This window comes from Nocardia sputi, from assembly GCF_023501985.1.
Window position 1 is genome coordinate 167,643 of sequence record NZ_JAMFLC010000020.1, and the last position, 40,620, is coordinate 208,262.

Annotated in this window: 35 protein-coding genes and 2 tRNA genes; 26 read left to right on the forward strand and 11 right to left on the reverse strand. The window is 67.1% G+C overall.

The genetic code is table 11. The features are described from left to right. Positions 1-62: 62 nt before the first annotated feature. The 6 genes from M8859_RS25790 (at position 63) to M8859_RS25810 (ending at position 9,063) form a co-directional block, all read left to right on the forward strand. On the forward strand, positions 63-563 hold the full coding sequence (locus tag M8859_RS25790) for a single-stranded DNA-binding protein (protein ID WP_249644927.1): 501 nt from the start codon (positions 63-65) through the stop codon (positions 561-563). 79 nt (positions 564-642) lie between these two features. After that, positions 643-2,319, forward strand: a complete 1,677-nt coding sequence (ettA, locus tag M8859_RS25795; RefSeq protein ID WP_159924134.1) for an energy-dependent translational throttle protein EttA — start codon at positions 643-645, stop codon at positions 2,317-2,319. Positions 2,320-2,634: 315 nt separating this feature from the next. Further along, positions 2,635-2,757 (forward strand): hypothetical protein, encoded by a 123-nt coding sequence (locus M8859_RS36960; protein ID WP_283780041.1) that lies wholly within the window; start codon positions 2,635-2,637, stop codon positions 2,755-2,757. Positions 2,758-2,950: 193 nt separating this feature from the next. Further along, positions 2,951-7,888 (forward strand): NAD-glutamate dehydrogenase, encoded by a 4,938-nt coding sequence (locus tag M8859_RS25800; protein WP_249644928.1) that lies wholly within the window; start codon positions 2,951-2,953, stop codon positions 7,886-7,888. Positions 7,889-7,896: 8 nt separating this feature from the next. Beyond that, the gene (locus M8859_RS25805) at positions 7,897-8,349 is read left to right on the forward strand and encodes an acyl-CoA thioesterase (RefSeq protein ID WP_255466158.1); all 453 of its coding nucleotides are present in this window, start codon (positions 7,897-7,899) and stop codon (positions 8,347-8,349) included. 48 nt (positions 8,350-8,397) lie between these two features. After that, positions 8,398-9,063 (forward strand): DUF8185 domain-containing protein, encoded by a 666-nt coding sequence (locus tag M8859_RS25810; RefSeq protein WP_159924130.1) that lies wholly within the window; start codon positions 8,398-8,400, stop codon positions 9,061-9,063. Between the two features lie 211 nt (positions 9,064-9,274). On the opposite strand, the gene M8859_RS25815 is transcribed toward M8859_RS25810, so the two are convergent. Continuing rightward, positions 9,275-9,586, reverse strand: coding sequence for an AzlD domain-containing protein (locus M8859_RS25815; protein ID WP_249644929.1), 312 nt, complete (start codon positions 9,584-9,586; stop codon positions 9,275-9,277). Further along, positions 9,583-10,278, reverse strand: a complete 696-nt coding sequence (locus M8859_RS25820) for an AzlC family ABC transporter permease (RefSeq protein ID WP_159924126.1) — start codon at positions 10,276-10,278, stop codon at positions 9,583-9,585. The genes M8859_RS25815 and M8859_RS25820 overlap by 4 nt, the downstream gene beginning before the upstream one ends. 176 nt (positions 10,279-10,454) lie before the next feature. Here M8859_RS25820 and M8859_RS25825 point away from each other — a divergent pair, with 176 nt between their 5' ends. Then, positions 10,455-11,021, forward strand: coding sequence for a helix-turn-helix domain-containing protein (locus tag M8859_RS25825; protein ID WP_159924124.1), 567 nt, complete (start codon positions 10,455-10,457; stop codon positions 11,019-11,021). A 5-nt stretch (positions 11,022-11,026) separates the two neighbouring features. Here M8859_RS25825 and M8859_RS25830 read toward each other — a convergent pair whose 3' ends face one another. Next, positions 11,027-11,731, reverse strand: a complete 705-nt coding sequence (locus M8859_RS25830) for an HNH endonuclease (RefSeq protein ID WP_195071513.1) — start codon at positions 11,729-11,731, stop codon at positions 11,027-11,029. A 243-nt stretch (positions 11,732-11,974) separates the two neighbouring features. Between M8859_RS25830 and M8859_RS25835 the strand changes: the two genes are divergently transcribed. The 4 genes from M8859_RS25835 (at position 11,975) to M8859_RS25850 (ending at position 15,048) form a co-directional block, all read left to right on the forward strand. Further along, on the forward strand, positions 11,975-12,379 hold the full coding sequence (locus tag M8859_RS25835) for a globin (protein WP_159924122.1): 405 nt from the start codon (positions 11,975-11,977) through the stop codon (positions 12,377-12,379). A 230-nt stretch (positions 12,380-12,609) separates the two neighbouring features. After that, complete coding sequence (locus M8859_RS25840; RefSeq protein WP_321210348.1) at positions 12,610-14,214, forward strand: glycoside hydrolase family 13 protein; 1,605 nt, start codon at positions 12,610-12,612, stop codon at positions 14,212-14,214. Positions 14,215-14,318: 104 nt separating this feature from the next. Then, positions 14,319-14,597, forward strand: coding sequence for an aa3-type cytochrome oxidase subunit CtaJ (ctaJ, locus tag M8859_RS25845; protein WP_159924120.1), 279 nt, complete (start codon positions 14,319-14,321; stop codon positions 14,595-14,597). Further along, the gene (locus M8859_RS25850) at positions 14,584-15,048 is read left to right on the forward strand and encodes a DUF5130 domain-containing protein (protein WP_159924118.1); all 465 of its coding nucleotides are present in this window, start codon (positions 14,584-14,586) and stop codon (positions 15,046-15,048) included. The genes ctaJ and M8859_RS25850 overlap by 14 nt, the downstream gene beginning before the upstream one ends. A gap of 74 nt (positions 15,049-15,122) precedes the next feature. Here the strand turns inward: M8859_RS25850 and pepN are convergent, their stop codons facing one another. Next, the gene (gene pepN, locus M8859_RS25855) at positions 15,123-17,705 is read right to left on the reverse strand and encodes an aminopeptidase N (protein WP_249644930.1); all 2,583 of its coding nucleotides are present in this window, start codon (positions 17,703-17,705) and stop codon (positions 15,123-15,125) included. 186 nt (positions 17,706-17,891) lie between these two features. Between pepN and M8859_RS25860 the strand changes: the two genes are divergently transcribed. After that, a complete protein-coding gene (locus M8859_RS25860) occupies positions 17,892-18,728 on the forward strand; it encodes a phosphoribosylaminoimidazolesuccinocarboxamide synthase (protein ID WP_249644931.1) in 837 nt (278 codons plus the stop codon). A 3-nt stretch (positions 18,729-18,731) separates the two neighbouring features. Here M8859_RS25860 and M8859_RS25865 read toward each other — a convergent pair whose 3' ends face one another. From M8859_RS25865 to M8859_RS25880, 4 genes are all read right to left on the reverse strand, one after another. Then, positions 18,732-19,214: an NUDIX hydrolase gene (locus M8859_RS25865; protein ID WP_249644932.1), complete on the reverse strand. Its 483-nt coding sequence runs from the start codon at positions 19,212-19,214 to the stop codon at positions 18,732-18,734. A gap of 219 nt (positions 19,215-19,433) precedes the next feature. Then, complete coding sequence (locus tag M8859_RS25870) at positions 19,434-20,696, reverse strand: RNA polymerase sigma factor (RefSeq protein ID WP_195071509.1); 1,263 nt, start codon at positions 20,694-20,696, stop codon at positions 19,434-19,436. Continuing rightward, complete coding sequence (locus M8859_RS25875) at positions 20,693-21,094, reverse strand: YciI family protein (protein ID WP_195141292.1); 402 nt, start codon at positions 21,092-21,094, stop codon at positions 20,693-20,695. Before M8859_RS25875 ends, M8859_RS25870 begins: the two co-directional genes overlap by 4 nt. 110 nt (positions 21,095-21,204) lie before the next feature. Beyond that, positions 21,205-22,437, reverse strand: a complete 1,233-nt coding sequence (locus M8859_RS25880) for an NAD(P)/FAD-dependent oxidoreductase (protein WP_159924108.1) — start codon at positions 22,435-22,437, stop codon at positions 21,205-21,207. 181 nt (positions 22,438-22,618) lie between these two features. Between M8859_RS25880 and M8859_RS25885 the strand changes: the two genes are divergently transcribed. Beyond that, the gene (locus M8859_RS25885; RefSeq protein WP_159924106.1) at positions 22,619-23,260 is read left to right on the forward strand and encodes a mycothiol-dependent nitroreductase Rv2466c family protein; all 642 of its coding nucleotides are present in this window, start codon (positions 22,619-22,621) and stop codon (positions 23,258-23,260) included. Between the two features lie 23 nt (positions 23,261-23,283). Here M8859_RS25885 and M8859_RS25890 read toward each other — a convergent pair whose 3' ends face one another. Then, complete coding sequence (locus M8859_RS25890; protein ID WP_372492941.1) at positions 23,284-24,387, reverse strand: M48 family metallopeptidase; 1,104 nt, start codon at positions 24,385-24,387, stop codon at positions 23,284-23,286. A 174-nt stretch (positions 24,388-24,561) separates the two neighbouring features. Here M8859_RS25890 and M8859_RS25895 point away from each other — a divergent pair, with 174 nt between their 5' ends. Beyond that, positions 24,562-25,035, forward strand: coding sequence for a ribose-5-phosphate isomerase (locus tag M8859_RS25895; RefSeq protein WP_159924104.1), 474 nt, complete (start codon positions 24,562-24,564; stop codon positions 25,033-25,035). A gap of 23 nt (positions 25,036-25,058) precedes the next feature. Then, positions 25,059-25,871: an Fpg/Nei family DNA glycosylase gene (locus M8859_RS25900; RefSeq protein WP_249644933.1), complete on the forward strand. Its 813-nt coding sequence runs from the start codon at positions 25,059-25,061 to the stop codon at positions 25,869-25,871. A gap of 22 nt (positions 25,872-25,893) precedes the next feature. Here M8859_RS25900 and M8859_RS25905 read toward each other — a convergent pair whose 3' ends face one another. Continuing rightward, entirely contained in the window at positions 25,894-26,844 is a 951-nt protein-coding gene (locus M8859_RS25905) for a GGDEF domain-containing protein (RefSeq protein ID WP_159924100.1), read from the reverse strand. Positions 26,845-27,937: 1,093 nt separating this feature from the next. On the opposite strand from M8859_RS25905, the gene M8859_RS25910 reads away from it, so the two are divergent. Both M8859_RS25910 and M8859_RS25915 read left to right on the forward strand, forming a co-directional pair. Then, positions 27,938-28,011, forward strand: a tRNA-Gly gene (locus M8859_RS25910). A gap of 47 nt (positions 28,012-28,058) precedes the next feature. Continuing rightward, positions 28,059-28,135: transfer RNA gene (locus M8859_RS25915), tRNA-Pro, on the forward strand. 404 nt (positions 28,136-28,539) lie between these two features. Here M8859_RS25915 and M8859_RS25920 read toward each other — a convergent pair. Next, a complete protein-coding gene (locus M8859_RS25920) occupies positions 28,540-29,268 on the reverse strand; it encodes a MerR family transcriptional regulator (RefSeq protein ID WP_159924091.1) in 729 nt (242 codons plus the stop codon). A gap of 448 nt (positions 29,269-29,716) precedes the next feature. Here M8859_RS25920 and M8859_RS25925 point away from each other — a divergent pair, with 448 nt between their 5' ends. The 9 genes from M8859_RS25925 to M8859_RS25965 all read left to right on the forward strand — a co-directional run bounded on the left by M8859_RS25925 (position 29,717) and on the right by M8859_RS25965 (position 40,262). Next, entirely contained in the window at positions 29,717-29,989 is a 273-nt protein-coding gene (locus M8859_RS25925; protein WP_159924089.1) for a hypothetical protein, read from the forward strand. 50 nt (positions 29,990-30,039) lie between these two features. After that, positions 30,040-30,930: an ROK family protein gene (locus M8859_RS25930; protein WP_159924087.1), complete on the forward strand. Its 891-nt coding sequence runs from the start codon at positions 30,040-30,042 to the stop codon at positions 30,928-30,930. Positions 30,931-31,313: 383 nt separating this feature from the next. Next, positions 31,314-32,438: a GAF domain-containing protein gene (locus tag M8859_RS25935; RefSeq protein WP_159924085.1), complete on the forward strand. Its 1,125-nt coding sequence runs from the start codon at positions 31,314-31,316 to the stop codon at positions 32,436-32,438. 122 nt (positions 32,439-32,560) lie between these two features. Then, positions 32,561-33,511 carry a conjugal transfer protein gene (locus M8859_RS25940; protein WP_159924083.1) on the forward strand — a complete coding sequence of 317 codons (951 nt, stop codon included), beginning with the start codon at positions 32,561-32,563 and terminating at the stop codon, positions 33,509-33,511. A gap of 16 nt (positions 33,512-33,527) precedes the next feature. Further along, the gene (locus M8859_RS25945) at positions 33,528-33,788 is read left to right on the forward strand and encodes a hypothetical protein (protein ID WP_040865441.1); all 261 of its coding nucleotides are present in this window, start codon (positions 33,528-33,530) and stop codon (positions 33,786-33,788) included. Beyond that, positions 33,785-34,327: a hypothetical protein gene (locus tag M8859_RS25950; RefSeq protein ID WP_236565438.1), complete on the forward strand. Its 543-nt coding sequence runs from the start codon at positions 33,785-33,787 to the stop codon at positions 34,325-34,327. The genes M8859_RS25945 and M8859_RS25950 overlap by 4 nt, the downstream gene beginning before the upstream one ends. Beyond that, a complete protein-coding gene (locus tag M8859_RS25955) occupies positions 34,327-36,855 on the forward strand; it encodes an ATP-binding protein (protein WP_159924081.1) in 2,529 nt (842 codons plus the stop codon). The genes M8859_RS25950 and M8859_RS25955 overlap by 1 nt, the downstream gene beginning before the upstream one ends. A gap of 209 nt (positions 36,856-37,064) precedes the next feature. Next, the gene (locus M8859_RS25960; RefSeq protein WP_159924079.1) at positions 37,065-39,314 is read left to right on the forward strand and encodes a hypothetical protein; all 2,250 of its coding nucleotides are present in this window, start codon (positions 37,065-37,067) and stop codon (positions 39,312-39,314) included. Between the two features lie 57 nt (positions 39,315-39,371). After that, complete coding sequence (locus M8859_RS25965) at positions 39,372-40,262, forward strand: NlpC/P60 family protein (protein WP_159924077.1); 891 nt, start codon at positions 39,372-39,374, stop codon at positions 40,260-40,262. The last annotated feature ends 358 nt before the right edge of the window (positions 40,263-40,620 follow it).

A 40,620-nucleotide genomic window follows, 5' to 3' on the forward strand; every position in this document is an offset into this window, starting at 1 on the left:
AGCCCTCCTGGAGGGGGAGGCACTCCGGGCAGGCCCGGAGCCGAGTGTGAAGGGGCGTAACCATGTACGAAGCCAACGCGACCGTGATCGGGACGATCGCCACCCATCCGGTCAAGCGGGACCTGACCAATGGCGAGCAGGTGGTCACCTTCCGTCTGGCGAGCAATTCTCGCCGGCTGGATCACGCGTCCGGGCAATGGGTGGACAACGGCACGTTGTATCTCACCGTCAGCTGCTGGCGTCGATTGGTGGCGGGAGTCGACGCGTCCCTGCGGCGCGGCGATCCGATCATCGCCTACGGTCAGCTGCGCTCGCACGAGTACCGCAGCAAGGACGGCGTGGAACGACGGGATCTGGAGATGCGCGCCTCCGTGGTCGGCCCGGACCTGTCCCGCTGTGCGGCGCAACTGACGCGGCTATCCGATATGCCCCCGTCGCGGAATACTTCCGGGGGGTCGAGCGCTGAAGGTCGGGTGCCGGTCGGCGACGCGCCGGGGGAGAATGGGGCAGCCGCCGGTTCGGCACCGCCTCGCGGCAGCGCACCCGAGCCTGTCGACGCGTGATCGCGCGACCGGTTTCGTCCTGGCGGCAGGGTAGCTCTGCTTCGTCCCTTCATCTCCCGCACCGATAGGCTTCTGACTTATGGCTGAGTTCATCTACCAAATGAAGAAGGTTCGCAAGGCGCACGGCGACAAAGTCGTGCTCGACGATGTCACCTTGGACTTCCTTCCCGGCGCCAAGATCGGCGTCGTCGGCCCGAACGGCGCTGGTAAATCCAGCGTGCTGAAGATCATGGCCGGACTGGACCAGCCGAACAACGGTGACGCGTTCCTCGCCGCCGGCGCTACCGTCGGCATCCTGCAGCAGGAACCTCCGCTCAACGAGGAGAAGACCGTCCGCGGCAACGTCGAGGAGGGCATGGGCGAGATCAAGGTGAAGCTGGATCGCTTCAACGAGATCGCCGAACTCATGGCCACCGACTACTCCGACGAGCTCATGGAGGAGATGGGCAAGCTCCAGGAAGATCTGGACCACGCCGACGCCTGGGACCTGGACTCCCAGCTCGAACAGGCGATGGACGCGCTGCGCTGCCCGCCGCCGGACGAGCCGGTCACCAACCTCTCCGGTGGTGAGCGCCGCCGGGTCGCGCTGTGCAAGCTGCTGCTGAGCAAGCCCGACCTGCTGCTGCTCGACGAGCCGACCAACCACCTCGACGCCGAGAGCGTGAACTGGCTCGAGCAGCACCTGGCGCAGTACCAGGGCGCCGTGCTCGCGGTCACCCACGACCGGTACTTCCTGGACAACGTCGCGCAGTGGATCCTCGAGCTGGATCGTGGCCGTGCCTACCCGTACGAGGGCAACTACTCCACCTACCTGGAGAAGAAGGCCGCGCGGCTCGAGGTGCAGGGCAAGAAGGACCAGAAGCTGCAGAAGCGGCTCAAGGAAGAACTCGCCTGGGTGCGTTCCGGCGCCAAGGCCAGGCAGGCCAAGAACAAGGCCCGCCTCGGCCGGTACGAGGAGATGGCGGCCGAAGCCGAGAAGATGCGGAAGCTGGATTTCGAGGAGATCCAGATTCCCGCGGGCCCGCGCCTGGGCAACGTGGTGGTGGAGGTGGAGCACCTGGACAAGGGCTTCGGTGACCGCCAGCTGATCAAGGATCTGTCGTTCACCTTGCCGCGCAACGGCATCGTCGGCGTGATCGGGCCCAATGGCGTCGGGAAGACCACGCTGTTCAAGACCATCGTCGGGCTCGAGCAGCCGGACAGCGGTGAGGTGAAGGTCGGCGAGACGGTCAAATTGAGCTACGTCGACCAGAACCGCGCGGGCATCGACCCGAAGAAGACGGTCTGGCAGGTGGTCTCCGACGGTCTGGACTACATCGAGGTCGGCCAGCAGGAAATGCCGTCGCGCGCCTACGTGAGCGCCTTCGGTTTCAAGGGCCCGGACCAGCAGAAGCCCGCGGGCGTCCTGTCCGGTGGCGAGCGCAACCGGCTGAACCTCGCGATGACTCTCAAGCAGGGCGGCAACTTGATCCTGCTGGATGAGCCGACCAACGACCTCGATGTGGAGACCCTGGGCTCGCTGGAGAACGCGCTGGAGAAGTTCCCCGGCTGCGCCGTGGTCATCTCCCACGACCGCTGGTTCCTCGACCGCACCTGTACCCACATCCTGGCGTGGGAGGGCGACTCGGACAACGAGGCCAAATGGTTCTGGTTCGAGGGCAACTTCGAGGCGTACGAGGCCAACAAGGTCCAGCGGCTCGGCCCGGAAGCGGCCCGCCCGCACCGGGTTACGCACCGCAAGCTGACCCGCGGCTGAGCCCGGCCCTCGGCGGGTGGGTGCGGGCACAGGCCGCACCCACCCGGCCCAGGACGCCTCGCCGCAGACCGGACTTCGCATTCGTCCGGGGTCAGGCGGGTGTCATGCGTCCGCCGGATCGCAGTTGGCAGCCTCATCGGGCTCGGAGCCGGCCACTGCCTGGCGTTTGCTGACGCATCGTGTGGGCGATGACGCCAGAAATCGACGGGGAAAACGGGGGGAGGAGCGCCTCGGTGGGGCAGCTCGATGAGTCTTTATCGGCAACGCGGAACAGGAGTGACACCTACCCGCGCGTAGCTCGCTAGGGTGGGAGTCGTGAATGCGCAGGCGCAGTTCGAGCAACCGGTGGCTTCGACCGCCGACGCGGTGGCCGAGCTGACCCGAGGTACCGGTGCGGCGCCGCTGCCGCTGCGGACACGACCTGTAGCGCTCACCTGAACGTTCGCGGGTCCGATTCCTGTGCTGTGCCCGAGGTCGTCCGTACGATCTCGGCACACGGGCGGCGAACTACGCGGTCGCGGTGAACACTCCGATCCAGGAAGGGAATTCACCCACGCGTCCTCGGCGCACAGTTACCCTCGGACCAGCGTCACTTTGTTACGGAACCGATATCCGAGGGAGTTGGCGAAAAATGACCGTCTCGTCCGAATTGTCCAGCGCGGCGTGGGCCGCGGGTTTGCCGCAGTCATTGCGCGGCGATCTCGCGACGCTCGAGGAAGCGTACTTCCGCCACGTCGACGCGGGCGATGTGGACTGTGCGATCACCGGCATCACCCAGATCTTCCGCAGGCATCTGGAGCTGGGGGTGACGCGCCGCCCCGGTCGCGCGCTGGTGCGGGTATACCACCCGGATGACGGCTCCGGAATCGGTGCGGCGGTGCAGATCGTCACCGACGACATGCCGCTGCTGGTCGAGTCGATCAGCTCGTCGCTGAGCAGGATCGGCGTCAGCGTCAGCGAGATCATCCATCCGATCTTCGAGGTCGAGCGGGACGCGGAGGGACGCCTGACGCACGCCGCCGCGCACGAGGTGGACGGCACCGGCGCGGCCGGGTTGCGCGAATCCTGGATGCACGTGCAATTGCACCCGTCGACCAGTGCGGCACTGCTGGCCAGGGTCGAGGCCGCGGTGCCGGACGTGGTGGACGATGTGCGTCAGGTGATCGGCGACACCGAAGCGATCAAGGACGTGCAAAGCAAGCTGGCCGACGACCTCGAGCTCGCCGCGGGGTCCGGCTCCGCGCCGTTCGACTCGGCCGAGCTGACCGACACCGCCAACCTGCTGCGCTGGCTGGCCGGAGGGAATTTCACCCTGCTCGGCTACGCGCGCTACCGACTGAACACCGACGAGGGCAGGGAGATGTCCACCGTCGTGCCCGCCACCTGCCTCGGCGTGCTGCGACCGGACGTGGGCACCGACTTCCACGTGCCGGTCAACAGCGGTGACCGTCCGCTGCTCACGCTGACCCAAGGACTTGTTCCCGCCACCGTGCACCGTGCGGTGTACCCGTACTTCGTCAGCGTCGCCGATTTCGACCCGCATGGAACCGTCGTCGGCGAGCACCTGTTCATCGGCGTCTTCACCGTCTCCGCCGTGCACGAGAACGTCCTGGACATCCCGGTGATCGAGCGCCGGGTCCGCTCGGCGATCGAGGACAGCGGATTCGACCTGGAATCGTTCTCCGGGCAGGCGATGCTCGAGGTTATCCAATCCTTCCCCCGCACCGAACTCTTCTCCGCCGACGCCGAGACGCTGCGCCGCACCGCCACCGCCGTGCTGAGTGTGGGCCTGCGCCGCCAGGTGCGCCTGTTCCTGCGCGCGGACACCTACGGCCGCTACGTCGCCTGCCTGGTCTATCTGCCGCGTGATCGGTACACCACCAGCTCGCGGCTGGAGATGCAGGAGATCCTGGTCCGCGAACTGGGTGGGGTGTCCATCGACTATTCCGCGCGGGTGGGCGAAAGCGAGCTGGCGCGAGTCTATTTCACGGTGCGCATGCCGGAAGCCGAGCTCGGTGCTCCGCATCGGACACCCCCGGTCGCCGACACCTCCGAGCCCAACCGGCTGCGTCTGCAGAACCTGCTCGCCGAGGCCAGCCGCACTTGGGACGACCGCCTGAACGACGAGGTGAGCACGTCGACGGTGCTCGATCCGGCCGTGGTGCAGCGGTACGCGGAGGCCTTCCCCGAGGGCTACAAACAGGATTTCGCCGCGGCACGGGCGCTGCGAGACATCGTGCGCCTGGAGCGGCTGAGTGCGGGCGGTATCGACCAATACCTCTACCGGAAGCCGGGTTCGGCGCCGGGTTCGTGGCGCTTCACCCTCTACATCGGTGGCAGCGGTATCTCGCTGAGCCAAGTACTTCCGGTGTTGCAAAGCCTCGGTGTCGAGGTGGTCGACGAGCGCCCGTACCAGATCGAGCTGGAGGACGCGGCGGGCGGCGCCGGTGGTGAACGGTGGATCTACGATTTCGGTCTGCTCGCCCGCCCGGAGTTGTTGCGCAGTTCGCTCGACCGGGATCTGGACGCGGAACTGCTCGAGTCCTCCAAACGCGCCGACGTGTTGGAGGCCGAGGTGCGCGGCCTGCGTGAGCGGTTCGTGGAAGCCTTCGAGGCCATGTGGTACGGCCGCGCGGAGGCGGACGGGCTGAACGAACTCGTGCTGCGTGCGCGGCTGCCGTGGCGGGCCGTCTCGATCCTGCGCACCTACGCGAAGTACTTGCAGCAGGCCAATTTCCCGTACAGCCAGGCCAACATCTGCCGTGTGCTGCTCACCTATCCGGATATCGCGCGCCTGTTCGTCGATCTGTTCGCTGCGCGTTTCGATCCCGACACCGTCTCCGCCGAACATGCCGCGGAGCTGGAGACCCAGGTGCGAGGGCGCATCGATGAGGTGGTCAGCCTGGACGCGGACCGCATCCTGCGGTCGATCCTCGGACTGATCAAGGCGACGCTGCGCACCAACTACTACGTGATCGACGCGGAAGGCAAACCACGCGAGTACGTTTCGGTGAAGGTCGAACCGCGGGAAATCGCCGAGTTGCCCAAGCCGCGGCCGCAGTTCGAGATCTTCGTGTACTCGCCGCGGGTGGAGGGCGTGCATCTGCGCTTCGGGCCGGTGGCGCGTGGTGGGTTGCGGTGGTCGGACCGGTTGGAGGATTTCCGTACCGAGATCCTGGGTTTGGTGAAGGCTCAGGCGGTGAAGAACGCGGTGATCGTGCCGGTCGGCGCGAAGGGCGGTTTCGTGGTGAAGCAGCCGCCCGCGGCTACCGGTGATCCGGTGGCGGACCGGCAGGCGTTGGGCGCCGAAGGGGTTGCTTGCTACCGTACATTCATCTCCGGCTTGCTGGATATCACCGACAATGTGGATCGCGCGAGTGGGCAGGTGTTGCCTCCTGACCGAGTGGTGCGCCGCGATGGTGATGACACCTATCTCGTGGTCGCGGCGGACAAGGGCACTGCGTCGTTCTCCGATATCGCCAATGATGTGGCGCAGAGTTATGGGTTCTGGCTGGGTGATGCGTTCGCCTCGGGTGGGTCGGCGGGTTATGACCACAAGGCGATGGGTATCACGGCCAAGGGTGCTTGGGAGAGTGTCAAGCGGCATTTCCGTGAGATGGAGCTCGATACGCAGTCGCAGGATTTCGCTGTGGTGGGTGTGGGTGACATGAGTGGTGATGTGTTCGGTAACGGTATGTTGTTGTCGGAGCACATTCGTTTGGTGGCTGCGTTCGACCATCGCCACATTTTCCTGGATCCGGATCCTGATGCGGCGCGTTCGTTCCGGGAGCGGCAGCGGATGTTCGCGTTGCCGCGGTCGTCGTGGGCCGACTACGACCCGTCACTTATCAGCCCCGGCGGAGGTGTGTGGGACCGCACCGTGAAGTCGGTGCCGATCAGCCCGCAGGCCAGGGCGGCTCTGGGGCTGGGCGATGACGTCGTATCGCTGTCGCCGCCGGATCTGGTCCGCGCGATCCTGCTCGCGCCGGTCGACCTGCTGTGGAACGGCGGTATCGGCACCTACATCAAGGCGAGCACCGAGACCAACGCCGAAGTGGGCGACAAGTCCAACGACGCGGTACGTGTCAACGGGAGCCAATTGCGGGTCAAAGTGGTCGGCGAGGGCGGCAACCTCGGCGCGACGGCGTTGGGCCGCATCGAGTTCTGCCGCAAGGGCGGCAAGATCAATACCGACGCGCTGGACAACTCGGCGGGCGTGGACTGCTCCGACCACGAGGTCAACATCAAGATCTTGCTCGACGCCGTCGTGTCCGGGGGGCAGTTGCTGCCCGACGAGCGCAATCCACTGCTGGCCTCGATGACCGACGAGGTCGCGCAGATGGTCCTGCGGGACAACGTGGCGCAGAACTTCCTCATGGGTATTTCGCGCACCGAGGCGTCGCAGATGCTGCCCGTGCAGATGCGGTTGATCGAGGATCTCGAAGAGCGTCGCGGCTTGGACCGCGAACTCGAGGCGCTGCCCTCCGATCAGGAGATGAAGCGCAGGCTGGAAGAAGGCTCCGGTCTGACGTCGCCGGAGCTGGCGAATCTGATGGCGCATGTGAAGCTGTCGCTCAAGGCCGATCTGCTCGAATCCGACCTGCCCGACAGTCAGTACTTCGCCACGCGGCTGCCGGACTACTTCCCCACACCGCTGCGCGACCGCTTCGCGGCGGCGATCAAACGCCACCGGCTGCGCCGGGAGATCGTCACCACCATGATCGCCAACGAGATGGTGGACTACGGCGGCATCACCTACGCGCACCGGTTGAACGAGGAGGTCGGCGCCACCACCACCGATGCGGTGCGCGCCTTCGCCGCGGCCAGCGGAATCTTCGATCTGCACGACATGTGGAAGCGAATCCGTGCGTGCGACGCACCCACTTCGGTGCGCGACCTGCTCGAACTGGAGACGAAGCGGACGTTGGACCGGGCGTCCCGATGGCTGCTGAGCAACCGGCCGCAGCCTATCGCGGTGGGCTCGGAGATCAGTCGGTACCGCGCCGACGTGCGTGAACTGGCCCCCAAGGTGGCGGGATGGCTGCGCGGACATCATGTGTCCACCCTCACCGACCAGTCCGCCGAATTGATCGCCCGCGGCGCGCCGACCGATCTGGCCACCGAGGTCTTCGGTCTGCTCAACCTCTTCCCTCTGCTGGACATCGTGGACATCGCCGATATCACCGACCGGGACGGCGACGAGGTCGGGTCGCTGTACTACGCGCTCAACGATCACCTCAAGATCGACTGGCTGTTGCAGGCGGTCAGCCACCTCGAACGCGGCGACCGCTGGCATGCGCTGGCGCGGCTCGCGCTGCGCGACGACATGTACGCGTCGCTGCGCTCGCTCACCCTCGACGTGCTCTCCGGCGGTGACCCCGAAGAGACGGCGAACGAGAAGATTGCATACTGGGAGTCGAAGAATCAGTCCCGCCTCGGCCGAGCCAGGGCGGCGCTGTCGGAGTTGTTCGAATCCGGAACCCACGATCTCGCCACGCTTTCGGTTGCGGCGCGGCAAGTGCGGAGCATGGTGAGCGGGGTGGGCGCCCAATCGGAGGTACCACGTTGACGAGTTCGGTGAGCGGAAGCGGGAAGGCGGCGGGCAGCCTGGTGCTGCCCCGGCGTTTCCATGCCAAGGTGGACGTCAGGTGGTCGGACATGGACGTGTTCCAGCACGTCAACCATGCCCGGATGGTGACGCTGCTGGAGGAGGCGCGGATCCCGTGGCTGTTCGAGGACGGCCGCCCGACCGCCCCGTTGCGTGAGGGCTGCGTCCTCGCCGACCTGCACGTCCGCTACCGCGGCCAGCTGCGGCACGAGGACACGCCGCTGGATATCGCCATGTGGATCGAGCAGTTGCGCGCGGTCGACTTCACCATCGGTTACGAGGTGCGGGCGGCGGGCGCCGAGCCCGATTCGCCCGCGGCGGTGGTCGCGTCCACGCAGATCGCGGCATTCGACATGCGGGCGCAGCGATTGCGCAGGCTGACCGACGCCGAGCGTGATTACCTGTCCGAGTGGATGGAGTGAGCGACCGCGCATCGGTGATCGTCGAATGCTGACGGCGGGGCAGCCGTGATGACGGAACAACGAGTACTGCACGTACCGGATCCGGCGGAGCGGGAGAATCTCGCGACGTTCCTGACCAGGGCCGTGCGGCTGGACCCGGCGGTGGTGGTGCGCCTGCGCCGCCGCGGGGAGAATTACGTCTCCGCATGGGTCGCGACGGGTTTCGAGGCGCTGGCGGGACGCACAGTGATCGCCGAGCTCGGCGTCGACGACGTGACGGTCGGCGCCGATCTCGTGCTGGCCGGTATGGCGAGCGGCAGTCCGATCGACCTCGGATATCCGATGGACTCCGCGTGGCGTGGCGCGTTGCCGCCCACGGACGGTTTCGCGCACGTCGAGGACGTGCCCGCCCGTACCTTGGTCGAACTCGCCGAGCAGGGTGCGCAGCTGGCGAAGGAGCACGGCAGCAACCACGGTCCGCCCGCCTCGCTGCTCGACCAGACGGTGCTGACGGTGTCCGGCGCAGGCGCTCAGGTGCAGGTGCCGATGCGGGTGGTCTTCGCGCTCACGGCGATGGACTTCATCCCGCACTCGGGCGAGAAGGCCGATCCGCGCCGCATCCCGTCCGCCGAGATCGTGCGCGTACGCGCGACGAGGACATGGCTGCGCCTGGACGCCCGCTACGGTTCGGTGGCCCGCCGCCTGGGTGGAGCAATCCCCTTGATCGCAGGCTGAGCACGCGGCTCGTCCCTCCGGACGCCATCGCTATCACGCGTGTGCACAACCGATTTCGCGAGCACCGGAAGATGCAAGGGCCATAGACCGATTTTCGGTAGCACAACAATGCCCGGGAGCGATCGATGAGGTAGGCGGCGCCGTCGGCAGGAGGGGACGGCGCCGCCTTTGTCGGCACGGAACGGTTGCGCGGGCTGGATTTTCGAGCCGCTCAAGAGATGCCGATCAGGCGAAGGAACGTGGTCGTCGCGGCGGCGGCCAGGATGACCACCAGTATGGGGCGTTGATGCCACGCCAGTACGCCGCCGACGAGAACGCCTACGGGCACGGCGAATCCGAGACCAGCGGTACCGAGCGGCAGGGTGGTCACGGCCACCAGTGCGGCCAGCAGCACCACGGCGCCGATTTCCAACAGCCGTATCACGCGTGCCGGAAGTCGCACCCGCTCGCGCAGCGCGGGGCCCGCCCACCGGCACGCGTAGGTTCCCGCGGCGAGCGCGACGATTCCGGCGGCCAGCATCATGCCGCTTCCGATGCGGTCGCTGGTCGCGGCTTCTCCCGCGCAGCCACCAGCAGTCCGGCCAGGGCGAGCAGGACCGGCAGTCCCGTAGGCAGGAAGGGGGCGGTTATCAGCGCGATCGCGGTACCAACGCACACCGCCGCGAGGGTGGTCCGGTCGCGCAGGGCGGGCAGGACCAGCGCGAGCAGCACCGCGGGAAACACCGCGTCGAGTCCGAGCGCCGAGGTGTCGGTGACCACCGATCCGATCAGCGCTCCGATGGCCGCGCCACCGGGCCACGCCAGCAATATCCCGGCTCCGGTGATCCAGTAGGCCGCGCGCCTGCGACTCGCATCGGGTTGCGCGATGGTCAGAGCGACGGACTCGTCGTTCATCAGATGCACCCCGAGCGGCCGGCGCCAGCCCGTGCCGACCGCGTCGGGAACCGACAATCCGTACGGCACGTGCCTGGCGTTCACCAGCAGGCCGGCCAGCACCGCCGCTATCGGACTACCCCCTGCGGCGACGATTCCCAGGAACAGGAACTCCGAACTCCCGGCGAGCACCACGCACCCGAGCAGAATCGGTAGCCAGATCGGAAAGCCCGCGCTCACCGCCGTCGCGCCGTAGGAGATCCCGATCACGCCCACGGCCAGGCACACCGCCGCGATGCCCAGCAAAGTGTCCCGATCGAGTGTTCGCCATATCGAACGCATGTTGTTTATAGTGAACATGGTGAGGGGCTTCGTCAATCCGTTCGGCTCCGGAGGCTCCTCTCGGTGACCGCCGCGGATACGAGCAGGGCGCAAGAGGCGGTCGCATAGCGAGGCGGCTCATTGATCTGGTTTCCTGTCGAGTAAGTCAAGGTGCAGGACGCAGACACGGAGCGAGAATGACGCGGCAAGACGCGACGACGACACCTCAGGCGGTGATCGCCGCCGCGCTGCGCCGCGAGCGCACCCGGGCCGGGTTGTCGTTGAGTGAGGTCGCCCATCGGGCGGGCATCGCGAAATCGACGCTGTCGCAGTTGGAATCGGGAACCGGCAACCCGAGCCTGGAAACGTTGTGGGCATTGTGCGTCGCGCTGGATATGCCGTTCTCCCGGTTGCTCGATCCACCGCGCCGGAGCGTCCATGTGATCCGGGCCGGTGAGGGCCCGGTGGTCGCGGCCGAGCGGTCGGAGTACCAAGCGACCCTGCTGGCGGCCGGGCCGGCCAATTCCCGCCGTGACCTGTTTCGTATCACCGCGGAGCCGGGGCATGCGCGCCGATCGGAGCCACATATCGCCGGTGTCGTCGAGCACGTGCTGCTCGCGCAGGGGCATGCGCTGGTCGGACCGGTCGAGGCCCCCGTCGAACTACATCCTGGTGATTACATCGCCTACCCAGGCGATCAGCCGCACGTGTTCGAGGCGCTGGCTCCCCGGACCTGGGCGACGTTGGTGGTCGAGTACACCTGATCCGCTCAGGCCGCGCCTTCGCCCAGATATTGCAACCAGACGGGATCGAGTTCCGCGGTGGTGGACAGCAAACGCCAATGCGGGCCCTTCGGCGAGACCAGAGGCGATCGGAGCGTCCAGCCCAGCTCGCTGAGAAGTTTGTCGGCTTTGCGGTGGTTGCACGGCGCGCAACTGGCGACGCAGTTCTCCCACGAATGCTCCCCGCCGCGGCTGCGCGGGATGACGTGGTCGATGGTCTCGGCCTTGCCGCCGCAATAACCGCAGCGGTACCGATCCCGGTGCATGAGGGCGGCGCGGGTCATGGGGACCCGGGCCCGGTACGGGACGTGGACGTAGCTGCGCAGGCGGATCACCGAAGGAATGGCCACCGACGTCTCGGCGGAGTGCACTATCGGCCCTTCGTCGTTGTGGTGGACGGCGTCGGCCTTGTCGCAGATGAGCAGGACGATCGCGCGGCGTGCGGATAAAGCGGTGAGCGGCTCGTAGGTGGCGTTCAACAGCAGCACCCTGGTTTTGAGCCAGTTCGTGCCCTCGACGAGCGGGGCGGTGGGGCGGGGTCCGTGGTCGTGATGGCCACGATGTCCACCCGGATAATGTTCGGACAAGATGTGCAGCGGAGTAGCCCCCGACCCACGATTGTGGACGTCGGCGGGCTGGAGTTGTCGGTGCGCTCGCGCCTCGTGTGACCGGGCGCTGTGCCGCTGCTTCATCTCGACCTCGATTTCATGATTGGCAGGATCATGTGGTATCTGCAAAGCAGAGACTGTCACCCAGTTGACCATGGAATGTCGGGCATTGCACGGTGATTTTCAACAATGTCCGGTTAACTGTGGCTGAAGTGCCGTTGAGGTGCGATGTTCCAGCCGCTGAGCGGCAGCGTACGGGCAGTGCGGCGGCGTCGCCCGGGCGCGGGCACAATGGACAGCGGCGCATCCGGTGAATCGAGAGGGTTTATGACTTCGGGCGAGCAAACGGCGACGTCGTTCTACGAGGCGGTCGGCGGGGCGGAGACGTTCCGGCGGCTCGTCGCGACGTTCTATCGCGAGGTGGCCGCCGACGAGGTATTGCGCCCGCTCTATCCGGAGGAGGATCTCGGCCCGGCGGAGCGTCGTCTGCGGATGTTCCTCGAGCAGTATTGGGGCGGTCCGCGCACCTACTCCGACGAGCGCGGCCACCCGCGCCTGCGCATGCGGCACATGCCGTTCACCATCGGACCGATCGAGCGTGACGCGTGGCTGCGCTGCATGCGTATCGCGGTCGCCGAGATCGAGCCGGAAACCCTGGACGAGGAGCACCGCAAAGCGCTGCTCGACTATCTGGAGATGGCGGCCAACTCTTTGGTGAATGCCCCGTTCTGACAACGCGTTCACCTCTGGGCCGACCGCCTCTGTGAAAAATGTGTTTTCTACCGCGTTGAGGTGGCGGTGAATTCGCTGATGAACCACGGGTGACGGGAACCTTGCGCGTGAGAGACGATGTGGGGCGAGGTTTTTCGTCTCTATGGCTAAGGTGCTGAATGTTTGCCCGTCATCTGTGGCCGCGCGTCGCCTGAAGGCTTTCGCCGCAGAACTTTGGCACTATTGCGGGTGTGAGTGATGCACCAGCCGTAACGGCGCCGGTGGATCGCACCACGCAGTCGTGGTGGCGGTCGGCCGTGTTCTACCAGGTTTATCCCAGATCCTTCGCGGACTCGAGCGCAGACGGGGTCGGTGATCTCGGCGGAGTCAGGGACAAGCTCGGCTATCTCGAACTGCTCGGCGTCGACGCGCTGTGGATCTGCCCGGTGATGCGGTCGCCGATGGCCGACGGTGGCTACGACGTTGCGGACCCGCGCGACATCGATCAGCTCTTCGGCGGGCTCGCCGCGATGGACGCCCTGATCGCCGAGGCGCATGCCCGTCGGATCAGGGTGACCATGGACCTGGTGCCCAACCACACCAGCGACCAGCATCCGTGGTTCCGCGCGGCGCTGGCGGCGGCGCCCGGCAGTCCGGAACGTGACCGGTACATCTTCCGCGACGGCCGTGGGCCCGGTGGCGCCGAGCCGCCGAACAACTGGCCGAGCATCTTCGGCGGACCCGCCTGGACCAGGATCACCGAGCCCGACGGCACGCCCGGCCAGTGGTACCTGCACATCTTCGCCCGCGAGCAGCCCGACCTGAACTGGTCGAATCCCGAGGTCGCCGCCGATTTCGAGCAGACGCTGCGGTTCTGGCTCGAGCGCGGCGTGGACGGGTTCCGGATCGACGTCGCACACGGCATGGCCAAGCCGGACGGCTTGCCCGACATGCCCCAATTGGGCGTCTCGGCCTTGCTCGCGCACGACGACAGCGACCCGCGGTTCAACAATCCGGCCGTCCACGACATCCACCGCCGGATCCGCAAGGTCGTCGACGAGTATCCGGACGCGGTGCTCATCGGTGAAGTGTGGGTGAACGACAACACCCGCTTCGGCGAGTACGTGCGCGCCGACGAACTGCACTTGGCCTTCAACTTCCGTCTCGCCGAATCGGCGTTCGAAGCCGAGGCGGTGCGCGACGCGATCGACAACTCGCTCGCCGCCGTCGCACCGGTCTTCGCCGTGCCCACCTGGACGCTGTCCAATCACGACATCGAGCGCGAGGTCACCCGGTACGGCGGCGGCGCGCTCGGCGTCGCGCGGGCGCGGGCGATGATCCTGCTGGAGCTCGCGCTGCCCGGCGCGGTGTTCATCTACAACGGCTCCGAGCTGGGGCTGCCCAACGTCGACGACCTCCCCGACCACGTGTTGCAGGACCCGGTGTGGGAGCGCTCCGGGCACACGCAGCGCGGCCGCGACGGTTGCCGGGTGCCGCTGCCCTGGGAAGGCGCCGCGCCGCCGTTCGGGTTCACCACCGCGACGCCGTGGCTGCCGATCCCGCCCGAATGGGCGCCGCTGACCGTCGAGGCGCAACTCGAGGAGCTGGGGTCGACGCTGTCGCTGTATCGACTGGCGATCGAACTGCGGGCACAGCGGCCGGAGTTCGCGGGGGACCGGATCGAGTGGTACGGCAGCCCCCAGGGGTGTCTGGCGTTCCGCAGGCCGGGTGGGCTGGTCTGCGTGCTCAACGCCTCCGACGCTCCCATCCAGCTACCGCCGGGAGACGTGCTGCTGGCCAGTGCGCCGACCGAGGGCGGGCAGCTGCCGCCGAACGCGTCGGCCTGGTTGGTCTGAGGCGCTCGGTGAAGTCCCAGCTCGGGCCGGGTGCAGCCGACACGGACGGCGGCCCGGCGCTACCGGACGGAGAACTACTACAGAGGATCGTCTACCTTTGATCCGTGAGCATTCTCGAGACAGTGCTGATCTTCGTCGGCATTCCACTGGTGATCTACGGCGTAATCGCCGGATTGTCGTTTCTCGGTAAGCCACTGCCTGGCGAGAAGCCGGTCCACTTCGCCCTCGGTCAGGAGTGGACCCAGCCGCCGGTGCTGTGGAGTGCCACCGAAGAGGTGATCGGCTCGGGTCACCACTTTCCGGAAACGCCGCATGGACAGCATGCGGCCATCGAGTCCACCGAGGTGGATCTGATCGGAGGACGGGCAAGTGGCAGGTTCTAAGTGGCCCGCGGTGGTCGAAGCCGAGTTGCCGCATGGATACGCGATCACCAGCAGCGGGCGCGTCTCCGGCGTGCACGAGGCGGGCGATGTGTTCAAGGAAGCGCCGTTCAACGATGAAGAGCGGCTCACCATGGACAACGTGCTCACCGAGGCGACCCGCGCGACCAAGGTGCGCTTCAACGTCTACATCGGCGATCTGGGTGCCGATCCGGCCGCAGGCGCGGACGCGATCTTTCCCGGCACGCCCGAGGCGGAGCATTCGGTGCTCATCGCCGTCTCGCCGAACGAGAAGGCGATCGAGGTTCGCTCGGGCCGGGACGTCGCCGACCGGGCGAACGATCGCGTCTGCCAGCTCGGCGTCACCGCCGCGCTGAGCTCGTTCCGGCAGGGCCAGCTGATCGACGGCGTGGTCTCCGCCGTCCGCGTGATGGCCGCCGCCATCGGGCGGTAATCTCCGCCGGCGCCTGCGGCTGGATGTTCCCGGCGCGTCCACCCGATCACCGGGTGGACGCGCCGGTTTCGTTCTTACGGCTGTGCGTCGAAGGCGCGGGCGCGCAGCGAGCGCTCGATGCCCGCCTTGCCTTCGCTGACCAGGCGGCGCAGCGCCGGAGGGTGGTCGCCGGCGAGGAACTTGTCCGCGACGGCCACCGCGTCCTCGCTGATCGCCCAGTGCGGGTAGAGGCCGACCACCACGGTCTGGGCGACCTCGCTGGAGCGACGCTCCCAGACGCCGGGGACCTCGGCGAAGTACCGTTCCACGTACGAGGTGAGCAGCTCATCTTGCCCAGCGGGCGCGAAGCCGCCGACGATCGAGCGGGCCGTGACGTTGGGCACCGAGTCGTCGCCCATCACCGTCGCCCACGCCTGCTCCTTCACCTCGGCGATCGGACGCGCCGTCGCCGCGGCGGCCGCCTGCCGCTTGCCCGCCGCGGTGGGATCGTTGGACAACTCCTGGTCGATGACCGGCGTATCGAGCCCCTCGGCATCGATCTCGCCCGCCGCCGCGAGCGCGGCCACGATCCGCCAGCGCAGGTCGGTGTCGACCACCAGGCCCGGCAGCCCGACCTTCGCCGGATCACCGTCGAGCAGTTCGCGCAGCACCTCGGTGTGCCAGGCCGACAGCTTCGCGCCGGTCAGCGCGTTGACGAAGGCCAACTGGTGGTCGGAGCCCGGCTCGGCTTCGCGCGCCAGTTCGAGCAGCCGGTTCGCGTACTCCGGCCAGCCGGTGGTGGCGGCCCACTCCGGATCGGCGTAGCTGCCCAAGGTGGTGTTGGCCTGCATGAGAAGCCGCTGCACCACGCCGATCTCGGTCTCGGCGCCGACGCCCCGCCCGACCAGCGCGACGAAATCGCGGGCGCGGAACTCGGCCTGACGGGTCATCTCCCAGGCCGCCGACCAGGCCAGCGTGCGCGGCAGCGGCTGCGCGATGTCGGCGATGCGGTTGACCAGCACGTCGAGCGAATCGGCGTCCAACCGGATCGAGCAGTAGGTCAGGTCGTCGTCGTTGACCAGCACGAACTGGCCGCGGGGAACGCCGATCAGTTCGGGCACCTCGGTGCGTTCGGCGGCATCGAGATCGAGTTCGACCCGCTTGATGCGAACCAGCTTCCCGTCCTGGTCGTCGTACACGCCGACGGCGAGGCGGTGCACGCGCCGCTCGCCCGCGCCCGGCTGGGCACCCTCCTGCACCACCGCGAACGAGCTGAACCTGCCTTCGGCGTCCACCTCGAAGTCCGGGCGCAAAATGTTCAAGCCGGTGGTCTTGAGCCACTGCGCGCCCCAGGTGGACAGATCGCGTCCGGACGACTTCTCCAACGCCGACAGCAGATCGTCGAAGGTGGCGTTGCCGTAGGCGTGGTCGGCGAAGTACGCGCGCAGGCCGGCCAGGAACGGCTCCAGACCGACGTAGGCGACGAGCTGCTTCAGCACACTGGCGCCCTTGGCGTAGGTGATGCCGTCGAAGTTCACCTCGACCGCGGCGAGATCGGGAATGTCGGCCGCGATCGGGTGGGTGGACGGCAGCTGGTCCTGCCGATAGGCCCAGGACTTCTCCACGTTCGCGAACGTGGTCCAGGCGTTGGTGTACTCGGTCGCCTCGGACTGGCACAGCACCGACGCGAAGGTGGCGAACGACTCGTTCAGCCACAGGTCGTCCCACCACTTCATGGTGACCAGGTCGCCGAACCACATGTGCGCCATCTCGTGCAGCACGGTCTCGGCGCGGCGCTCGTAGGAGGCCCGGGTGACCTTGGACCGGAAGACGTAATCCTCCAGGAAGGTCACCGCGCCGGCGTTCTCCATCGCGCCCGCGTTGAACTCTGGGACGAACAGCTGGTCGTACTTGCCGAACGCGTACGGGACGCCGAAGTTGCGGTGGTAGAAGCCGAAACCCTGCTTGGTCTCGGTGAACAGTCGTTCGGCGTCCATGTGCTCGGCCAGCGAGGCGCGGCAGTAGATGCCCAGCGGGATGCTGCCGTGCTCGTCGGTGTAGACGTCGGTCCACTGCGCGTACGGGCCGGCGATGAGCGCGACCAGGTAGGTGCTCATCTTCGGGGTGGTGCGGAAGACGTGCTTGCCCGGCTCCGGCGCGAGCGTTTCCACGACGGCGGCGTTGGAGACGACCTGCCAGTCGGCCGGGGCGGTGACGGCGAGGTCGAAGGTGGCCTTCAGGTCCGGCTGGTCGAAGCAGGCGAACATCCGCTTGGCGTCGGCGGTCTCGAACTGCGAGTACAGGTAGACGGCGTCGTCGGCCGGATCGACGAACCGGTGCAGGCCCTCTCCGGTGTGCGAGTACTCGCAGTCGGCCTCCACCACCAGCTCGTTGCGCTCGGCCAGGTCGGTCAGCGTGATCCCGGTCGACTCGTCGTATCCGGAAACGTCCAGGGCGGTGCCGTTGAGCACCGCCGAGCGCACGCCACGGGCCACGATGTCGATGAACGTGCTCGCGCCCGGCGTAGCGGTGAAGGTCACGGTGCTGCGGGAGAAGAAGGTCTGCTCGCCCGGTTTGCCCGCCCCGTCGGTCAGATCCAGCTCGACGCGGTAGTTCTCGACCGCTACCGTGGCGGCGCGTTCGATCGCCTGGTCGCGAGTGAGGTTGGGTGCGGACATAAGGCTCCTTCGTGGTCGAAGAACTGGCACGGGCGACACCCACAATGCCACCTCGGTGTGGCAGGTCGCGCGGGACTTTCCCGACCAACCCTAGTGATGCGGACGGCGCGACGGCCACGGCCGGACAGCGGCGGTATTGTGCCTGGTGCAGCGCAGGTTCACCACCACGGATTCGGAGGCTCGACGTTGAAGCATGTGCACGCCGGGAAGGTGCGTGACCTGTACGAGGACGGCGACACGCTGCTGCTGGTCGCTTCCGACCGGGTGTCGGTGTACGACGTGGTGCTGCCGACGCCGATCCCCGAGAAAGGCGCCCTGCTGACCCAGCTGTCGAACTGGTGGTTCGAGTTCTTCACCGACGTGCCCAACCACGTCGTCTCCGCCACCGACGTGCCCGCCGAGTTCGCGGGCCGCGGCATCCGGGTCAAACCGCTGAAGATGGTCGGGGTGGAATGCATCGCGCGCGGCTACCTGACCGGTTCCGGGCTGGTGGAATACCGGCAGACGGGCTCGGTGTCCGGGGTCGCGCTGCCGCCCGGGCTGCGCGAGGGCGACAAGCTGCCGGAACCGATCTTCACCCCGACCACCAAAGCGTCCGAGGGGCACGACGAGTCGATCACCTTCGCGGACGTGGTGCACCAAGAGGGGCGCGAGGTCGCCGAACGACTGCGCGAACTGACCCTGCACATCTATGCCCGCGGTGCTGCGCACGCCGCAGAACGCGGCGTCATCGTCGCCGACACCAAAGTCGAGTTCGGTTGGGACGGTGACGTTCTCACCCTCGGTGACGAAGTGCTCACTTCGGATTCCTCGCGTTTCTGGCCCGCCGACGAGTGGGAGCCGGGCCGGCCGCAGCGCTCGTTCGACAAGCAGTTCGTCCGCGACTGGTCCACCTCCACCGGCTGGGACAAGGAGCCGCCCGGCCCGCAGATCCCGGCCGATGTGGTCGAGGCGACGCGCCAGAAGTACGTGGAAGCCTACGAACTCCTCACCGGCCGGACCTGGGCGGGCGTGTCGAGGTAGCGGTCAGTCCGCCAGTCGCTCGGCCAGCCGCTTCAAACAGGGCCGCTGGCCCGCGACCAGCTTGTCGCGTGCGGTGGCCGGGTCGAACCACTCGGCGCGATCGATCTCGGGGAACTGCGTGAACCGTCCGGAGCGCGGCGGCCACTCCAGCTGAAAGGTTCCCGGCACCACGGCGGCGGGATCGAGATCGCCCTCGACGGCCCAGACGGTGAGGACCTTCTTGCCCGCGCTGCTTCCGTATCGCACCTCACCCAGCGGCAGCCACGTACCGTCCGGGACCGGCAGTCCCAGTTCCTCGGTGAACTCGCGGCTCGCCGCGGACCGTGCGTCCTCCGCGTCCGGCTCGTACTCGCCTTTCGGAATCGACCACGCGCCCGCGTCTTTTCGCGCCCAGAAGGGGCCGCCCATGTGCCCGAGCAGCACCTCGACGGCGCCGTCCGAGTCGCGGCGGAAGAGCAGGACTCCGGCGCTGTGTTTGTCTGCCACACGCGTAGTCTGCCTGGTCGCCGCCGTTCAGGGGCACGTCTCGTCCACTGCTGCGCGGCGCGTGCTCGTACGAACGCGCCGCCATCGCCCCGCGTCCTGTCGCGCGCGAGGCGCGCTCGCCGCATGGACTGGCGAACATCGCCGCATGGACTGGCGACATCGCCTCCCGAGGCGAGAGGTCGAGCGTAGAGGCGCGAGGCCGGAGCAGCCTTTCCGGAACTACCGGACGAGATCCGTACGAGCGTGTCGCAGCCGTGCGGCGCGGATGGTGAGGTAGTCGCGTTCTGGGGTGCTCGTCGTGCGGGCCGCGGCCTTGGCATAACAGGCGGCGGCCGCATCGATGTCGCCCGCCATCTCGTGCAGATGGCCGCGCACGGCGTCGAGCCGATGCGTGCCCGCCAGCCGGTCGTCGAGCGTGGCGGCCAGCGCGAGACCGGCTTCCGGTCCCGACACCATCGCCGTCGCCACCGCCCGGTTGAGCGTCACCATCGGACTGTCCGAGAGTCGCTCGAGCCGGTCGTACAGCGCCAGGATCTTGGTCCACTCGGTGTCCTCGGCGCGGGTGGCCTGGGCGTGCAGGACCGCTATGGCGGCTTGGATCTGATACTGCCCGCGCAGGCCCTGCGCCAGCGTGCCGGTGATGAGGGCCGTCCCTTCGGTGATCAGCCCGCGATCCCACAGCGCGCGGTTCTGTTCGGCCAGCGGGATCAGCTCGCCGTGCGCTCCGGTGCGTGCCGCGCGCCGGGCATCGGTGAGCAGCATCAGCGCGAGCAACCCGGTGACTTCGGGGTCCGCGGGCAACAGCCGGTGCACCGCCCTGGTGAGCCGGATCGCCTCGTCGGACAGATCGGTGCGCTGCAAGTCGGGCCCCGAACTGCTGGTATGTCCTTCGCTGAAGATCAGGTACAGCACGTGCAGCACCGCGCCGAGCCGCTCGCGCCACCGCTCGTCACCCGGTTGCGCGAAGGGGCGCTCCACCGTGGCCAGCTTCTTCTTCGCCCGCGTGATCCGTTGCGCCATCGTCGCTTCCGGCAGCAGGAAGGCGCGGGCGACCTGTTCGGTGCCGAGCCCGCCCACCGCGCGCAGCGTCAGCGCTATGGCCGCGGCAGGCGACAGCGCCGGGTGGCAGCACAGGAACAGCATGGTGAGCGTGTCGTCGTGGTCCACAGGGACGGCGTCGGTCACCTCGCGATCGAAGGCGGTGGTCTCCCTGCGCCGCCGCGCGACTTCCGCGCGCACGGCGTCGGCCATGCGCCGCTGCGCGACCTGGATCAGCCAGGCCCGCGGATTGTCCGGCATGCCTTGCCGCGGCCATTGCGTCGCGGCCGCGAGCAGCGCCTCCTGCAGTGCGTCTTCGGCGGTGTCGAAGTCGCCGAAGCGGCGGACGAGCGTTCCGAGGACCTGCGGCGCCAGCGCGCGCAGCAGGTCCTCGGTGCTCGCCGGGAGCGGTGTGTCGTCGGGCACCGCACGCCGGTCGCTCATTGCTCGGTGGCGGGGGCGCCCATCACCGCGCGAACTTCGATGTACTCGCCTATCGGTGCACCGCCGGGGCCGGGGGCGGCGGAGGCCTGCGCGGCGATCTCGTAGGCCCGTTCGGGGCTGTCCACGTCGACGATCCAGTACCCCGCCAAGAACTCCTTGGTCTCCGGGAAAGGCCCGTCGGTGACCACCGGGGCCGACCGGCCGTCCGAACTGACGATCCGCGCGTCCTCCGGCCCGGCGAGCCCCTGTGCCTCCACCAACTCGCCCGCCTCGGCCAGTTGCGCACCCAGTGCGCGCTGGAAGTCTATGTGCGCCTGGATCTCTTCCGGGGACCATTCGTTGATCGGTGTGTCGCAGTACGCGGTGCGCCCGTAGGTCTTCAGCAGCATGTACTTCACGATTCGTTTCCTCTCCTGCGGCATTGGGCCGTATCGAGCGCCTCGGTGGCGCTCGCGAAGAGGGTCGGAGCCCAGCGCGTGGATCCGACATGTCTTTCCGGTGATCCACATCACAGTTGCGTCGTGGTGTCGGCCAGCTGATCCGGGTCGACCGGTTCGCCCGCGAGGATCAATTCCTTGATCCGGTCGGTCACGTCCCAGACGTTGACGTTCATCCCGGCGCGCACGCGGTTGTCCGAGTCCAGCCAGAACGCCACGAATTCGCGAGCCGCCGTGTCGCCGCGCACGACGACCCTGGCGTAGTCGCCCGGCGTGGCGAAGCCGGTGTACTCCATGCCCAGGTCGTACTGGTCGGTGAAGAAGTAGGGCAGCCGGTCGTAAGCGGCCTGCTCACCGAGCATGGTCGCGGCCGCGACCGCTGGTTGATTGAGCGCGTTCGCCCAGTGCTCCACCCGGATGCGCCTGCCGAGGACCGGGTGCTGTTGCGCGGCGATGTCGCCGACCGCGACGATGTCCGGATCGCTGGTGAGCAGGCGCTCGTCGACGAGCACGCCGTCTTCCACGCCGAGCCCGGCATCGGCGGCCAGCTCCACGTTCGGCCGCGCGCCGACGGCGACCAGCACCGCGTCGGCTTCGATCGTGCTGCCGTCGGCGAGCCGGACACCGTTGGCCACCTCGGTCGCGATGGCATCTTCGGTGGTGATCGCCTCGACCTGGGCCTCGAACCGGAAGTCGACACCGTTGGCCCGGTGCAGGTCGGCGAACACCCGGCCCATCTCCGGGCCGAGCACCGCCCGCAGTGGCAAGTCGGCGCGTTCGACGATGGTCACCTCGACGCCCGCCGCCCGAGCCGCCGCGGTGACCTCCAAGCCGATCCAGCCCGCTCCGATGACGACGATCCGGCGCGCGCTGCCGAACAACTCGATCAACGTGTCGGAGTCCTCGATGGTCCGCAGCGTGTACACGTTCGGCGCGTCGGCGCCGGGAACGGACAGTGTGCGCGGCGTCGAACCGGTGGCGAGCGCGAGCTTGTCGTAGGGCAGTGTGGAGCCGTCGGGCAGGGTGATCGTCTTCGCTCCGGGGTCGAGGCCGGTGACGGTGGTGCCGAGGCGGACTTCGACGTGGTGGTCGCGGTACCACTGCGGGGGAGCGACAAGGAATTCGGTGAACGACTTCTTGCCCGCGAGGTGGTCCTTCGACAGCGGCGGCCGATCGTAGGGCAAGTGCTCCTCGGCGCTGATCAGCGTCACGCTTCCGGGGAAGTCCTTGGCTCGCAACGTTTCCGCGATCTTGGCCGCGCCCAGTCCGCCGCCGACGATGACGAAACGCTGGTCAGAACTCATAGCGGACTCCTTACTCCGAAGGGAACCAGACTCCTGCCGCCCAACCCTACTGGCAGCCGTGGCGGCGGCTCGGGAAAACGGCGCGCCGGGTGGGAACGAATCGCCGGCCGCCGTGGTTGCTCGGTAGGGCGGCGAGCGTGTGCGCGCCGTCCGTCCGCGTGCGATCGAGAGGAAGCCGCTTGTGACCGAGAAAGCCGCCAAGGACGTCGCCGATTTCTGGTTCGACCCGTTGTGTCCCTGGTGCTGGATCACGTCCCGCTGGATCCTCGAGGTTCAGCAGGTGCGCGACATCGAAGCCCGCTTCCACGTGATGAGCCTGGCGGTGCTGAACGAGGGCAAGGACATGCCCGAGCAGTACCAGGAACTGCTCGACACGGGCTGGGGACCGGTCCGCGTCGCGATCGCGGCGGCGCGGGAGCACGGCGACAAGGTGCTGTTGCCCTTGTACACCGCGATGGGCACCCGCATCCACAACCGGCGCGCCGAGTACGAACGCGACAGCAGCAAGGAGTCCCTCGCCGCGGTGATCGCCGACTCGCTGGCGGAGGTAGGCCTGCCCGCCGAACTGGCCGCGGCCGCGGAGAGCGCCGACTACGACGAGGCGCTGCGCGAGAGTCACCACGCGGGCATGGACAAGGTGGGCCCGGACGTGGGCACCCCGACCATCCACATCAACGGCACCGCGTTCTTCGGTCCGGTCCTGTCCCGGATTCCGCGTGGCGAGGAGGCGGGCAAGGTCTGGGACGGCGCGGTGGCGCTGGCCTCTTATCCGCACTTCTTCGAGCTGAAGCGCACGCGGACCGAAGACCCGTCGTTCGACTGAGCGCCGGACGGCGACCGCCCCGGTCAGAGCACGGACTTCGGCGGGCTCGCCGGCGCCTGACCGTAGGAAGTGGGATAACCACCCGCGGGCGCGCCTGCGCCCGCGGGCGGTTCCGGGCGCAGGAACATTTTTCCGTGCCTGCTGCGATCGCGCAGCGCCCACATTCGCCAGGTGAGTACCGGGTGGCTGGACAGGGCGTTCACCATCCAGACGAAGAAGCCCTTCTCGAGAGCTGCCCGATCTGCCATCTCGTCGAAGCCGACCAGCCGATTCATGTACTTGCCCGCGGCCAGGGTGCCCATGGCGCCGGGCGCTCCGGTGTGCCGGTTGCAGTAGCCGTGGTTGTCGGCGGTGTACTCCTGCGCGCGGATCAGGCTGCTGCCGATGATCGGCAGGAACGGCACCAGGAACATGCCCAGTTGCCGCCAATACGAGGTGTGCCCGGCCGCGATGTGGCCCACCTCGTGGCCGATGATGAAGGCCAACGCGTCGGGTTCGCGGGCGGCGCCGCCGATCTCGAACAGGTCGCTGTAGACCACCACATAGCGCCGGAAGCCGTGTCCGCTGGCGAACGCGTTGATCTGGCCGTTGCCGAGCACCACGTACGCGTCCGGCACCTTCGCCATGCCGAAGCGAGCGGCGGCGTCCACCACCAACTGGTAGCCCTCGGGGAACTGGGTCGGCGACATCTTCACGCCGTTCACCCGCTGACTGGCGTAATTGACGCCGCGGCCGAACCACAGCAGCAGCGGGGCGGCCGCGAAGGCCACGACGTACTGGTCGAAGTTGCCGGTGGCCAACAGCACCAGCGCGATCACATACGCGAACACCGTGAGCACCACCACGATGACGAGCATGGGGATCTCCCAGCTGTGCCGGGCGGGCATGCCGAACGGTGACAGCCCTCGCGGCTGCCGCTGCGGCGGCATCGCGGGCGGCACCGGAGCGCCGGAGTAGGAGCCGTACGGAGCCGGAGACGGGGGTGCGGCCGGATACGAGCCCGAGGTGTACGGCTGGCCGTAGGGCGCGGCAGGTGTCTGCGGAGCCGGGGCCCACCCACCGTGCGGGGCATACGGATCGGTCTGTAGGCCCGCCTGGTCGGGTGGCTGGGGTTCGAACGGCTGCATGGGATGAACTCTATTCAGTTGCCGGGAACGGGGTCGGTGCGTCGGCCGTGTCGCCGGGCCCATGGCGCGAACACAACTGGCGTATCAGCCGATTCGCGCAGGCAGACCGCAGTGTCAATCGCCGGGGATGCCCTCTTGGCCGTCCCCTCCCGGCCGCCTGACACAATGCCTGCCATGCGCGTTTACCTGGGTGCCGACCATGCCGGTTTCGAACTGAAGAATCACGTCAAAGCCCACTTGGAGCAGGCGGGCCACGAGGTCGTCGACTGCGGCGCGCTCGAATACGACGCTCTCGACGACTACCCCGCGTTCTGCATCGAGGCGGCCCGCCGCACCGTCGCCGACCCGGGCAGCCTCGGCCTGGTGTTCGGCGGCAGCGGCAACGGCGAGCAGATCGCCGCGAACAAGGTGCCCGGCGCCCGCTGCGCGCTGGCCTGGAGCGTCGAGACCGCCAAGCTGGCCCGCGAGCACAACAACGCGCAGCTGATCGGCATCGGCGGCCGGATGCACTCCACCGAGGAGGCGCTGGCCATCGTGGACGCGTTCGTGACCACCGCGTGGTCGGACGAGGAGCGCCACCAGCGTCGCATCGACATCCTCGCCGAGTACGAGAAGACCGGCGTCGCCCCGGAAGTCCCCGCGTACTGAGCCGACCGGGGTCGTAACCGGCTGTGCCGGAAGGACATACGCTGCACCGCCTCGCGCGGCTGCATCAGCGTCGCCTCGCGGGCGGTGTGGTGCGCGTATCGAGCCCGCAGGGCAAGTTCGCCGCGGGCGCGGCCCGGGTGGACGGCCAGGTGCTGACCAGGTCCGAGGCGTGGGGCAAACACTTGCTGCACCACTACGAGTCGGGACTGGTCGTGCACGTGCATCTCGGCCTCTACGGCACGTTCACCGAATCCGGGCTGCCGATGGGGGAGCCGGTCGGGCAGGTTCGGATGCGCATGTTCGGGGAACCGGACGGCCAGCCGGGTTTCGGCGCCGACCTGCGCGGGCCCACCGCGTGCGAGATCCTGCTTCCGCCGGAGGTCGCCGCGCTCACCGCTCGGCTCGGCCCGGATCCCCTGCGGCGCGGCGCCGATACCGACCGGGCATGGCAGCGCATCCGTCGCTCCCGCAGACCGATCGGCGCGCTCCTGATGGACCAGCAGGTGGTCGCCGGGGTCGGGAACGTCTACCGCGCGGAACTGTTGTTCCGCCATGGGATTTCGCCGCATCGCCCCGGCGTGGATCTGTCCGCGGGCGAATGGGCGCAGATGTGGACCGATCTCGTCGCGCTGATGCGGGTGGGGGTACGCGTCGGAAAGATGGTCGTGGTGCGCCCCGAACACGATCACGGCGAGCCCTCCTACGCCCCGGACCGTCCGCGCACCTATGTCTACCGTCGTCAAGGCGAGCCCTGCCGGCTGTGCGGAACGCCGATCGCCCATCAGGTGATGCAGGCCCGGAATCTCTTCTGGTGCCCAACCTGTCAACCCGGGTGAGCTCGCCGGATCGCCGTGCCTGTCAGCCCGCGACAGCGGTGTCGATGTCCGGCTCGTCCGCGAGGGCGAAGCGGCGACCACCGGCCGTCTTCGCGGAATACATCGCGCGGTCGGCGCGGCGGAGCAGATCGGTGAAATCGAACGGGCTGCCCGGCGGGTTGTAGGCGGTGCCGACGCTGGCCGACACCGGAACCGGCCCCGCCGAGGACCAGACCGGGTCGCGCAGTGCGGCCACGATCCGGTGTGCGAGGTCACCGAGGTTGTTGCGGTGCGGATTGGTCGCGAGCACGAACTCGTCGCCGCCGTACCGGCAGATCACCGTGTCCGGCGGGCAGGCTTCGCGCAGCCTGCCCGCCAGTTCGACCAGCACCTCGTCACCGATCGCGTGCCCGTATCCGTCGTTGATCTGCTTGAACCGGTCCAGGTCGATCAGCAGCAGTCCGACGCCGCGGGTCGGGTCGGTGGCCATCATGCGCACCTTGTCCTGCAGCAGCGTCCGGTTGGCCAGGTCGGTGAGCGCGTCATGAGTGGCCTCGTGGCGCAGCCGGTGCTGCAACGCGGCGATCTCCTGCACCCGCAGCGACACCTTCGCCGACAGGTTCTGTTCTTGTTGCGCGAGGGCTCGCTCCTGCAGTGCCTGGGCGTAGCTGTCGATGGCCTGACTGGCGATGAACGGCCAGCGCGTGGCCACCAGGGAGCCGGGCGGGCCGGACGGAAAACCGAGCAGCCAGCGCGTGGCCTGCGCCAGCATCCGGATCCGGTCGAAGGGAGCCTCGGCGAGCCGGGCGCCGAGCATTCGCGCTTCGAGCACGGGGAACGGCTCGGACGCGGCGAGGGTGAGCAGGCGCTGGACGATCTCGATCAGTACCGGTTCCAGCTGATGGGGCGCCGCGCCCGACCCGGGCTCGGCGCAGACCGCCCGTGCCCAGGCGCGGGCCATGGTGGCTACCGGGGGCTCGATGCCGGTCGACATCGGACTCACCCGGTGTGAGCGACGTCGGTACCCAGATGCGCTGTACTCACACAGGCGCCGGCGTCACCCTGATCGTTCCCACTGCTACGCGGTTGTGTCCACCTGGTTCGGCGCACGCTCACCGCCCCCTTTCCAGATACCCCCGTCCGGCAAAAAGGATCCTAGCAAGCCGCTCGGCATCGAAAAGCGACGATTTGCAACGTGTTCTCGATGCCTCGCGAAAAGCGATCGGGTACGTGTTCGTTCCCGTCGCGTAGGTGTTACACCCGATTGTCGTTCGCTGCAAAATCGCGCCGCGACGCGCTGACGACACGCTGTAGGAGGTGTGCGGACAGTGATGCGCGCGCCACGGGGGTGGTCCGGGCAGGCCCCGTGGCGCCGGTGTCACGAGAATCTGTTCTCGCACGCGACGTCCTCGTCTTCCGTTCGGAGTTCCGAGCCGATGTCCTGGGCGTTCCAGGGTAGATGGTCGTCTACTCGCGGTCTTCCCTGCCGTGGGGCTCGGGTGGCTGCGTGCGCTGGGGCGAGCCGAGACGCCGCAGCTCGCATCGGTCGACCGCGTGGTGTACGGCCGGGTAGTGTGCGCGCCGGCCGGTCGCGGCGGCGTCGCGGCCGGAGCCGGGGTTGCCGTGTCGTGAGCCGACGATTCGAGGGGTGGACTCGTTCTCGGCGCGCATCGCACCGGTTCGCTCCCGGTGTCGTGACCGTGGCTCCCCGGCACGCCGAGCGTGTCGGCAGTGACGGCGAGTCGTGCGGTCCTCATCGGAATTCCCTCGAGCGAAGTTTCCTGGCGTGAACAGGTGGCGGGTGAGCCACGTTTCCCGGCCGGGGCCAGCGTGTCATTCGAGTTTCGCCCACGGCAATCCGACACGCCAGAGTTTCAATGAAAAATAGCCTCTAAAATTTTTCTCCAGCGTGCCGTCGCGTCCGGTCGGGCGAGCCGTGCGACACTGGGTGCGGCAACCTCGGAGCGCTCCGACGGGCAACCTGCGAGATCTCGCTGCGCGGGGGCCTGATTGGCGTTTCGGAAGCCGGGTTCGGTACAGTCGGATCGCACACGACATCGTGGCGATCCCATCGGTGTCGTATGCCTGCGGGTGTAGTTCAATGGTAGAACCTCAGCCTTCCAAGCTGATGGTGCGGGTTCGATTCCCGTCACCCGCTCCACGGAGCATTCATCCTCGTCGGCGGCCGCCCCGCCGCCGCGAGGGCCACGGGGTGTAGCGCAGCTTGGTAGCGCATCCGCTTTGGGAGCGGAGGGTCGCAGGTTCAAATCCTGTCACCCCGACCATCGTTCGGGGGTGGGGTTCGCGCTCGGCTTTCGTCCGGCGTCGTCAGTAGTGCCGAACGCTTCGGCCTCTTCGATGCTCGGAGCGGTAGGCGTAGGTGTGCCAGCGCGTTTCGCGGGCGGGAAGGCGGAACGGGGTGCACGGAGTCGACGCGGCGGTGTCGCCTCCGGCTGCGCCTGTGGCGCCTGCCGCTGGGCATCTCATGGCAACTCTTCGGCACAGGCCATGCGTAGGTGGGTTCGGCCATTCGCCGGGCGCGTTGTGTTCGACGAACCGAGCCGGGCTACCGCACATTCCTCGCCGCGCTGCCGGAATGACGTGAACAGGATTGTCTACGTAAGTATTCGACAGGGCGGTAGGGAAATACGAGAACGGTCGAAGGTATCCGAAGTTCGTGGCCGCGGCGTCACTGCTCGACTTGGGCCTGCGGGCTGGAGGCCACCGAGGGCGGCGGCAGCTCGGAGTGCCGGGCGAAAGCCTGATCGATGAGCTCGGAAGCGGCGCGGGTGACGATCAAGCGAGCGATCGCCAGGTCGGTCTCCAGCTTGGTGCGATCCCGGGGAGTCCGGGCGGACTCCTCGTAGGTCTGCCCGGCCAGCCGGAAGAACAACTCGGTGGCGAAGCGGTCGGCGATGCGATCGCAGTCGGCGCGCAGACGCTCGACCAACTGGAACGTGTCCTGCATCGGCAGCCCGGTGTCGGTGAGCCGGGTGGCAAGATCGCAGCAGCGCGGGTTCGTCACGCGGTAGGCCTCGAGCGGATCCTCGCTGGAGGCCAGCGCCTGCTTGGCGTAGTCGGGCAGCTCGGCGTAGCTGTCCTGTGGCTCGGTGGTGGCATCCGGGTCCGCTTCGGCCGCGTTCGCGTTCGCGTTCTTCACGCCGAGTACGTCGGCGAGCCCGTCGCCGCGATCCCAGGCCTCCAGCAACTCCCTGATGCCGTTGAGCTTCATGCCCCGCCCCAGCAGGCGGCTGATCGTTTGCAGCCGGTTGAGGTGGTCGGACCCGTAATACCCGATCCGCCCGCGCACCTCCGGCGAGGGCAGGAGACCTCGCTCGTGGTACACGCGGACGCTGCGCACGGTGGTCTCGGCTGCCCGCGCCAGTTCGTCGATCGTGAATTCAGAGTCTGCAGCCATGTTTAAAAGGAAACCATAGTCGGGCCCGCCTGGAAAATGGTCCGTTTCATAACGTGCCGTTAAAGACGGTAGCCAGGTGTTGCTCGGAGGTCAACGAGCCGTTACACAGCGGTACAAGATCTTGTGTGCTGGGCAACAGTGGGCTACCGTGGCGTAGACCAGCTTATCGCGGCTGGCTACCGGGGACTGTTGAGCAGCCCTGATGACCGTCCGATTCATGGGCCACGCACCTGCCACAGGTGTGTGCAAGGCATCCCCGGAGATGGCTATGAGCATTACGCGAACCCTTCCGATGGACACGAGATCCATTGCGCCAGCAAATGTCTCGTCGATTCCGGCAAAGTCGAACCAGCGACCCCCGTGCGCAGACGTCCCTGACAACTGGGACATGGACACCGGGAATCCGGATGCCTGGCGAGCGGCAGTGCGCACCTGTCAGAGTTGCCCCTTGCTCGTGCAGTGCCGTCAGTTGGCGCAGACGCTCACCACCCGCGGTGACGGTCCCCGCGCGATGATCTGGGCGGGCGTCGCCTACGACAACTCGGGCAGCGTCATCGAGAACCTCGACCGGCACCGTGCCGCTCCGATCGACCACAAGCGCCCGATGCGCATCATCCGCAACGGCTCACGGCCGCTGCGCACCGTGTCCACGCTTCCCGCGCCCCGCAGGCACATCGTGCTCGGGCAACCCCTGAAGCCGACCGGTACCGACGGTCTGTGACTATGCTGCGTGAACCTTTGCCGCCTAGTCCCTCGAACGGTGCGTAAGTCATGACACTGCTGGCCCTGGAGATCGGGTCCTCCACGTTCGCGGCGTGCCGAGTCGCCGACGACGTCGAGAAGGATGAGATCCGGAGGATCCCGATCCCCAGCTCCGGCGCGTGGGACCGTTGCCGGGACATCCTGCTCGAAGCCGCGGGTGGGGGCGAGGTCACCGCCCTCGGCATCGCCTCGGCGGGACCGATCGATATGGCGGCGGGTGTTGTCGCACCCGCGGACGTGCCCGAGTGGCGTGCGGGTTTCGCGATCGTGGACGCTGCGCGAAAGTTGTTTCCAACCGCAAAAATTCAGCTGGCGCTGGACGGAGTCTGCCTGGCGCTGGCCGAGCGGAGCCTCGGCGTCCTGAACACGGTGATGGACGCCATGGTGATCACCGTGTCCGACCGCATCAGTGGCGGAGTCGTCGTCGGCGGATTCACGGTGGTCGGGCGGACCGGCAACGCGGGACATGTCGGCCATGTTCTCGTTCCCGGCTTCGACGAACGCTGCGTATGCGGCGGGCGCGGCTGCCTGGAGGCCGTTTCCAGTGGGGCGTCGGCGGTGCGCTGGGCTCGGGAGCAGGGATGGACCGGCACCTCGGTGTCCGACCTCGTAGAGGCCGGCCGTGCTGGTGACGCCATTCCCGCCGCTGCGCTCGGCCGAGCGGGTACGGCGCTCGGCCGAGCTGTCGCATCGGTAGCGGCGTTGCTCGACATGGACCTCGTCGTCATCGGCGGCTCGATGGCCGAAGGCGGTCCCACCCTGTGGAAACCGCTGGGCGAGGCGGTCGCCACGCACGCCAGACTGAGCTATCTGCCGGGGTTGCGAGTCATTCCTTCCGAACTCGGCGATATCGCAGTGCTCGCGGGCGCCGGCGTGTTGGCGGCAAGCATCGGAGCGTGACGCCGTTCGTACTTCAGGGTATCCCGCTGCGAGAGAGGGATATAGCTAGCTGCAGGATTAGCTACGTGAATGCCATCTACCTCGTTTTCAGCCGCTGTTCGAGTCACTGCCGCCGGTTTGCGCTCGGTGTGCCGTCAGGTCGCGGGCCGGTCTCGGCCAGGTGGGCACTGAACTTAACGTGAACAAAATGAACATCCCCATGGTGTTCGATGAACGTGCTGCACACTTCATAGCAATGCGGCGTGTTCCTTAGGAGTTGATTGAGCCGCTGAACAACGGTACATTGCCTAACGTCACATGTTGTCTCATCCGGGTTGGAGCGGATCCGGAGGAACGGCTGGGTACGGGCAAGTGCGAAGCGAAGTGGCGCAGTGATTCCATGGGTGACTATCGAGACGTTGGCGCCGGACGGCATGTCCGTGGCGTCGGTGGGGGATGCGCCGCGTGAGTTCGCGAGCTGGCAGCGGGTATTGCAGCGAACGCTGTCGAAAGCGCCCGCCCTGTACGACAAGCTAACGACCGCGGGATTGACGGAGGCGATTCACACCGCGCATGATCAAGCCAAGGATGTCGACCTGGTCATTCAAACGCGCGCTGGCAAGCACCAACTGCTCATCCGTCCGATCTTCGGACCGGCCGGTGACGTGCACGCTGTGCGGCTGTGGCTCGGCCCGGCGTCCGAACGGGTGCCCACCTTGCGCCCGGCGGTGGGCGCCATCTGGGACTTGAGTAGTCAGACAATCCAGCAACCGAGCGGTATCACGCGGCTGTCCGGCAGCGCCGCGGAACAGTACGTCCCGAGGCTGTCGATCGCGGAACTGTTCCACCGGGTGTCGAGCTTCGATCGGCATGCGGAGGTTCTCGATCTCCTCTACGACCCCAAGCCGGGTGACCGGATGCAGTTCGACACCACCGTGGTGCACGGGTTCGGCCGCCCGGCGCAGTGGCGGATCACGATTCGCGCCCGTGACGACGAGCGCACCCGCGGCGCCTGGTGGTTGATCGAGGACGTCACCTCGGAGAACGCACCGCCGGCGTGGCCAACCTTGGAGCGAATCGGGTTGCGCGAGGCGCATCGCCGGGCAGGAACGCACCTGGCCGTGGTGCAACTCGAGCGCACCAGCATCTCGCACTGGCTCACCGATCCCGCACCGTGGGTCAGGTGGGACTATCTCTTCCGGCCCGTCGACGTGTTCCATCCCGACGACCGTCCCCGGCTCGCGGAACTCGGCGAGCGGCTGCGGTCCGGTGAAAGCGCGGGCGTGACTCTGCGGGTGCTCAACTACGGGGGTGGTTACACGCCCACATCGCTCCTGCTCTACCCCTATCCCGGGTACTCGAGCAGACAGCTGGCTATCGCGCAGCTGGTTCGCGCCGCTGACGACGTCCCGCTGCTGGAAACCCATCGCCAGGTGCTGGAGTCGCGGCAGCGCAGCGCGCCGATCGGCTATGACGAACAATTGCGGCATTGGCTCGCGGGGAGGATGAAAAGCAACCCCGCCTGCTGACGTTTGATTCCCATCGCTGGGAACTACCGGCCGGTTAAATAACGACTGTGCTCTCTACCATTTCGGGAGTGAGGACAGTGGTTCGTAGTCCGGCAGATTCTGGTGAGGCACTGCTTCGCCGGATGGCCGCACGCCGCCGTCGCGACAACATTGTGGTGGCCGTACTGGCAGTACTCGCCGTGCTCGGCGGCGGCCACGCTGTTCTCAGCGTCTTCGACACCCCCCCGCCTCCGCCGTCGGACGCTTCGACGACGGCAATTGTCGGGCGTGCCCAATTGGCGGGCTCTTTCGCCGAGCAGTTCGTCGTCACCTATCTGACCGCCGTTGCGGGGCAACAGGATCGGATCGGCGAATTCGTAGGCTCCAACCAGCAGATCACCTTGCCTTCGTCCGCGCGTCAAGTGTCCGACCCGTCGGTCGCCTATGTGTCGCGCGTGATGTCGACCGGCGCGGTCGATGTCTGGTCGGTGACGGTCTCGGTGCGAGTCGGCAAAGCCGGCGCCGCCGCCGCGCCGGATCATCGGCAGTTCTATCGCGTCGCGGTGTCGGTGTCGGATGGACGGCTCCGTGCGCTATCGATGCCCGCGGTGGTGCAGCCTCCCGCGAAGGGCGTCGACCTCAAGCTTGCCTACGGCTCGCCCTGCGCACCGGACACACCACTCGGTCAGGTCGCCGCAGGTTTCCTGAGCGCCATGCTGGCAGGCAGCGGCGACGTGGCGCGATACACCACACCGGATGCCGGGCTGGCCGCACTCAAGCCCGCTCCCTACACCGCCGTCGAGTTGACCTCGCTCACCACGGATGATTCGAGCTGCGGCTCCGGTGGCGCGAAGGCCCAAGTGCTGGCCACCGTCAACCCCAAAGCCGACACCGGCGCCGCCGCGACACTGGCCTACCCGCTCACCATGATCCGCAACGGAGGCCAGTGGCAGGTGGTGTCGATAGATCCGATTCCCGCCTTGTCGAGTCCGCTGGCGGTGGTGGTCGGCCAGGATTCCCGCGGTGGAGCACCGCCCACTTCGACCTCGTCTTCCTCGCCGTCGGTGACGATTCCGCCGGCGACGCAGAACTGATCCGAGAGGCAGCCCGATGGGTAATCTCAGCAACATCCTCTATGGCGTCCTTATCTTTGTCCGGTGGGGCGGGATGATCATCATCGCCATCGTCACGATCGGCGTGGTTATCTCCGAGGCAGCGAAATCCAGACTGTCGCCGGCGCGGATCATCGTCGTCTTCGGCTCGGGGTTGATGGCCGGGGTGGTGATCTGGATTCTGCCCACGACCATCAACTACGCGCGAACGGACGCCAACCTCATCGTCCCCGATCACCCTATCGGCGGGTATCGATGACCCAAGTGATCAAGGTGTTCACGCCGATCAAACGTGTGCCCACGATGATCGGCAAGGCGCAGAACGGGCAGAAACTCCCGTTCGGCCCCTACACCCTGCCCCAGGTCGCCGCCGCCGTGGTGATGATGTCGGTGACCTCGGTGTGCGCGATGGCCTTCCCGGTCAATCCCGCCGTCACCTTCATCGCGGGTCTGGCGATGACCATACTGGCGGTCTTCGTCCTAGGACTCGTGCCGTACACCGGGGTTCGGATGACCTCCCGCGCTTTATGGCTGGGCAGGCTCGTCGTCTACCGCAAGCCCGTGTCGGCCTCCGGCATGCCGATCACCGGTGACTCGGCCCGCCACACCATGTTCATCGAGGAGACGGTGGTTCTCTTGCTGCCCGACCGCGTCGACGCGGCGGAGACCCCGGAGCCGAAATCCGGTATCCGGCTGCTCGAGGTGATGAGCGGGGGCGGCAAGGCGACCGACTTGTGGCGGCGACTGAATGGAAACGACGGCAACGGCAGCGATCCAGCCCCCGGAGGAAGCCCCTGATGGCACTCGGACGAGATCTACAGCCCACGGCCGCGATCCGCGGCAATCTCCAGTTCACCCATTCCGGCCTGGTCACCGCCACTTACTTCATCAATCCGCTCGGCTACGGATTGCGCAAGGCGAGCGACAAATACGACGTGAAGATGGCGCACCACTCGCTGATCACGAACTTGCCGAGTGGGTCGCTGCTTTTGGGCATCCAGGCGCGGCTGAACACGATCGACGTGCTCACCAAAATGGTGGAGGGCGTCGACCTGGACGAGTGCGAGGACTACGCCGACGAGGTGGTGGCCTCCTATGAGCGCGTGCATGCGATCATGCCGCAGACCCGCGTCTTCCTGCTCTCGATCCCGGTAGGGACCAGCAACTCCAGCATGTCCGCGTTGTCGCGCCTGTGGCGTGGCAGCACCACCACCATCGATGCGACAGCGATCTCCCGTGCCGACCTGGATGAGTACGACGAGAAGGCGAACCAGATCCTGTCCAGGATCGGCGGAGACTTCGATCCGGTCCCGGTACCCGCGGCGTTGTTCCAATGGTTGTGGGAGCATTATCTTTCCCGCGGCGCGGCCGGAGATCCGGTGGCGCCCACCCGTGCGGGCGCGCTGGACGACGCGACGGCCGCGGTGTTCCGCTCCGCCGCGCTCGACGAGGGGGCCCAGGCCGATAGCAACCGGCGTATCCGGCCGTCGTTCGTCCCTGTGATCAAGGTGGTACAGCCGGATTTCGAGTACCGCCCGTCCTATCAGGCGATGCTGACGCCCCACTCCTTCCCCTACTCGGGCATGACGTTTCCCGGCGGCAGTGAGTTCTTGAACGTGCTCGAAGGTCTCGGCGACGTCACCGTGGACTGGGGAATGCGGATCTCGACCAAGCCCGCCGAACTGGTGCTCAAGAACAACGAACTCAACCTGCGCAGGCTGGGCGAGCAAATGGATCAGCGCGATCAGGAGGTCTCGTTCGCGCAGAACACGCTTGCTTCGAAAGCGCAGATGCTCGGTGAGTACAACCATCATTTCGAAGTAAACGGCGGCGAATCGGAAGTCTCGTTCACCACTGTGATCGCCATCGGCGGCCCCTCGCGCGACGCCACGATGGACGCGGTCAACACCCTCAAGCGTCGGTACAAGCGATTCCAGGTCGACATGACGGCTCCGGTCGGCGCGCAAGTGGACCTCTGGTCGATGCTGATCCCCGGTAGCCCGCCGCGCCGAGCTTTCGACGACTTCGCGCACATCGTCCCCTCGGACATGTGGGCCGCTTTCGTGCCGTTCACCACCAGTCAGATCGGTGACGACAGCGGCCCGGTGATCGGGGTCAACCTGCTGTCGGGGCATTTCGAGCCGATCCACTTCGGCATCATGGAGGCCGCGCTGCACGACCTGTCCGCCTCGTTCGCGGTGACCGGCGAACTCGGCTCGGGGAAGTCGTATTTTCTCAAGCTGATGGCTGTGCTCGTGCACGACATGGGCGGGCAGTTCCTCGCTATCGACCGCAGTCAGGTCGGCGAATGGGAGCATTTCGCGCGGTCGATCGATGACGCGGTCATCATCGACCTGGCCAATCCCACGGTGTCGCTGGACCCGCTACGGTTGTTCAACCCACGGATCGCGGGTGAGCGTGCGCTGGACTCGATCCTTCCGCTGCTGGATCTTTCACCGACCTCGGGCGCGGGCGCAGCGGTGAGCAATCTGTTGTCCGCCAGGGGCATGGCCGAGCACAAGATCAAGAGCCTGCTCGATCTGTTCAACGTCGTACGCCGGTTACGGGAGCACCCCGAACGGGGGGAGGAGTACGCCGATCTCGCCGCACGGCTGAGCACCGTGGTGGAGCGGGTGCCGGTGCTGTTCGACCCCACGCTGCGACCGCTGCGCCTCGACGCCGCCGCGACCGTCGTGCGCAGCCACCACCTGCAACTGCCCACCGCCGAGGAACTGACCACTCCGCACCTGTACAACCGGCTGCCGTTGACCAAGCGGCTCGGTACCGCGCTCTACGAGTTGGTCGGTGTCGCGGCGCGGGAGGCATTCCTCTCCGACAACGGCAGATTCGGCCTGCTGGTCGGCGACGAAGCGCACCATTTCACGCAGACGCAGGTCGGCTCGGCAGTTACGTCGGATTTCAGTCGCGACGGCCGTAAGCATTTGGCCGCGATCGGGCTCGCTTCGCACGACCCGGCCACCGACTTCCAGGGCGCGGCGCACAACCTCATCCCGAACCGGTTCGTCTTCCGTCAGCGCGACGAGACACTGGCGCGCAACAGCTTGGAGTGGCTGGGCGTCGACCTGGACGAAGCTCCCTTCTTGTTGCAGATCCTACGGGAAGAGACCTCACCTCCGGTCGGACCCGGTCGCCAGATTCCCGAGGAGCGACGAGGCGAGATGTTCATGCGTGACGCACTCAACCGCATCGGTCGGGGCAAAGTTCTCGGTCCGGCGCGTCCGGACCGCGCCGCGGCCATCACCAGCACCCCCACCAGCGTCAGCGGCATGCGATCGGCGCTACCGGAGCGGTCGGTACGTTCATGAGATCGTTGCGTGCCTCGAGCGTTCGAAGAGATCAGCCTTCCTTCGGGATGCCTTGGGAACCACAGTTCTTAGACACCGAGCGTTGGCGGCCGCAGGTAATATTCCGACGGTTCCGGACCTGGGTCGCCGCGTCCCGTCGTCGTCGCCGAATCGCGTGGATCCTCATCGCGCTCTTCCTGCTGTTCGTTTTCCCCGGCTTCATTCACGCGGTGTCCATCGCGCAAAACGGCACACTGGTCCAGACGTCGGCGCCCAACAGTGCGACCAGCTGGATGAACATCAAAGACTCCCAGGGAGTCAATGTTTCGAGCTATACGTTCGTGACCGATCGCGGCGGAGTGCTCAATCCGGGGAATATGCTGCTGTGGGGCCTGTTGATTCTCGTCTTCGTTCCGTGGCTGACGTTGGTGACGGCCGGGCTCTGGCTTCCCGATCAGACGCTGGATTTCCGGTGGATGAACATGTTCAGCGCACCGTTGCGAGGGATGGCCACGAACGTCACGGCCCAGATCGCGACGCCTTTGATGGCGGCGACGGCCGTGTCGATCGGCGCGTTCTTCGTCGGGTATTTCATTGTGCGCGGTAACCATGCCAAGGCCGCGTGGCAAGTCCTCATGATGGTGATGGTCGCGATCTTCGGGACGGTCTTCCTGTCCGATCCGCTGTCCAAAGCTCTCTCCGACCACGGAGTGCTGGTTCAGGGCCGAGACCTCGGGCTGTCTGTGGCCGCGGGTTTGAACGGGAACAGCAACCCGAACCCGAATCAGTTGCTCAGCACCATGCAGGCGAGCAGGGCGGACAACTTCGCCCGTCTTCCATTGCAGGTGTGGAATTTCGGGCACGTCGTGGACAAGAACCCATCCTGCCGGGCGATGTGGACGGCCGGCATGAGGTCCGGTGACGAAGACCGGGTCAAGAACGGGATGAGGTCGTGCGGCGACAGCACCGCGTATGCCGCGACCCAGAATCCGAGCGTCGGTCAAATCGGAGCCGGGTTGCTGTTGCTGCTGTGCTCGATCATTCTCCTGGCCTTCGCCGCGTACCTGTCCATCAAGATCATGTGGGCGGTCCTCGATCTCGTCTACTACGGATTCATGACGATCTTCGGATTCGCCGCGGGCGGGTACATCTACGGCCCGACGCAGACATTCACCGTCCGTTGCGTGGTGCACGGCTTCATGTCCGCCGGGAAGATGGCTTTCTTCGTGATCTTCCTCGGGTTCTATGAGCTGTTCTTGGGCAGTCTGTTCCGATCGGCGGGCGACTCGATCATGGTGGTCTTCGTCATCGGCGCGGGCGTGGAGGTCATCGCCATCGTTCAGTTGCGCCGCATCAGCAGGAACATCGACGATGCGAACGACTGGGTGGTCAACCGCATCGGGGCGGCGATACAGTCCGGTAATGCCGGACAGGGGGTAGGCGCTGCCGGTGGCAGCCCACTCGGTATGGGTTTGGGAATGGGCAACGCGGGTGCGGCCAACTCGTTGGCCCCGCTCGCGATGCTCGGCGCGCTGAGCACGATCAACAGCTCGCCGCTCACCGCATGGATCGCAGGCGGCCGCCTCAACCCGTTGAATCCCTTCTCGCGGGTGGAACACCTCGACAAGCGGAACAAGGCGAAGAGCATGAGTACGCGAGACATGAGAGAGGCTGGGCTCGGTAACCTGTACGATCGCGTATCCGCCGGTGATGTCGCGCGGTCCGGCATCGCCAGGTCTCGATCTCGCCGCGGTAGCGAACGAGCCGCCGCTTTCGCCGCGGAGAACGTCGCGCACGTCACAGGCATGATGGGCGGCGTGCAGTCCGCCCTGCGGATGGCCGGTTTCAGCTGGGGCCGAGGGCAGAAGGCGACCATCGCGCGAGCGGATATCATCCGGCACGCCGATGACGAGCCGCTGGCATCCAAGCACCTCGGACGAGTGCTTGCCGCGCACAAGCATTTCGAGCGCGACTACCTGAATCCGGAATGGGCCAGGCCCAGGTTGTACGGGTTGGAAGCCAGCGTCGCGCGGTACCGAGGCGACTACCCCGGCGGTGTCCGCATCTCGGACGACCTGCGCGCGCTCGGCGAGGACTACATCGATAATCCGACCAAGCAATGGATCCAAACGCTGCAAAACCATGTGGACGGGCCGATCACCGAGGCAGGAGCCGCGAGAATCCGGATGGGCGGTACGGACTTGACTCAGGTGGACGCGGATCGATTGAGGAGCTGGATCGCCAACGAGCACGCGCTGCGGGTGCAAGCGGCCACAGCGTGGGTGGCTGAGGATCCGACCGACTTCGAGCGGATTCGTGTGCTCCGCTCGGAGATCGACAAGGCCACCCAGACCGATCAGTGGCAGGCGCAACGGCATACGACGGGTGTGGTCTCGCTCCCGCAGCCGAACCCGGCGCAGCCGCTTCAACCGATTCCGAACCACCTGCTGGAGCAGTTCAGGAATGCCCGGAGCCGCTGACCCGCCTCGACATTTCGAATTCCGGACGAGGACTCGGACTACACAGAAAGGTACGCGATGATCGGACGTCTCTGGACGCTCGTGGTGATGCCGTTCTGGATATGGGCAATGCTGGGAGCCGCGAGTATCGTGTCGACCGTCCTGGTGGCCTTGGTGGTGATCATCGGCAACACGGCCTCCGCGATCGCCTCCGACCTGCATTATCAGTGCGACAGTGCGGTAGGGCCCGACCCCTCCGTGACCGTGACGCCCACTCGCGCCGCGGCGGCGGTACGGCCGACCGCGCCGAGGACACCGGCGGCGGGGGTGACCACCGCTCCCACCACGAATCCGTACGCCGAACTGACCATCGCACCCGACGACACCAACGCCTCCGATTGGCTGCGTTCCTGCTCCACAGCGATGAGACTCGCGCCGCGCCAGAATGTCCCCCTACTGACCGGCAATTCGGGCATCGGCGCGGAGTGTGCGCGTCAGCTCGCGCTGGCACAGCTGGCGGCGAGTGGGGCCCGCAGCGGCTCCGGTGGCCGTGAGACCGCCGCGGAGTTCACCAGATCGGTGATCTACCACGCCTCGGCCGCGCAAACGACAGGTCGATGCGCGACTACCGAGGGCACGGCGGCGCAGCCGCCGGCCGGAGGTGGTGCGGGGCAATCGAGCGGTGCGGCGCGGCGGGCATGTGGGGAGATCGGCGATGCGTCGGTAATCGTGCTGCCGAACACCCTCGCGGCACAAGGCGCGTGTGGTCATCGGGTGGATCTCGCCGCGGTATCTCCGGGCGACCTGGTCTTCTGGAATTTTCGGAACAACGCGCCGACCCAGGTAGGCATCGCCGTCAGTGACACACGGCTCGTCACCACCGATGCGCCGACCGGTGAACTCGTCGAGCTGGCCATCCCGAACGCGAACGACGTGCGGGTGAAGCGAGTACTCGGCAGTGGAATGTGATGAGTAAGCGATGCCCCCGACAGACGTAGAGCCCCAGGTAGAGACCGGTGAGGATCCCGAGACGCCGCCGGGACCCGTGACACCGTGGACGCACCGGCCGGATCAGCAGCGGCCGCGACCGGGTGGGATGCCGGGTCAGCCTGGCAGTCCCTCCCCTGGAGCGGGGCAACCCGGATCTCCCGGGCCGGAGCAAACGAGGTCTGGTCAGCCGAATGGTGGCGGGGAGGCCGGGGTTCCGGTTCAGGCTGGTGTGGCTCCTCCGGTTGCTGGTCAGCCTCAATCTGCTCCTGCTCCTGCTCCTGGTCCGGGTGTTCCGGGTCAGTCGCTGCCGGGTCCGGGTGATGTGGTGCCGGGTGGT

Excerpts from the sequence above, each read along its gene's own strand:
- M8859_RS25790 (WP_249644927.1), top strand. The coding sequence starts at position 63 with ATGTACGAAGCCAACGCGACCGTGATCGGGACGATCGCCACCCATCCG.
- ettA (WP_159924134.1), top strand. The coding sequence starts at position 643 with ATGGCTGAGTTCATCTACCAAATGAAGAAGGTTCGCAAGGCGCACGGC.
- M8859_RS25800 (WP_249644928.1), top strand. The coding sequence starts at position 2,951 with ATGACCGTCTCGTCCGAATTGTCCAGCGCGGCGTGGGCCGCGGGTTTG.
- M8859_RS25810 (WP_159924130.1), top strand. The coding sequence starts at position 8,398 with ATGACGGAACAACGAGTACTGCACGTACCGGATCCGGCGGAGCGGGAG.
- M8859_RS25815 (WP_249644929.1), bottom strand. The coding sequence starts at position 9,586 with ATGATGCTGGCCGCCGGAATCGTCGCGCTCGCCGCGGGAACCTACGCG.
- M8859_RS25820 (WP_159924126.1), bottom strand. The coding sequence starts at position 10,278 with ATGCGTTCGATATGGCGAACACTCGATCGGGACACTTTGCTGGGCATC.
- M8859_RS25825 (WP_159924124.1), top strand. The coding sequence starts at position 10,455 with ATGACGCGGCAAGACGCGACGACGACACCTCAGGCGGTGATCGCCGCC.
- M8859_RS25830 (WP_195071513.1), bottom strand. The coding sequence starts at position 11,731 with ATGAAGCAGCGGCACAGCGCCCGGTCACACGAGGCGCGAGCGCACCGA.
- M8859_RS25835 (WP_159924122.1), top strand. The coding sequence starts at position 11,975 with ATGACTTCGGGCGAGCAAACGGCGACGTCGTTCTACGAGGCGGTCGGC.
- pepN (WP_249644930.1), bottom strand. The coding sequence starts at position 17,705 with ATGTCCGCACCCAACCTCACTCGCGACCAGGCGATCGAACGCGCCGCC.
- M8859_RS25870 (WP_195071509.1), bottom strand. The coding sequence starts at position 20,696 with ATGAGCGACCGGCGTGCGGTGCCCGACGACACACCGCTCCCGGCGAGC.
- M8859_RS25880 (WP_159924108.1), bottom strand. The coding sequence starts at position 22,437 with ATGAGTTCTGACCAGCGTTTCGTCATCGTCGGCGGCGGACTGGGCGCG.
- M8859_RS25890 (WP_372492941.1), bottom strand. The coding sequence starts at position 24,387 with ATGCAGCCGTTCGAACCCCAGCCACCCGACCAGGCGGGCCTACAGACC.
- M8859_RS25895 (WP_159924104.1), top strand. The coding sequence starts at position 24,562 with ATGCGCGTTTACCTGGGTGCCGACCATGCCGGTTTCGAACTGAAGAAT.
- M8859_RS25905 (WP_159924100.1), bottom strand. The coding sequence starts at position 26,844 with ATGTCGACCGGCATCGAGCCCCCGGTAGCCACCATGGCCCGCGCCTGG.
- M8859_RS25920 (WP_159924091.1), bottom strand. The coding sequence starts at position 29,268 with ATGGCTGCAGACTCTGAATTCACGATCGACGAACTGGCGCGGGCAGCC.
- M8859_RS25930 (WP_159924087.1), top strand. The coding sequence starts at position 30,040 with ATGACACTGCTGGCCCTGGAGATCGGGTCCTCCACGTTCGCGGCGTGC.
- M8859_RS25940 (WP_159924083.1), top strand. The coding sequence starts at position 32,561 with ATGGCCGCACGCCGCCGTCGCGACAACATTGTGGTGGCCGTACTGGCA.
- M8859_RS25945 (WP_040865441.1), top strand. The coding sequence starts at position 33,528 with ATGGGTAATCTCAGCAACATCCTCTATGGCGTCCTTATCTTTGTCCGG.
- M8859_RS25950 (WP_236565438.1), top strand. The coding sequence starts at position 33,785 with ATGACCCAAGTGATCAAGGTGTTCACGCCGATCAAACGTGTGCCCACG.
- M8859_RS25955 (WP_159924081.1), top strand. The coding sequence starts at position 34,327 with ATGGCACTCGGACGAGATCTACAGCCCACGGCCGCGATCCGCGGCAAT.
- M8859_RS25965 (WP_159924077.1), top strand. The coding sequence starts at position 39,372 with ATGATCGGACGTCTCTGGACGCTCGTGGTGATGCCGTTCTGGATATGG.